Below are 52,537 nucleotides of genomic sequence, written 5' to 3'. Positions count from 1 at the left end.
CGGTCAGCTTCACCTTCTCGGCCACCAGACGCGAAAGACCGCACCGCTCGGCCAGCCGCATCACCGGGACCAGCCCGGCATACGCGATCAGATTAGGGTCATCGAACGCAGCGGAGACCGCCGCCGACGTATGGGAAACTTGCATCTCGGAAGTGCCTTGCTGATCGTGCGTGCCGGAAGCCTGAAGAACTCCCATCATCGCAGGTCACAAGGCACTTCCTCGTTTTCCTAGCCGCTATCCACAAGACGCTGGCCGGTGGATCAAGGCTTAGTCGCGGCGGCGCCGCGCCGTCCGGAGCAGCGCGACCCCGACGAAGACCAGCGGCAGGACGACAAGAGCGCCTATCACGCCCGATTCCGCAGACATGGAGACGCTGCTGCCTTCCGCTCCCACCTCTTTGATGACGGTGAAGAACGGCAGCCCCAGGAACGTCGAGGTCTTCGTGCCAGACTCGGAGCTGTGGACCCCTTGACTCGCGGCGAACACCATCACCCCACACAGAATCAGGGACAGGATGAGACCGACGGACGCGCCCCGGCGGATGTCTTTGACCATGGATGGACTACCTCGTTTCATTGGGGACCGCCGTTGACGGTGTGGGCGGGGAAGGCGGCGAGGAGGGCGTGCCGGCCCGGCTCGTGGACCACCGGCGGGACTCGATGACGCAGGGGAGGGCCAGCGTCGCGCATCCGACGGCGATGAGCATTGGCGATGCGGACAGCATGTCGTCGGCGGCCACCAGCTTCGATGCCACCTGGCCGAAGAGCAGGGAGCCGATTACACCGATGGCGGCCCCGGCGAGTTCCGCGGCTGTGTCACCCCGTCGGGGGATCAGGACGAAACTCGCCAGCAGGAACAGCCCTGTCGCGCTCATAGCGGTTCCCAGCCCGGCGATCGGCAGAGTGCTTTCCTGGAGTTGGAGCGCCAATGCGCAGGCGAACGCCAAATAGAGGAAGATGGAGACCGTGGCTGATGCCGCGACGATGGCCCCCGCCCATCTCGCCGGGCCGTACCCGATGATTAGGGTGGGAGGAAAGTGACGGCGGCTCAGTCCTCGGGCCTGAAGGGCCGGCATCCCCGCCAGGAAGCCCGCCACGGGAAGTAGAGTCTCCGCCAGCCCCGCACGGGTCTCCGAAGAAGCGGCCGTAGACAGGCCGAACAGCACGATCAGCAGCACGACTGCCGCCAGTATCGAGTTCCGCGTGGCCGGTGCCCTGAACAGCCGGAGCAACTCCACCTGATAGAGACCGATCCGGCCGGGCCGGGCACGGTGGCCGAACAGACGGCTCTGGCTTTTCCGGGGGATGTGCAGCACGGATGGCCTTCCGAACAGCCACCAGATGGCCGACACCAGGGCTGCCAAGACCAGGACCGCCAGCAACCAGGCGAACGTTCCACCGGTGATCAGTGGGGCCGCCACCCCGGGAAGCATCAGAGGAAGAGCGATCCACGACCAGTCGGCCGGGATCGTCTCATCAATGAGCAGCCGGATCCATCCGAAGTTCACCGAGAGCAGTACGAGGGCCGCCAGCAGAGTGAGCTGATGTTCCCTGGAGGCCAGCTTCGGCAGACGGGAGAGCACTGTCCGCGCACTGAGTAGCAGCACCTGCCCCGAGAGCAGACCGGCGAGCAGGCTGCCCACGACGACTGTGCAACCGAGGACGACGGACCGGTCTGTCAGATTCGCCACCACGCTCCCGAGCGGCGGAATCGTGGGGACGAGCAGTAGCATTCCAGCGGTCAGAGCGGGCAGGGACTGACCACTCGCGAGAGCTCGGGTGGACAGCGGCAGGAGATAGAGGCAGCGCGAGGAGGCGACGCCCTCGACGCTCGCGGTCATCAGAACGATGACCAGCAGTATCCCCGTACAGAAGCACGCGTACAGTACGCCGTTCGCGAGGAGGACCCCGGCCCGGGGATCGCCAAGTGGTCCGGTGCCGCCGAGATTGCCGGTGGCCCACCAGGACAGCCCGAGCAGACACACGTAGCCGGCCACCCCATACCCGACGGTCCGGCTTCTCCTGCCGCCGAGATTCATGACCCAGGCCCGTGCCACCACAGTCGCTACGGAGACCATCGCCTTCGTCCCGCTTAGCAGCCGGATGTCCGAGGGCCGAAGAGGGGTCACGTGCTGTCTCCATGCTCTTCGAGCAGCCGGAAGAATGCCTCGGCCAGCCCTGCCTCGCCCGGTAGACAGAGACCCGAGGGGGAGCCGGAAGCGATCAACCGACCGCTGCTCAGGAGCAGGAGGAGGTCGGAGGTCCGTTCAGCCCAGTACAGATCGTGGGAGGCGGCGAGTACGGTCGTTCCCCGCGCGCACTCCGCCCGGAGCATCTCCTCCAGCCGCGAGATACCCAGGGGGTCGAGGCCGTTGCGGGGCTCGTCGAGAATGAGCAGACGAGGGGAGTGCAGGAGTGCCGCGACCAGCTGTGTCTTCTTGCACATGCCATGGCTGTAACCCTTGAGCGCCTCGGGCGGCGGTGTGAACTCCAGCTGTTCGGCCAGCTCCGTCGCCCGGTCCAGCATCTCCACCGCTTCAAGCCGGGTCTCGGCATGTACGGAGGCGCACAGCTTCCAGTACTCGAACGCGCTCAGTTCCAGGACGAGTTCATGGTGGTCGTCCGGAACGTATCCCAGCCCTCTGAGCATGCCTCGGTCCCTGCTACGGGGCCAGTGACCCAGCGTCGCACAGGTCCCGTCCTCGGGAGTCAGCAGTCCGAGGAGACAGCGGATCAGGGTGGTCTTCCCCGCGCCGTTCGGACCAATGAGACAGCACATCTTTCCCGAGGGAAGCGTGAAGTCCAGCGGCCCCAGAGTGAAGTTGCCCGCGCGAGCGGTCATCGACTCGACGAGTACGGGGTGTTCAGCCCCGGCGTCGACAAGCGGGGGGACAAGGGATGAGTGATCCGTGGCCATCAGGCCCTGCCTTCCCACTCGGTTGCGTGAGCCGTTCGCCGGCCAGAACTCGACCGGGACCAGAGGATGCGTCCGTCGGCGGACCAAGGAAGCAGGCTCCACGCGTGGGCGGCGCCGACCAGAGCGGTCATGGGCCAGACCACCGCCGACGGGAGCAGGGCCAGACAGATGGCCGTCAGCATACCGAGGAGCAGCAGACCGGCGACGGGCCCACAAAAGGCCACCCTCTTCTCCGCCGCTGGTTCCATAGGGCGGTGCGCCACGGCGATTCGGGAGCCTCGCACAATGACGAAGCAGGGCGGCGCGTCACTACCGGTCCGCATGGCTACCGTATGGCCGTACTCATGAAAAGCTACCGTGAGCAGCGCCGAGACAAGAAGCAGCGGTGGGCCGGCTGCGTAGAGGTAGACGCTTGTGCCGCGCACCTCGGACGCGCCTGACGTGGCTATCAGTGCGACCATGAATGCGGAGATCAATCCGCCCCAAAGCAGCAGCCAACGAGAAGCGAGTAACTGAGCGACCAGGATCTTCGAGAGCCGGGGCTCGACGCGGCGGCTGGGTGGCAAGGGCCAGTCCAGGGTCAGCCATCGGCCGATCCAGCCGGCCATCGCGATCGGGTGTACGCGGGGCTGCCATGCCCGGTGGATGGTGAGCAGACCGTTCCTGTCAAGAGTGATGACCAGTTCCACGAGATCTTCGGCGATGGAGTCTTCGGGCACGGACCACTGAGCCGCCCCGAGTTCGGAAACCTCGCGCAGGGTGCGGTGACCGTCGAGCCAGCCAATCAGCTTGGAGGCGGTGGGGTTGACCTTGACCGCGCTATCGGTCAGTCCGTCGTGCAGACTCCCGTCGGAGCAGCGGACACCTGGCGCCAGGGTGGCCGTGTCCCTGAGGTCGATGTCGAGCTGAGCATGTCTCATGCGTTTCCGGCTCCTGGTGGCGGGGTCGTAGAATTGTGGCAGTGGGGCTGTGGCGCGTGCTCTGCGCCACAACCCCACCCCGGGGGTATCGGCCGTACTAGAGGATTACTTGCAATCGGCCCTGACTTGGAGCTTCCAGTAGTTGGTCTCGCAGGACTTGACGTTGTTCCAGCCGCATACGGCCTTGCACCAGAGGAGGGCACCACCGAAAGCCGCCACTACGGCGATCGGCACGACGAACCAAGCCTCGTTCTCCTCGATCTGCGTGTAGGGGAATTCCCCCACAGTGGGGGGCTCATACGTGAGAGTGGGTGCAGTAGACATGAAGCCCTCCTGATCGCAAGGGTGTTCTCGGCCGGAATGGCCGGGAAGCGCGCCCAGCGGATTCGCTGCGGCGTTCCGATCATCGGATCTCCGTGCCAGGTGATACACCATCACTCGGGCACCATACTTTGATAGTTACCGAATGGTAAGTAGGTTAAATCGGGCATTCTGCGCGTTATTCGTTAAATCTTACCCATGTCACGGTCAAGAAATCCAAACATGGAAACATGTTATGGTATAAGCGGAGTTGTTGTTCTGAGTATGACTTGCATATGGGGGGGCCATGCTGCATGTCACTGTCATCCATCATCGTCAACTGCTCAGAAGGGGGCTTGAGTCCGCTCTTGAGCGGAGTGGTGATATTAAGCTGACGATCTGTGATAGCGCCCGCGTCGGCCTCGCCGCCGTGCGTGAACATCCGCGCACCGTTGTTCTTGCTGCCCAGGAGTTGCCGTCGCTCAACGGTCTGCTTGCCACGCTGGGAGCCGAGGGGTGTCGCCGCATCCCAGTCGCCTTGATCGGTGACCTTTCCGATTCGGTTGGAAGGCCCGCGTTGCTGCCTCCCGGCATCGTTGGTCTCCTTCCGGAGGATGCCACGCCCCGGGCCCTTGCGCACGCTGTCCATGTTCTAGGCAGCGGCGCTGCCGTGGTGCCCGCCACGTTGATTCACGATCCCGCCGGTCACCACACTAACTCGGCGGCCATTGCTGGGGCGTTGACCGTGAGGGAGCGTGAAGTCCTCACTCTGATCGGCGACGGGCTGACGAATCAGCAGATTAGCTCCCGTCTCCAGCTGACTTTATCCACGGTCAAGGCGTACGTTAGCGACGTCTATGTCAAGTGCGGGGTGTCCAATCGAGTCCACGCCGCGCTGCTTTCCCACGGGATTGTTGGGCGCGACCGCCCGGGGCAAGAGAGAGTGCGTGACTGCCCCGGGCGGAAGGAAGTGTCCGGTGACTGGGCTGATTTTTGAGGCGGTTCGAGGTGGGGTGCCTCTGTGGGTTTGCGAGTTCTGCCGTGACCGGTTTCAGGCGATTCGCCGGTGCGGGGTTCATGCGGTGAGAGGTGGTCCTGACGCCGACGCTAAGCGTCGGCGTCAGGACCGGAGAAAGAAAGAGGCTGAGCCCCCGGCGGGTGTTGATCTGGGCCCAGGGCCCGTCACTCTTCTTGTGGGCGGTTGCGCGGGAGCGGGCGCAAGACAGGTGCGACTTCTAGCTAGGGCGCCGGTCGCTGCAGGATGACGGTCTGCTCGTTTCCTCTTCCTGGCCTCGGCCACGACGGCGAGCTGAGGGCCGGCTGGTTGATCGTACGACGTCATTCGAAGGTCTTCAGGGGGTCCTCGCCGCTGGTCCACAGGACGCCGAGTCGTTGGTGGGCCAGGCGCCAGCCGCTCGGGGTGCGGTGGAAGTCCCAGTCGTACGGGCCGCCCATGGCGTACGGGGTGGAGGTTCCGCCGGGTGTGGTGACGGCGACGAACCACATGTAACCGATGCCGGTTGCCCGGTCGCCGTCGACGTCGACGTGCATGTTGAGGATGTGGTGCTGCATGCTCGGGTAGGGCGCCTCCGCCTTCGCCACCGTCGCCCGGATCGCCTCCTTCCCGCGGATCCTGTCCCACGGTCCGAACTCCAGGACCGCGTCCTCGGTCCAGCAGGCGATCCAGGTCTCCCAGTCCTTGCGGTCCAGCGCCCGCCAGCCCCGGATCATGAGGGCGCGCAGTGCTTCGCCGTCCTCCAGGGCCCGTACTCTGCGGGCCAGGCCGACGAGGTCGGCGATTTCTTCCTCCGGGCGGCTCACTGGGCGCTCGCGGTGGGGCGGACGACGATCTCGTTCACGTCGACCTCGGGCGGCTGCGCGAGCGCGTACGCGATGGCGTCCGCGATGGCGGAGGCGGGCAGCGCCACCGCGCGGTACGTCTTCATCGCCTCCCTGGCCTCCGGATCGGAGACGCTCTCGGCGAGTTCGGACTCGGTCACACCCGGCGAGACGAGGGTGACCCGGATGTCTCCGGCGGACTCCTGGCGCAGCCCCTCGGAGATCGCGCGGACGGCGAACTTGGTGGCGCAGTAGACGGCGGCGGTGGGCGAGACCTCGTACGCGCCGACGGAGGCGATGTTCACGACGTGCCCGCCGCCCTGTGCGCGCATCGCGGGCAGCGCGGCGGCGATGCCGTGCAGCACCCCGCGTACGTTCACGTCGATCATGCGGTCCCACTCCTCGGTCCTGAGCGCGGCCAGCGGGGAGAGGGGCATCAGGCCCGCGTTGTTCACGAGGGCGTCGATCCGGCCGTACGCGCGAACCGCCGCGTCGACAAACGCGCGGGTGTCCGCCGCGTCGGTGACGTCCAGCCGCTGGAAGGAGGCGGTACCGCCCTCCTCGGTGATCTCCTCGACCAGTCGCTCCAGCCGGTCGGTACGGCGCGCGCCGAGCAGCACCCGGTGCCCGTCCGCCGCGAGCCGGCGCGCGGTCGCCTCGCCGATGCCGCTGCTCGCGCCGGTGATGGCCACGGATTTGGTGGTGTGCCGCGTCATAGGTGTCCTCCTGGTGGGTAACGAGGTGTCGGTGTCGTTCCCCCGGAGTCTGGGCGGCGGCGGACGGCCGAACCAGGACGGGCTGTGGCGGGTTGTGCGGTGGCGGGCCGCGCTGTGGCGGGCTGTGCTGTGCCGGGGCGTGCTGTGCCAGGGTGCGCCCTGCCTGGGTACGGCGCACCCAGGCAGGGCAGTCGGCGGCCGGTCTAGCCTGGCGGGGTGACCAGCAACGCTCTCGGGGACTTCCTCCGCGCCCACCGCGCGCGGCTGCGGCCCGGCGACGTAGGACTCGCCTCCTACGGCCGGCGCCGGGTCGCAGGGCTCCGGCGGGAGGAGGTCGCCGTCCTGGCCGGCATGAACTCCGACTACTACGCTCGGCTCGAACAAGGCCGCGAGCGCGGCCCCTCGCCCCAGATCCTCGACGCGATCAGCGACGCCCTGCGCCTGGACCGTGCGGCCCGCGACCATCTCTACCGGCTCGCCGACACCCTGCCGGACGGCCACCGGCCACAGCCGCGCGAGACCGTCGGCCCGATGCTGCGGCAACTGCTCGACGGCTACCCGAACACCCCGGCCTTCGTCCTCAACCCGGCGCTCGACCTCCTGGCCGCCAACAGCCTTGCTGACGCGCTCTTCACACCCTTCGCGGCGGCGGACAACCTCGCCCGTATGACCTTCCTCGACCCGGCGGGCCGTACCTTCTACCCTCAGTGGCACCGCGTCGCCGAGGCGGTCGTCGCCGAACTGCGCCGCGCCACCGGCCTCGTACCGGACTATCCGCGCCTGAACGACCTGGTGAGCGCGCTCAGCGCGGCGAGCGACGAATTCGCCGCGCTCTGGTCCGCGCACAGCGTCTGCGGCAAGACCCACGACGCCAAGGAACTCGTCCATCCCGAGGTCGGGCCGCTCTCCCTCACGTACCAGACCTTCGACGTACGCGGAGCCCCCGGCCAGCAGGTCGTGATCTACCACGCGGAGCCGGGCAGCACCGGCTCCCACGCCCTCACCCTGCTCGGCACGCTCCACGCGACGCGGCGCGGGGACCGGCACCGGCACCGGGGCTCGGGGCGGTAGCCCCGTTGCCGTACGGACGCGTGCGCGCGCTGTCCGTACGGCAGGGAGCCCGCCGCCGACTACAGCCACATGAGCTGCGGCGTGACCTGGGTGCCCAGACGGTATGCGCGCAGCGCGCGGTCCGGGGACAGGGTGCGCATACGGCGGTGCCCCTCGACGCTGATCACCTCCGCGTGATCCTCGAACGCCATGCCCCACGCGGCGACCCGGCCGTCCACGCGGTCGCCGTACTCCTGCACGACGGCGAAGAGGCGGGGCGCGGTGTCGGCGACGATGTCGCGGAGGAGGGTGGTGAACTCCTCGCGGTCGCAGAGGGGTTGGAGGTCGGTGGGGACGGGGGTGTGCTGCGGCCAGGTGTTGGTGTTCTCCATGGTTGCCTCCGTGTCGTTGGAGCGGCCCGTGACGTTGAGCCTGTGAACAGGGTGCGCATGGCCGCAAGGTTGAGGCAACCTTGTCTGAAGAAAACAACCTGATCGTGTTGCGCTCATGGTGGTGCGGCGGGAGGATCTCGGCATGGCATGGAAGAAGAATCTGACTCCTCAGTCGGTCTACCGACGGCAACTCGCCATTCGCTTGAAGGAGTTGCGGGAGCGTGCGGGGCTCAGCCTGGCGGATGTAGGAACCCGGGTGGAGATCAATCAGGGTTCGCTGAGCCGAGTGGAGAACGGTGAGCGCGGTACGACGCCCCTCCTGGTCAACGCCCTGCTCAACTGTTACGGAGTTGAGGATCCGGCCATACGCGAGGACATCCTCGATCTCGTACGCGCGGATCGGGCGCAGAGCAAGCCCTGGTGGCGGAAGTACTCAACGGTGCTCAGCCCTACTCGGTACGACGGCTACCTGACGCTTGAGGCCAACGCGGTCTCGCTGCGGAGTTACGAACCGTTGCTGCTGCCGGGGCTTCTGCAGACCCCTGCCTATGCCGAGGCGCTGATTACCGGCATGAGGTTGGATCTGGCTCCGCGGCAGATCACGTCGCTTGTCGAAGTGCGCTTGGAACGCCAGCGGGAGCGTCTTGAAGGCGAGCGTCCCACCAAGCTCTGGGCGATCATCGAGGAGAGCGTCCTCATGCGCCGGATCGGCTCTCCGGAAGCGATGCGCGAGCAGCTCCGGAGGTTGCTCGACACGGAGGCGATGCCACATGTCACGGTGCAGTTGCTTCCGGCGGCGGTGGGGGCGCACCCTGGTCTTTACGGGCCCTTTGTCGTCATGGGGTTCTCCGATCCCTCGTCGGATCTCGTGTGGCTGGAGAACCCGCAGAACTCCGTCTACCTTGAGGCGCGGGAGGACGTGGATGCGTACGCCGACTCCTTCGACCACTTGCGTGCACTGGCGCTGAGCCCGCCCGAAACCCGTGTGCGCATTGAGCAGCTGATCAAGGAGCTACCGAAGTGAAAGACCTCGAACTCGCCGAGGCACAGTGGCAGAAGAGCAGCTACAGCGGTGGAGCGAACAACTGTGTAGAGCTTGCGATATTCGTCGACCGCGTTGCCATCCGGGATTCGAAGTGCCCTGAGCAGGCGCCGCTCATCCTGAGCCGTGCCGATGTACGCACCTTCATCGGTGGAGTTCGGGAGGGGTGATGGGCCTGAGCGCCCTTGCCGGGGCACAGTGGCGCAAGAGCAGTTACAGCGGTGGCGCCAACGACTGCGTCGAGCTTGCGATATTCGTCGACCGCGTTGCTATCCGCGATTCGAAGTGCCCTGAGCGGGCCTCCGTTGTGCTGAGTCGTGCTCGCGTGCGGACGTTCATCACCGGGCTACGGGGTCGCCCGTAACCGGACCAAGCTGGTCAATATCGTGGTCATCGTGGGGTACGCCCGCCGTACGGCCGACGGTGAATACGACGCGGGCAGGGGAAGGAAGATCGGCGTCATCACGGCCTGCTGCAGGGGCACGAACAAGTGCCCGGCCTGGATCAACGAGTGAGCGGTCCCTGCGAGGAGACGGTCGAACAGCAGGCTTACCTCACGCGTTTCCTTCTCGACTACACCGCGGTGCCCCTGACCGGGACCGTCTTCCTGCGCGGCGTCCTCCCGACACCAGAAGCGGTCAGGATCGTCACCGGAACCGTCGGCGCGGTGGCCCCGCGAGAGCTGACCGCCTACGAGATCCCGCTGCTGGACGAGGACGACGAGCCGGTCACCGCCCCGTTGGTACTGGGCTGGACGCGCACGCTCGTATCCGGCACTCGCCCCCACGCCGACGCGTTCGTCATGGACATACCCTTGATCACGGGGGACACCTCAGCCCTCGTACCCGCCGCCCCGACCGATGCGGACCGGGCACTGCGCGTACTGCGCACGCTGGCCCGGCCGTTCGTCGAGACCACGCCGGACCCGTCCCTGTGCGGGTTCCTCTTCACCGGGCAGGACCGTATGCGGCTGTACCTCGCCACCGAACAGGCCAACGGGCTGATCGCGGCCGACGTACAGCTCACCGGCGCGCTGACCGCTGTGCTTGCGGCCCTGCCCTCACTTATCGGTACGGAGGAACGCTGGGTGACAGACCCCTTGGACCCCCACTGCGCCCACGCGGTCGACCTGACCGCATGGTGACGCCCACCCGGGACCAGGGCGACATTCGCTTCAACTTCGTGCTTCCGTGCGCGTGATCAGGCCAAGCGTTCGGCCGCTTACGGTCGGGAGCGGTGAACAGTCAGGACGCTGCCACCTCGACCACCTGCTTGCCCACCACACCCCCGCGCTCGAACGCCCGGTGTGCCGCCGCGATGTCCGTCAGCGGGTAGACGTCGGCGACCACCGGGCGGAGTGCGCCCGAGGTGACGTGGGTGGCCAGGTCGCGCAGGGCGGCGGTGTCGGGGTTGGCGCTGAAGGTGCGGATGCGGCGGGGGCCGTACACCGTCGATGCGGCGATCGCGGCCAGGGCCGGGGCCGAGAGGCCGACCGTGACCATGCGGCCACCCTTGGCCAGCCGGCTCCTGTAGCAGTGCAGTTCCGTGCCGACCGTGTCGACGATGACGTCGAACGGGCCGATCTCGTCCGAGGTGGTGGAGCCGTAGTCGAGGACCCGGTCGGCGCCGAGGGCGGTGAGCGTATCGGCGTGGCGGTCGCGGGCCAGGGTGGTCACGTGGCCGCCCATCGCGTGCGCCAGTTGTACGGCGGCGGTGCCGACTCCGCCCGCCGCGCCCCGGACGAGGACGCGTTCCCCGCTCGCGAGGTGCGCGGTGTCCCGCAGCGCCTGGAGCGCCGTGGCGCCCGCGACGACCAGGGAGGCCGCGTCGGTCGGTGAGACGCCGGCCGGGGCGGGGGCGAGCCGGTCCACCGGGACCACGACGTACTCGGCCGCGCCGGCGGTGGTGTGCCGCTCGCGGGGGTGCACCGTGCCCCAGACCCGGTCCCCGGCCCGGAGACCCTCGACCTCGGCGCCGGTCTCGACGACGACGCCCGCGAAGTCCAGGCCGACCCCGAGCGGGAAGCGGCGGCCCGACACGATCTTCAGCTCCCCGGCGCGGACGATCACGTCGTGCCCGTTCACGCTGGACGCCTCGACCGACACCAGCACCTCCCGCGCTCCGGGAGCGGGGCGCTCGACCTCGTCGATCCGCAGAACGTCCGCCGTGCCGTACGCCGTGATCCGAGCAGCCTTCATGGTGACGTTCCTTAGGGAGGGGGGCCGTTGTCGTGACTCCATGCTGGGGCCCGCGCCCGGGATCTCGGTCGTTCGCCTTTTCCTGGGACTGGCAGACCCACCCTCATCGGCCGCACCCCCGGCATACTGGCGCCGTGACCGAGACCCCCCTCCCCGTGACCGACGATCCCCGGCGCGAACTGGCCGACTTCCTACGGGCCCGCCGGACCCGGCTCCGCCCCCAGGACGTCGGCCTGGAGCCCGGCCCCCGGCGGCGCGTCGCCGGGCTGCGGCGGGAGGAGCTGGCCCTGCTGGCGGGCGTGAGCGCGGACTACTACCAGCGCATGGAGCAGGGGCGCGATGTGCGGCCCTCCGAGCAGGTCCTGGACGCCCTCGCGCGCGCCCTCAACTTCACCGTCGAGGAGTCCCGGCACCTGCACAGCCTCGCCGCCGCCGCGCGCACCCCCGCCCGTCCCGCGCGGCTCCGCCCGCCCGAGACCGTACCGCCCACCACGCTGCGGCTGCTGCGGACCATGCCCACGCCCTCGGTGGTCGTCGGGCGCTTCCTGGACGTGCTCGCCTGGAACCCGCTCGCGGGCGCCCTGCTGGGCGAGTTCACCGAGTTGCCGCAGGAGGAGCGGAACCTGCTGGCGCTGCTGCTGCACCCGGAGGCGGACCGGGCCTGCCCGGACCGGGCCGCCACCGTCGCCGAGCTGACCGCGATGCTGCGGGCGCAGGTGTCCGCCGAGCCGGGGCATCCGCGAGCGGTGGAGCTGGTGGGCGAACTCGCCGTACGCAGTGACGAGTTCGCCGCGATATGGGCCCGTCACGATGTGGCGGAGACGACCCGCGGCCGGATGCGTATCAACCATCCGCTGATCGGGGAGGTGACCCTGGACTGGGACGCCTACCCGATGCCGGGGACTCCTGGTCCGGTGCTCATGGTGTTCACCGCGGAGGAGGGCGGGCCCGACGCCGAGCGGCTCACCCTGCTCGCCGGGCTGCTCAACTCCCCAGGGACGGTGGGGGAGTAGGGGGAGTCAGGGGGAGTAGTCCGAGGGCGGGCACGTTCTACGACCTCCGAAGCCTGTGCCGCAGGCCGCCGTCCCCGTACGGCACGTACAGGCCGATGCCCAGGCCCGTCAGCGCGCATGCCGTGGCCAGGGCCGGCGTGCTGCCCTGCGGGGCGGTGAGCCAGGACCACAGGGGCGCCGCCGTGCCCGTGCGGCCCAGGAAGAGCGCGGCGCCCAGCAGCAGGACCGCCGGGGGCCAGGAGAGTTCCGCGCCGAGGACGGTCGCGCAGGCGAGGGTGGCGCCGGTCAGCGCGGCCAGGTTGCGTACGGCCACCTCCGGGCCCTGCGCCAGGACGTCGGGGGCCCCGGTGGCGGCGGGCGTCATCAGCCACGTACCGGCGCCCGTCACCAGCAGGGTCAGTACGGCGTACCGCGCGCGCATACGGAGCACCCGGCCGTTCGACAGGCGGTCCAGGTGCGGCATGGGTTCGTGCGTACCGGCGCCGATCACGGCGGCCAGCGCCACGGGTACCAGGACGGCCAGCGGCAGGGTGATCGGGGCGTCGATTCCCGTACGGACGGTACGGCCGCCCGCGACGGCCAGGGCGATCAGGAGCAGCCCCGCCGCGACCGCCGTCCGGCCGAGGCTCCGGGCGCGGGCGAAGAGGGGGAGGAAGCGCCATTCGGCGAGGTGTTTCATCGGGGTCATCGGGGTCGTCTGGGGCAGCGGGGGCAGCGGGGTCATTGGGGTCATTGGGGTCATTGGGGGAGGTCGCTCTTCCGCAGTGCGCAGGCGGTGAATGCCTCGTAGTGGTCGCCCAGCCACCCGGGCGGCATGGCTTCGGGTGTCTGTTCGAGCAGGGCCGCCATCTGGTCCGTACGCGCCACCGCCGCCGGGTCCGCCGTCGCACAGCGGTCCATGTCGATGAGCTCCTCGACGAACTCCTGACGGGTGGCGGCCACCCGGCCCGGCGCCAGATCGTCCATCCGGATCGCACGGGAGCCGGCGGAGGGCGCGCCGCCGACGCCTCTCGGGCGCTGCTCCAGGCGGTCGAAGGCGGCCGGGGTACCGGCCAGGGCGCGGGCCACCGGGGTGAAGGCGCGCGTGAGTTCGGGCAGGGCCCGGGCGAAGGCCGGGTGGACGCAGACCGTGAGGGACCGGGTCTCGCAGGCGTACGTGAAGGCCGGCGTGGAGCGGGCGAAGTAGCGGCCCTCCAGGGCCGTGGTCGCCACGGCTCCCGTGACGGTGACCGCCAGCGCCGCGGCGCCCGCGACGTACAGCGCACGGGACGGGCCCGCCAGGGCGAGGGCGATGAGCGCGATCAGCGTGGCCACGCCCAGCAGCCAGAGCGACTGGCGCGCGTACAGGCCAGGCTGCCAGGCGTCGAAGACTCCGGGTTCGTCGATGAGGACGGGAAAGAGCAGGTAGTCCGGCTTGCCGTAGCGGCCGGAGCCCAGCAGGTCGATCGCGTACAGTGCGACGCCCACGAGCGGGGGCAGCAGCCGGTACGGCAGCAGGCGGCCCGCGAGATAGCCGAGGGCCAGATGGCAGAGCAGGCCCGCCGCGCCCGCCGTGACGACCAGGACGCTGAACTCGCCGGTGGGGGAGGACAGGGCCGTGCGGATCACCACCGTCAGCACCACCGCGGCCTGGAGCGCGAGGCTCCACAGGGCCAGCGCGCCCAGCTCGGCCGCGGCGGACAGCGAGGGGGCGCGGGTCGACAGCCTGCGCGCCGGGCCCAGGCCGAGGCGCACTTCGCGCGTTCCGGTGAGGGCCGCGAAGGCGCCGAGCACCGGGCCGGCCAGCGCGACGGAGGCGTTCGCCGCGGTGAGGGTGCTCGGCCAGTACGCGATCCCCGGGGGCAGCGCGTACCAGGCGACGCCGATTCCGACGCCCAGCAGGACGGGCACCAGCCAGACGGCGGGGGAGCGGACGAGTTCGATCCGCAGGGCGACGGTCCAGAAGCCGCCGGTGTGGCCGGCGTGCCTGGTGGTGCCGCCCATATGGCTGGTGCTGTTGGTGCTGCCGGTCGGGGATGCTTCGGGCCGGTCCGTCGTCGTCGGCGGCGTGGAGAGCGGCTGCTCGTTCGTCGACTCAATCACGTGAGCCCACCACGGTGTTGTAGCCCCGCTCCAGCTCGGGCGCGGTGCCCGGGCCGACGATCCGCTCGCTCGCGAGCCGCGCCAGCGAGGCCGTCGTCCCCTCGTGCACGATCCGGCCGCCGTCCAGCACGATGACCCGGTCGCACACGGCCGCGATGTCCTCGGTCAGATGGGTGCTCAGGATCACCGCGCAGGACTCGCCCACCGTACGCAGCAGTTCGCGGAAGCCGGTGCGCTGTCCCGGGTCGAGGCCGACGGTGGGCTCGTCCAGGATCAGCAGCCGGGGCGTGTGTACGAGGGACGCGGCGATGCCGGCGCGGCGGAGCATGCCGCCGGAGAGCGCCTTGAGCTGTCTGCCGGTTTCCTTCTCCAGACCGACCGACGCGATGGCCGCGCGGGCCGCCTCGCGGACCTCCCGTGCGCCGAGTCCTTTGCTCCAGGCCGCGTATTCGACATGGTCGCGGACGCTGAACGAGGGCTGATATCCGAAATTCTGCGGCAGGAATCCAATGGCGGCCCGCAGCTCTGCGCGGTCGGCCCGCCGGGTCGCCGAATGTCCGAGGACGGTCAGCGACCCGGCGGCCGGGCGCAGCAGTGTGCAGAGCGTTTCCAGCAGGGTGGTCTTTCCCGCGCCATTGGGCCCCAATAACCCGGTCGTTCCCTCTCCGATACCGAAGGAGAGACCGTGGAGAATCTTCCGCTTTCCACGGCGCTGGTCCAGCTCGTGGGCCTCGACCACCCGCATGGCCATTCCCTTGCTCTCGTCCTCCGCCGTCCGGTTGTGTGCGTTGTGGGTGTCAGCCACAGGACCGGATGTCGCGCGGTTTGGTGTCGTGGTGGTTGTCGTCGCGGGTGAAGTAAGTCCGGGCGTAGTAGCCGCGCTTCGCTCCGCCGTCACAGGAGCTGACCTGCGCGTCGTACTTCTTCTTCGTTCCCGAGTCGGCGCTCTTGGCCGTCAGCGGGTCGGGGAAGACGGACTTGTTCCACTTGATCTCGACCTGGAGGGTGCGGGTCAGGGACGTGTCGCAGGTCGATGTGCCCCTGCCCTTGAGCAGTCCGTTGCTCTCCGTCAGGGACGGTTTCGGCGTGGAACACCCCGCCGGTTTGGCGACGGCGGCGGGGGCGGCGGAGGCGGTCGCGGCGGTGCTCACCGCCACCGCCGTACCGCCGGCCAGAAGAGTTGTCAGGGTCCAGGCGGCAATCTTGATGCCCTTCATCTCACTCCCGGGATATCGGAGTTCGGGGAATTCTCTATTCGAACTCGTGAGCTTTCGAACGGATTTACCGAACAGGCTCTCGAAGTCCTTTTCCCCTTGCCGGTCATTGTCCCCTGCCCGTATTGCCGCGATGCGCATATCGCCTGATGCGCCGGGTAATTGGCCGAAATTACGGTGTTGGTTGCGGGGTGTTCGCGGTGTTCGCGGCGTTCGCGAGGACGGGGCCCAGGTTCTCGGTGCGGATGCGCTGGTCCACGTAGAGCAGGTTGATCACGAGCTGCGGGAAGGCCGCCGTGACGATCTGGCTGATCACGCCCGCGACGAGGGTGATGGCCATGTATCCGCCCAGGAACGCCAGGAATTGGGCGGGCGACGGGTCGGATCCTGTGGTGGCGAAGTTCAGTTGGCCGGTGATGATGCCGACCAGGTTGACGGCCTGCTGGATGAGGGCCGCGGCGACGCCCGCCAGGAGGTAGCCGAGGAGGGAGACGCCGAAGATCCGCCACCACGCGCCGCGTACCAGCCGCGCGGAGCGGCGCAGGGCCGTGATCGGGCCACTGGACTCGATGACCGCCACCGAGGGGGCCAGGCTGAAGCGTGTCCAGAGCCAGATGCTGAGCGGCATCAGGGCGAGAGCGCCGAGCAGGCCGACCGGGAAGAGCCACATCGGCCCGTGGAAGGGCCAGCCGTCGACGTGGTTCGGGAGAAACAGCAGACCGGTGAAGCCGAGCAGGAACAGGGCCATCGGCGGTACGGCGGTCAGGGCGGTCAGCAGGGCGGCGCCCAGAACCGAGGCGAGCCGCGAACCGGCCTTGCGGGCGGTCTCGCCGAACGTGATCGGACGGCCCAGGACCGCCTGTTGGACGATCGCCGGGCAGGCCGCCTGGATCACGGCGTTGGCGGTCATCACCAGGATCATCGCGAAGATCCAGAGGCAGACGAAGGCGATCACCAGGGGGCGGATCTCCGCCCACGGCGGTTCGGCGGCATCGCGCTCGTCGAAGATCGTGCGCACGTGGTCGCTGACGGACAGGTACGCGATCGCCACGGCCCCGGCCATCAGGAGCGCGGCCATGCCGTACGCCGCCAGCGCCGTGCCGAGCAGCTGTTTCCAGTAACGGCCGACGGTGGCGAACGCGCCGTTGAGTATCTCGCTGACGCGGAGCGGTCCCAGCGGGATCACGCCGGGCTTGGGGGGTCCGGGGGGTGGTGTCCAGCCGCTGCCCCAGCCGCCGTTCGCGCCGCCGGTGCCGTAACCGCCGTGGCCCATGTCGTATGTCACTTGCTGTGCCCCCGTGTGTGTCTGCTTATCAGAACAGCACACCGTATAGGGCGCTGTGTGGTGTCCATGCCGCACCCGGCTTGTGTACGGTCGTACATAACTATGTGTACAGTCGTACGCATGGGATATGGACTGCTGGCCGCGGCGATCGCGGCGGAGGTGGCCGGTACGACGGCCATGAAATACAGCGAGGGATTCACGCGCCTGTGGCCCTCGGTGCTGACCGTGGGCGGCTATCTGGTGGCGTTCGGTCTGCTGGCGCAGACTCTCAAGACGCTCTCCATCGGTTCCGCGTACGCGATCTGGTCCGGTGCCGGGACGGCGGCCATCGCCGTCATCGGGATGCTCTTCATGGGCGAGTCGGCGAGTCCGGCCAAACTGGCGGGCATCGCCCTGGTGATCGCGGGCGTCGCCGTCCTCAACCTCGGAGGAGCCCACTGATGGCACGGATGACAGGAGCCCGCTGATGACCCGTCGTTACGACCCCGAGCGACGCCAGCGCATCATCGACGCGGCGATCCGGGTGGTCGGGCGCGGTGGTATCGCCGGACTGAGCCATCGCACCGTCGCCGCCGAGGCCGATGTGCCGCTCGGTTCGACGACGTACCACTTCGGCTCGCTGGACGAACTGCTGATCGCCGCGCTGCGCCAGGCCAACGAGGGGTTCGCGGCGAAGTTCCTGGAGCACGGCTCGTTCGCCGGTCCCGGCCGCGACATCGCGGACGAGCTGGCCCGGGTCGCGGGCGAGTGGCTGGCCCGGGACCGTACCGGTGTGGAGCTGGAGTACGAGCTGTACCTCGCGGCCCTGCGCCGGCCGGGGCTGCGGCCCGTCGCGGCGGAGTGGGGCGCCGCGGTCGCCGAACTGCTCGCGCCGCACACCGATCCGGCCACCGCGCGGGCCCTGATCGCGCTGGTGGACGGGATCTGCCTGCAAGTGCTGCTGACGGACACGGAGTACGACGCCGCGTACGCCCGCGAGATGTTCGCCCGGCTGCTTCCGACGGTACGTTGACGGCATGAGCGTCCCCGGAACTCCGTCCGTCCCGCCCGCCGGCCCCGAGATCACCCACGGCGAGTGCCGGCAGTGCGGCACGCTCATCGCCGGGCTCGACGGCCGCTACAGCTGCGGGGTGTGCGGCTGGGTCAACCACCACTCGGAGGGGCACCGGCCGCTGCCCCGCGCCGAGGACGACATCGACCACGCGGCGGGTGGCTCCGAGGCGAACCGGCTGAGCTGACCGCGCTCCGGCGGCCTTGCCGCTGCGAGCCGCACGACGCACGCCGGACGACGGATGACGGATGACGGACGACGTGCGGTGGTAAGGGGCGGCGGCGGTTGGCGCCCGATACCTGAGACCGGTTGGCCCGGCGCCGCTCCGACCGTTAGGTTCTGCGGTATGACCGACTCGTCTTCCCCCAGTTCTGCCAGCTCCAGTACCCCCCGGGCCACCGGCGCCGTCGCCGCCGGTCTCGCCACCCTCACCGAGGACGGCACCGTCCTCGACACCTGGTTCCCGTCCCCGGCGCTCTCCGCCGAGCCCGGCCCGGCCGGCACGGAGCGGCTGAGCGCCGAGCGCGCCGCGGAGCTGCTGGGGGCGGGCGCGGCGAAAGCCGTCGGGCCCGACGCGCGGCGCGGGGTCGAGGTCGTCGCCGTCCGTACGGTCATCGCCTCGCTCGACGACAAGCCGCTGGACGCGCACGACGCCTACCTGCGGCTGCACCTGCTCAGCCACCGGCTGGTGAAGCCGCACGGCCAGAGCCTGGACGGGCTCTTCGGGCTGCTCGCCAATGTCGCCTGGACCTCGCTCGGTCCTGTCGCGGTGGACGCGCTGGAGACCGTACGGCTGAACGCGCGCGCCGAGGGGCTGCACCTCCAGGTGACCTCCGTCGACAAGTTCCCGCGCATGACGGACTACGTGGCGCCCAAGGGTGTCCGGATCGCCGACGCGGACCGGGTGCGGCTCGGCGCGCACCTCGCCGAGGGCACGACCGTGATGCACGAGGGGTTCGTCAACTTCAACGCGGGAACGCTCGGCACGTCCATGGTCGAGGGCCGGATCTCCGCGGGCGTCGTCGTCGGTGACGGCTCCGACATCGGCGGCGGCGCCTCCACCATGGGCACGCTCTCCGGCGGCGGTACGCAGCGCATCGTCATCGGTGAGCGCTGCCTCGTCGGCGCCGAGGCGGGCGTCGGGATCGCGCTGGGCGACGAGTGCGTGGTCGAGGCCGGGCTGTACGTCACGGCGGGCACCCGGGTCACGCTGCCCGACGGGCAGATCGTCAAGGCGCGCGAGCTGTCGGGCGCGAGCAACATCCTCTTCCGCCGCAACTCGGTGACGGGCACGGTCGAGGCCCGCCCGAACAACGCGGTCTGGGGCGGTCTGAACGACATGCTCCACAGCCACAACTGACCCCGCACGGCTGATTATTCGGCCGTCACCAGCTCCTCGTACGCCCTCAGCAGCCCGTCGGCCGTCTCCCGGCCGGCGGGCCGCAGTGGTTCGCGGACCGGGCCCGCGGGCAGACCGAGCCCGCCGAGCAGCGCCTTGGCGGTGACCGTGCCCGGCAGTCCGGACGCCATCATCAGCTCGACGAGCGGGAGCGTGCGCGCGTTGAGCCGGACGGACTCGGCGGTCGCGCCCGCGTCGTACGCGTCGAGCGGCGCCCGGACCGCGCGGGGCGCGGCGTTCGCGACCGTACTGACGAATCCGGCGCCGCCGACGGCGTACAGCGGGAGGTTCAGCTCCTCGCTGCCGGAGTAGTACGCGAGCGAGGTGCGGGCGATGACCCGGGCGCTGCCCAGCAGGTCGTACGCGCAGTCCTTCACGGCGACGACGCGCGGGTGCGCGGCGAGCCGCAGCATGGTCGCGGGCTCGATCCGGGTCCCGGCGCGGGCCGGAATATCGTACAGCATCAGCGGAATGCCGGACGCGTCGGCGACGCGCAGGAAGTGGGCTTCGATGTCACCCTGCGGAGGGCGGCTGTAGTAAGGCGTCACCACCAGCAGGCCGTGCGCGCCGGCGTGTTCGGCCTCTCGCGCCAGCGCGAGAGTGTGCCGGGTGTCCGCGCTGCCGACGCCCGCGACCACGGACGCCCGGTCGCCGACCTCCGCGCACACGGCCCGGACGAGCGCGGTCTTCTCGGCGTCGGTGGTGGTCGGTGACTCGCCGGTGGTGCCGTTGAGGACGAGGCCGTCGCAGCCCTCGTCGACGAGCCGGGCGGCGAGCTCGCGCGCGCCCGCCAGGTCGAGTGCGCCGGTGGTGGTGAAGGGGGTGACCATCGCGCAGAGGGCGCGGCCGAAGGGGCGCGGGGGGACGCTCGTAGCGCTGGGCGTAGTGCTCATGGCGCCAGTGTCGGGCGCTCCCGCTGTGAAGGTCTACTTAGTTCTGCTTCAAGTGAGTGTGTAGCGATGCTGAATTGTGAGGGCCGCCGGGCGCCGTCGCTTTCCGGACAGGTTTCCGTGTCGGCTTCGGGTGGTTCGACCCGGTCCGGCGGCGCGTTGCGCGAGGTTGGCGGGCGCACGAGTACGCGGGTGACGGGGGCGCGGTCGTATCGTACGGCTCAGCGCTGACCGCGACGCCCGGGTGCGGACGGACTGTCAGCGGGTGCTGGTCCAATAGAGGACATGGGGGCATGAAGAAGCATGAACAGCGAAAGCCGATTCGCCGGCCGCGGCGGAGCATTCGACCGCGGCGAAGCATTCAGAAGTGAACTCGACGCGTTGCGCGCGGCCTTCCCGCCCGAGCACTGTCTGCCACCGCTGGGCTGGAACGCCGTACGCGAATTCGAGCGCGAGCACGGGATCGTCCTGCCGGAGCCGTATCGCACGCTGGTCGCGGAGATCTGCGACGGCTGCCCGGAGGGGCCTGCCGATGTCGACGGGCTGATACCCCTGGCGGCGCTGCCCGCCGACTGGGGATGCGCCCAGACGCAGCGCGTGCTCGCGGAGCCCTTCCCGCTCACCGAGGCCTGGGTGTGGGAGGACGATCTCCGGCCGTACGAGGAGATAGAGCCGCTCATCGACGAGGTCTCCAACCACGGGAGTGTGGTGCTGGGCACGGACGGCTGCGGGATGTACTGGCATCTGGTCGTCACCGGCGCCGACCGGGGCCGGATCTGGAACATCAGCGATGTGGGCGCGGCGCCGTTCGGGGCGGCCTTCGGGCACCGCGCCGAGGGCGAGGGCTTCGCCGGCTGGGTGGCGCACTGGGCCGCCGCGCGCCGGTCGTGGTTCGACGTGGTGGTCTGAGTCTGAGGCGCGACGCGGTGGTGTGAGGCGCGCCGCGGTGGTTCGAGGCGCGAAGGACGGGGGCGGCGCGGGGTGACGCGCCGCGGTTGACCTCAACCGCGCTTCATCTCTGAGCATGGTGAGTGCCGGCGCACCACGGGGGTGCGCTCTTCAGGAGGTACACCACCATGTCCGTCCAGCTCACCACGGATCCCGATCCCGCCAGGTCCGGCGTCGGGGCCGTCACGGTCAGTACCTGGCGCGTGGGTACGCCCGCGCGCCAGCGGGCCACCGTCGAGGCCATCTCCCGGGCGTGGCGCGCCCGCGCGTGGCCGGACGCCGGGCTGCTCTCGTACAGCGTGGCCGTCGGGGAGGACGGGGACACCCTGCTCCACTACGCGCAGTGGAGCGGCGAGGCGGCGTACGAGCGGTTCGCCGCCGCCTCGCGGGACGAGCGCGTCGCGGAGATCGACGCGGCGGTGCCGGGCATCGAACGCGTGGACGGGACGCGCGTCCTCAACTACGCCGAGTGGGAGAGCGCGCGGGCGCATATCGACGCGCTCGCGGCGCCCGGGGAGGGCGTCGGCTTCGCGACCGCGGAGTGGGCGCGGGTGCGCGCGTACACCGGCGTGCGGGGCAGCACGGTGACGCGGTACACGCCCGCCATCAGTCTGAGCGCCGGGTAGCGTGCGCGGGCGGTTGTTCCGGCAGGTTGCCCGAATCGATGCGCCGGCGCTCTTGTCAAGTGCATGAACCGGATGGCCCGGGGCCGGAACGTCTACGCTGGGGCCTGCCCCGGCCTCGTCCGCGTACGCCACAAGGAGACCCACCAGATGTCCGGAGACCACCCCACCCTGCCGCCGGTGCGACTGCCCTCGGACGCCGAACTGGCGCGGGACGCACTGGCCGCGCCGCTGCTCGCCCGGGCGGTGCGCCTCGCCCGCTGGGCCGGGCCGCAGACCCGGGTCGGCGCCGGCGGTGAGCTGGTCGACGAACAGCTGCCCGCGGCGGCCGAAGTCCTCGGTCTCGGCGGGGAGTCGGACGAACTCTCGGAGGGCGACGGCGAGGCCTACGCCAGTGAGGCGTGGCGGGTCGCCGTCGACACCGGCCTGGTGGCAGTCGAGGACCCGGACGAGGAGGCCCACGGCCGGTCCGACGAGGACGCGACCGGCGGTGTCACGCCCGGCGAGCAGCTCGCGCTGGTCACCTCCGGCGGCCCGCAGGACATCCTCACGCTCTGGCTGGACGCCCTCGACGTCGTGTTCGCCGACGCCACCGCGCCGGTGCTGGACGATCTGGCCGGTGTCATCGGAGAAGACGGCGAGATCGACTTCGAGGCGCTCGACTGGGACCCGGAGGAGGAGGCGGAGTTCCTCGAAGGCGTCCTCGGCAACCTCTATCTGCTGACCGTCACCGACGGCGGCGGCGCCGACGGGCCCGTCCCGCTGCCCGTGCTCGCCGCGTCGATGATCGTCCCCGACGACATGGGCGAGCCCACCGACGACGTCCTGGAGCAGGTGTCGGAGGCCATGATGCGGCTGGACGACCAGTTCAGGCTGCTGGAGCCGATCGGGCTCGTCTCGTACCTGCCCGTCGACGAGGCCCTGATGGTCGAGGACGGCGAGGAGCCCGACGGGATCGGCGCCGGGGGCGGCGACGGCTCGTCGCCCGTCGACGAGGAGGACGTCACCCGGTACGGGATGGTCCGGCTGACGCCCCTCGGGCTCTACGGGATCAGGGCGCGGATGCTGGAGGCCGGTGTGGACGCGCCCCTGGTCGGCGCCCTCGCGGACAAGGACGCGCACGCGCTGCTGGACGGCGTCGCGCGCTTCCCCGAGCTGTCGGCCCGCGCCGAGACCGAGCAGTGGCTGGCCCGCCGCGCGCCCGCCGACGCGGCGCGTGACCTGCTGGCCGCCGCCCGCGGTACGGACCAGGACGCGCCGCTGCGCCGGCTCCACTGCCAGCAGGCGCTGTCGCTGGTCGGCGCCGAGGCGGAGGCGGCCGTACGGGAGGTACTGGACGACGCGGAGCTGGGCGGCCTGGCCCGGGTCTGGCTCGCCGAGCTGGGCCGGGGGGACGTGCCGCCGCCGCCCGAGTCGATGATCTTCTGGCTGGCGATCGACACCATCGCCGCGCAGCTGGACGCGGAGGGCGAGCCGGAGGAGCTCCAGGAGCTGGTGGAGGGGCTGGTCGGGCAGCACAGCGGCTTCTTCGACGCGGCCTGGCGGGTGGACCACCCGGCCACGGGCGATGTCCTGGAGGCCATGGGGCGGCTGCACCGGGACCGTACGGTCTCCAAGGACGCGCGGAAGGCGGCGTTCAAGGCGAGGTCCCGCGCGGGACGCTGAGTCGCGCGCGGGTGGCGCGCGGGAAGCGCCGGGGGCGCGTGCGGGGTGGGGCGCGGGAGGCCGCGGGGGGCGTGTCTCCGGGGTCTCCGGGGCCGTTGGGACAGGCGTGAAAACCGCTTGTGCGCCCCTCCGGGAGGGGGGATCCGGGGTCCGGTCGGTTGTCGGGCATGGCGCGGTGGCCCACATTGGGCGCATACTCAAAGTAATGACAAAGTCAGCCGGATCCCGGCGCCACCTGCCGTCCAGTCCCTTCAACCGCCAGGCCCCGGCCTCACCCCCGCCCGAGCAGTTCGCCGTGGGGGACCGGGTCTCCCACGACCAGTTCGGGTTGGGAAGAGTCATCGGAGTCGAGGGCGAACAAGCTGTTCTCATCGATTTCTCGGGGCGTCAGGGGAGGATCCTGAGCCCCTTCTCCAAACTGACCAAGCTCTGAGGCCACCCACCCCGGAGCCGGGTACGGACCCAAGCCTGGCCCCTGGGCTCCACCGCTGACCTTCAGGATCCGCGGTGGCCCAGGGGCTTCGCCGTGTCCGGGAGCTGTCGGCTGCCGGGAGCTGTCAGAGGCTCTTCGCCGCCGGCTTCACCATCCCGCGTACCGTGCGGGACTTCACGAACTCGCCCAGGGCGGTCATCTCCCACTCCCCGGTGAACTGGCGGATGAGCTTCGCCATCATCACCCCGGTCTGCGGCTCGGCGCCGGTGAGGTCGAAGCGCACCAGCTCCTCGTCGGTGGTCGCGTCGATCAGCCGGCAGTACGCCTTGGCGACCTCGCTGAACTTCTGGCCGGAGAAGGAGTTGACCGTGAAGACCAGCCCGGACGCCTCGGCGGGGATCCGGCCGAGATCGACCACGATCACCTCGTCGTCGCCCGCGCCGTCGCCGGTGAGATTGTCACCGGAGTGCTTGATCGCGCCGTTGAGGATGGAGAGTTTGCCGAAGTAGCAGCTGTCCAGATGGTTACGGTTCGGCCCGTAGGCGATCACCGAGGCGTCGAGGTCGATATCGGCGCCGCCGTACGCCGGCTCCCAGCCGAGGCCCATCTTGACCTGGGTGAGCAGTGGGCGGCCCGCCTTGACCAGGGACACCGTCTGGTTCTTCTGGAGGCTGACCCGGCCCTTGTCCAGGTTGATCTTCCCGGACCCGGGAGCGGGCGCGGCGGCGGGCGCGGCGGCGGGCGCGGGAGGCGCCATCGACGGGGCGGCGGGCACCGGGGGAGCGGTCACGGGCATCGGCGGGGCCACGGGGGCGGCCGGCTCCTCGACCGAGACGCCGAAGTCGGTGGCGATGCCCGCCAGTCCGTTCGCGTAGCCCTGGCCGACCGCGCGGGCCTTCCACGCGCCGTTGCGGAGGTAGACCTCCACGATCACCAGCGCCGTCTCCGCGCCCAGCCGCGGCGGTGTGAACGTCGCCAGGACGGAGCCGGTGGCCGCGTCCCGGACGGTGGCGGTGGGCTCGATGCCCTGGAAGCTCTGGCCGGCTGCGTCCGGGCTCGCGGTGACGACGATCTTCTCGATACCGGCGGGCACGGCGCTGGTGTCGATGACGATCGCGTCGGGCGCCGTGCCGCCTCCCGAGCGGTAGCTCACGCCGGGGCCGGCCGGCTGGTTGTAGAAGATGAAGTCGTCGTCCGAGCGCACCTTGCCGTCACCGGTGAGCAGCAGGCCCGATACGTCGAGCCGTACGGGGGCGGCGACGTCCACCGCCACATGGGCGGTGGCGAGGGGGATGTTCGAGCCTGGGGTCATTGCTGTCATGCCGCCTGTAACGAACGACCCCGCTTTGCCGTTCCCTTACCCGGCACCCGGCACCCGGCACCCGGGCAGGCCGGGTCAGTGCGGCCACCTCGGCGGGTCGGTGACGAAGGCGCCGCCCAGGTGCGCGTGGTCCGGGTTGGCCGGATCCAGCTCGCCCTGCTCGGCGATGAGCTTCTCCGCGTACTGCTCCGAGTCGTCCCTCGGCTCGTACCCCAGCGCCCGCGCGCTCGTCAGGTCCCACCACAGCCGGGTGTTGGCGGAGGAGCCGTACACGATGCTGTGGCCGACGCCGTCCGCGGTGAGCGCGGCGTGGAAGAGGCGAGCGCAGTCCGCGGGGCTCATCCAGAGGGAGAGCATGCGGACCGAGGTGGGTTCGGGGAAGCAGGAGCCGATCCTTACGGAGACGGTCTCCAGGCCGAACTTGTCCCAGTAGAACTGGGACAGGTCTTCGCCGAAACACTTGGAGAGCCCGTAGAACGTGTCGGGCCGGTGCGGCGCCTCGACCGGGATCAGCGGGTCGTCGCCCCGGGGGCGCGGGGTGAAGCCGACGGCGTGGTTGCTGGAGGCGAAGACCACGCGCCGTACGCCCTCCGCGCGCGCGGCCTCGTAGAGGTTGTACGTGCCCTCGATGTTGGCGCGCAGGATCTTGTCGAACGACGCCTCCAGGGAGATGCCGGCGAGGTGGATGACCGCGTCGACCCCGCGCACGGCCTCGCGCAGCGCGTCCCGGTCCGACAGATCGGCGGTGAGGGCGCCGGGCTCGTCCTCGACGGGGACCATGTCGAGGAGCCGCAGCTCGTAGCCGTACGCGGGCAGCAGCCCCCGCATCAGGGTGCCGAGGCCGCCGGCGGCGCCGGTGAGCAGGACGGTACGGGGTGCGGGAGCGGGAGTGGGAGTGGGTACGGGAGTGGGTGCGGACATGGCGAATCTCCTCGACGGCGCGGCTCATGTGCGCAGCTGACATTCACATGCGTGGACAAGGTAAGGAGCGTGGTGCAGTACCGTCAAGGTGTTGGCCTTTGACCGGCTATTGACCGACCCGGAGACGCTGCCCTAGCGTGGCGACGTTCATGAACATGGACGTCAAACATAAATATGCACAAGTGTCGTACGTGCACACAGCCAGGGAGCGCCCGTGAAGACCTCCACGTTCGTCTACCCCTGGGACGTCATCGGCGACCCGGACGCCGCCGCCAGGATCGCGGATCTCGGCGTCCAGCAGGTCACCCTCGCCGCCGCCTACCACTCCACGCGCGCGCTGACGCCGCGTCATCCGCGCCACCGCGTCGTCACCGCGGAGCACGCCGCCGTCCTCTACCCGCCGGACCCGGCGCGCTGGGCGGACCACGACGTCCGGCCGTACGCGGCCGGGGACTGGGCGTCCGGCGACGCCTACGGCGAGGCTGCCGAGGCGCTGACCGCCGCCGGACTCGACGTGCACAGCTGGGTCGTCCTCGCGCACAGCTCCCGCCTCGGCGCCGAGCGCCCCGACACCTCCGTGGTCAACGCCTACGGCGACCGCTACCCCTGGGCGCCCTGTATCGCCCGGCCCGCCGTCGCCGCGTATCTGACCGAACTCGCCGCCGAGGCCGCCGTACGCCCCGGAACGGGGACGCGCGGCGTCGAGCTGGAGTCCTGCGGCTGGTACGGCTTCGATCATCTGCACGCCCACGACAAGACCGCGGGCGTCGCGCTCGGGGACGCGGCGCGGTATCTGCTCGCGCTCTGCTTCTGCGCCGACTGCCGGGCGGGCTACGCGGGCCTGGGCGCCGACCCGGACGAGCTGGCCGCAGCCGTACGCCGCGCGCTGGCGCCCGGCTGGGCCGCCGGCTCCACCGCGTCGGGCCGCGAGGGCATCGAGCGGCTCCTCGGCGCGGAGCTGACGGCCGTCACCCTCGACTGGCGCGGCGGGGTCGCCCGTACGCTCCAGGAGGCGGCGGTCGCGGCGGTACGGGCCGAGGCGGCCACCACGGAAGCCGGGCCGGGCTTCCAGGTGCTGCTGCACGCCGACCCCGCGCCGTACCGCGTCGGAGCCAACACCGGCGTGGACCCCGCGCACATCCTGGGCGTCGCCGACGGGGTCGTGCTGCCCTGCACGGGAGGCGCGGCCGGGGCGATGCTCGGCCCCTTCGCGGACCACAGGACCGGATCGACCGTCCTGGCCGCCAACTTCAACATCGTCAGAGGCATGGGCGGCGACCCGGCCGGACTCGCGGAGGACGCCGCACGCGCGGAGGCGCTCGGCGCGACCGAACTGCGGCTGTACCACGCGGGACTCGCCTCGGACGCGGACCTGGCCGACGTCAGGGCCGCGCTGGCGAAACAGGCCGATTAGACGGCCCCTCCGGCGCCGTCAGCCGTCGAGTTCCTCCCGGGCGCGGCGGGACGGGCGGAAGGCGTACAGGTCGAGGACGCCGGGCGGCTCGGCGAGGCCGGGGCCGCCCGCCCGGATCCACTCCGTGATGTCGGCGGTGGCGTCGGGATCGTTGACCAGACCCAGCCACACGGGCCGGCCACCGGCCGCGCGGCCGGCGGCGGACGGCTGGACGACGATGACATTGGCGTGTTCACAGGCGTCCAGGCAGGGCACGGGGCGGACCCGGGCGTCCTCGGCGAGCGACCGGCGCAACTCGGCGAGCTGGGCGGCGTGATCGACGCCGGGGACCTTCGCGGTGCCGCAGCAGCAGCCCCGGCAGACCGTGACGGTGGGCCGGGGCGCTCCCGGTGAGCGGTGAGGTAGGGAGCGTCGGCTCATCAGAGCAGATTACGCGGTGCCGCCCGCCCTCCGCTCAGCCGGCTGCCGCCCGCTCGTACCGTCGGACCAGGGCATACGCCGTCAGCAGACCGGCCGCGCCCGTGGCCGGCAGCAGTACGGCCGGGTCCACGGCCGCGATGAGTGCCGCGCCGAGGGCGAGGGCGATCGCGTTGGGGGCGTAGACCAGGGTGTTGGCGGTGGCGGACGCGCGGCCGAGAAACGCGTCCGGGATCTCGCGCTGCACCGCCGTCAGCGCGGCGATCAGCACACACGGCAGTCCGAGCCCCACCCCGGCCGCGCTCGCGAGCACCATCGCGTCGTACGGCAGTCCCCGCGCGCCGACGGACAGGGCGAACACGGCGATCCCGCCGGCGGCGAACACCCGCTCGGGCAGCCGGCGCAGCAGCGGCCCGGCCGCCAGGCCCGACAGGACGGAACCGGCGCCCTGGACCGCGTACAACACTCCCACGTACGTGGGAGAACGGCCGAGCCCCCGGTCCACGACCGCGTAGATCGCGGCGCCGTTGAGCCCGGCGAACAGCATGGTGGCGGACGCGGCGAGGAGCAGCGGACGTACCGCGCGCGTCCGCCACAGGAGGCGGACGGATGTGACGAGGCCGGAATCGGGGTGTCCTGGTGCGCGTCTCTGAGCCGGCCGCTCCTCCCGTACCCGCATCAGCGCGAAGAGCCCGGCCGCCAGGACGAAGGTCAGCGCGTCGAGCAGGGCGACCGTGGGGCCGCCGAAGCGGGCGTAGAGACCGGCGCCCGCCAGTGGGGCGAGCAGTTTCATGCCCTCGTTGGCGGTGAGCCGCAGCCCGTTGAAGCCGCCCAGCCGTCGCCGGTCGATCACGGTGGCGACGAGCGCGGTCTCCGCCGCGTCGTGGACGACCCCGCTCACCCCGTACAGGAACAGCACACAGAACAGGATCCAGACACGGTCGGCCGCGTCGACGGCGAGCAGCGCGCAGAGCGGTACGGCCATCACCAGGTTGCAGCCGATCAGCAGCGGCCGGCGGCGCACCCGGTCGGCGACCGCCCCCAGAACGGGCCCCACCAGCACCGGCGCCCACATCGCGAAGACGGTGAGCGCGGCCAGACTGTCCGAGCCGGTCAGCGACTTGACCCAGACTCCGGCAGCCAGCCACATCGCGGACGTACCGAATCCGGACACGACGACGCCGGACAGATACAGCGCCGCGTTCCGGTCCCGCAGGACTCCGTCATCGCTTGTCATCGGGGCAGCGTGGCGCCTGAGGTCCCGGGGCCGGCATCGGGCGATCGCCCTATTTCGGTGCCCTGTTGCCGCGTCCGTTCCCGCGTCCCGCTCCCGGGGCTCTGTTACGTATGGGAAGCATGTGCTCAATGAGACGGTCATCGACGGCTGATGAAGTCACCTGGCACCCCCCGCACGTGCACGGCCCTTCCCGGAGGTTTCCTTGAGCCAGCCTCAGCCGCCCACCCAGGAGCAGTTGGACGCCTACATAAGGACCAGACTCGCGCTCGCGGGCGTCGACCTCGCGATGCTGCCCGAGCAGCCGGACCCCGCGACCGGGGTCCCGACGCGTGATCAGGCGCTGCGCTCGCTGCGGTCGTTCGTCACCGCCGGGCCCGCCGCCATCGCCGGGTGGACGCCGCCGGTGAGCGGTGCGCCCGCCGCCGTATACGCGCAGCAGGCGGCGCCGCCGCTGCTCTATCCGTCGATCACCGAGGCATGGACCGGAAAGGCGGACGGCAAGTGAGCGACTCCGGCAGCAGCAGTAGCAGCAACAACGGGGACAGCCGCAGGGCTCTCAACCGGCGTGTCTTTCTGGCCGGTTCGGCCGCCGCGTCGGCCGCCGCCGTGAGCGGGATCGGGCTGGCGCCGTCCGCCGCCGCCGCGTCGCCGGTCGCGTCCCGTACGCCTCCGGCCACCCCGCCGCACCTCCCCGACATCGACGTACGGGAGGCGGCCCGCCGCGATCCGACCGAGGCGACGCTCGCCGAGGCCGCCGTCCTGATCGCGCGGCGCAAGCTGAAGGCGACCACGCTCGTCGAGGCGTACCTCGACCGGATCGCGACGTACGACTCCACCTATCAGGCGTACTCCGAGGTGACCGGCGCGACGGCGCTCGCCGCCGCGCGCGTCGCCGACCGGATCGGCGGCCCGCGCGGTGTCCTGCGCGGCATTCCGCTCTGTATCAAGGACAACTACTTCACGCGCGGGGTGCCGACGCGCTGCAACTCGTACATCTTCGAGGACTTCGTCCCGGCCTACGACGCCACCGCCGTCGCCCGGCTGACCGCCGCCGGCGGGATCGTGCTCGGCAAGGGTCAGATGGGGCCGCTGGCCACCACGCGTGCGACGACCCCGAACGGTACGGTCACCACCGTCAACGCCTGGACCCCGGACAACCCGGCCACCGATCCCGGCGGTTCGTCCACCGGGCCCGCCACGGCCGTCGCCGGGCGGATGGCCGCGTCGTCGATCGGCACCCAGACGGGCGGCTCGATCGTCCTGCCGGCCAACCGGCAGAACCTGACCGGGCTGAAGCCCACCATGGGCCGGGTCTCCGCGTACGGCGTCATCCCGCTCTCGTACACCCGCGACCACCCGGGACCGCTGGCGCGCGACGCGATGGACGCGGCGCTGATGCTCGCCGTACTCGCCGGGTCCGACCCGCACGACCCGCGTACGCAGGGGCTGCCGAAGCTGCCCGATCTCGTACGGGCGGCCACCCCGGTGATCGCGAAGGGCGGCAAGGTAAAGCTGCGGCGGGCCACCCGGATCGGCGTGCCCGCGGACTTCCTCAACACCGCGACGGACGTACGCAAGGCGTTCCTCGACAAGCTGAGTTCCATTTCCGGCGTCACGCTGGTCAATGTCACCTATCCGGATGACTGGTCGCTGCTGACCGGCTCGTTCAACGACGCCCGGCTGGCCGAGCGGACCGAGCCGTTCCGGCACTGGCTGCGGGAGGACCCGGCCAAGTTCGGTGTCTCGCTGCTCAGCTGGCTCCAGGGGCTGATGCTCTCCGGCGACGAGTGGATCACCGCGCAGCGCGCCAAGAACCACCTGCTGCGGGAGGTGCTCGACGGGGTCATGGCGCGCTGTGACGTCCTGCTCCAGACCGGGCCCGTGCCGTTCGACATCCTGGGCCTGCCCGAGATCGCGTTCCCGGTCGGCTTCACGGCGGGCATCCCGGCCGGCGTCATCCTCGGCGGCCAGCCGTACGAGGAGGACCGGCTGCTGGAGGTCGCGGCGGCGTACCAGGCGGTGACCGACTGGCACACCCGCCGCCCGGCCAACCCGGCCAGGACGGCGGCGGCGAGCGGCCGGAGCGCGGCGGCGGCAGCGGGCCGCCCCAGGATCACGGCGGAGGAGGCGGCGGCGAGCAGCGCGTAAGGCGCGCGGAGCCGCGCGGGGGCGTGGAGCGCGGAGGGGCGTGGAGCATGGAGCGTCCACGGACCGCCTCGGGGTAACGGTCCCGGGGCGGTCGCGCGGCCCGCAGTGCTCGGGGTCGCCCGGCGCGCACGCGCCCCCGGCGAGCACCACCACGCGCCCCCGCCCGCCGCGCTCAGGCCGCCGTTTCCGTCTCCAGCTCCTCCGTCAGCTTCTTCAGCACCGCGCGGGCAGCGGTCACCTGGGCGTCAGAGCCGGCCACCATCGGGAAGCCCGCCGGGAGTTCCGCCAGGACCGCCGTATGGACCGCCGCCCGGCGCGCGTACCGCACCGAGGGCGTCAGCCCGAAGAGCGCCGCGATCAGGCGGTCCGCCGCCTCCGTCGAGTGGACCGCGTCCCAGGCCGCGCGCTCGGGGCCCGCTCCGTGCGGCGGTTCGGCCGGGGGCGTCAGACGGAGGGCGGCGGTGGCCGGGGCGTCCAGTGCCACCCGGCCGTCGGCGCCCGCGGCGATGACGACGCCGTAGTCGCGGGCGGCGGCCGGTACGGTGACCAGGCCGCGCCGGACATCGCCGAGTACCGCCTCCGCGTCCCGGGTCCACGGGTCGCCGTAGCCGCCCGCGCCCGAGGTACGCAGGGTGACCGTGTCGCCCTTGCGCAGCGCCACCATGTCGATCTTCCCGTAGCGGCGCTCGTCGTCCCGGCCCTCGTTGACGACGAGTTCGGCCGGTACGCCGGGGCCGCCGCCCGCCGAACCCCACGGGCGGAACCGCATCCGCTCCAGACCGCGCGCGAGCAGCCGGCAGTCGTCGCCGAGGATCCGGAAGACCAGCTCCAGACCGCTGCCGCCGCGCCAGCGGCCGGGACCGCCCGAGTCGGGGCGCAGCGCGTAGCGGACGATCTCGGCGCCGATCTCCGTCTCGACGGTCTCCACCGGGTTGTTCGCCAGGTTCGAGATCCCGCTGTCGCGCCCGTCCACCCCGTCCGCGCCCTCGCGTGCGCCCGTACCGCCCACCATGGGCTCCAGCACCTGGACGTTCTGGCCGCCGCCCGGCGCGTTCTCCGCGACCACGACCGGCACCACGAGACCGCTGCTCGCCGCCGGCATCACCTCGGGCGCGGCCAGACCCAGCGCGCCGCCCAGAGCGTCGTTGACGCGGGAGGCGGTGGCGTGCCGGATGCCGACGGCGGCCGGCGGCCTGGCGTTGACGACCGAGCCCTCGGGCGCGGTGACCGTCACCGGCCTGATCAGCCCGCCGTTCAGCGGGATCGCCGGGTCGAGCGTGCAGATCAGCGCGAGCACCCGGGTGGTGATCCAGGCATGCGCCCGGCCGTGGCTGGCGATGTTGAACGCCGCGTCCACCTGCGGATCCGTCCCCGTGAAGTCCAGATGCAGCGCGCCCCGGTCCAGCGTGACGGAGACGGAGATCCGGACCGGTACGGGCGAGACCGCGTCGTCGTCCAGATAGTCCGTGAAGCGGTACGTGCCGTCCCGCAGCCCGGCGAGCGCCGCCCGCGCCTTGTCCGCCGTGTAGTCCACGAGGTCGGTGTGGGCGGCGGCGACATCGGCCGCTCCGTGCTGCGCGATCACCCGCGCCAGCCGCTCCCTGCCGGTGCGCAGCGCGGCGAGCATGGCGCGCAGATCGCCGTCGTTGGCCTCCGGGGTACGGCTGTTGGCGGCGAGCAGCGCGGCGATGTCACGGCTGGGCTCACCGGCCCGTACCAGCTTGACCGGCGGGATGCGCAGGCCCTCCTGGTAGATCTCGTGGTTCGTCGGCGCGAGGCTGCTGGGCACCCGCCCGCCGATGTCCGAGCAGTGGATGAACGCCCAGCCGTAGCCGGCGATCTCGCCCTCGTGGAAGTACGGCTCGATCAGCTGGATGTCCGGCAGATGGGTCGCGAGCCCGCCCGAGGTGTACGGATCGTTGGTGATGATCACGTCCCCGGGCTCCAGCGGCCCCGCCTGCTCGACGGCCGTGCGCACATCGAGCCCGACGAACCCGGAGACCCCGATCCCGCGCGGGTACGCGGTGAAGCGGCCGTCGGGCCCGGCGAGCGCGCAGCAGAAGTCGGCGGTCTCCTTGACGTACAGGGAGCGGCTGGTGCGCTGGAGGGTGAGGCACATCTCCTCGGTCAGGGCGCCGAGTTTGTTGCCGATGATCTCCAGGGTGACCGGGTCGAGCTTCATGGGCGGGTGTGTCCTTGCCGTTGTCAGAAGGCGGTTGAGAGGGCGGGGCCGGGGGGATGGGCCGTCAGGCGTATGTGAGCCGCAGGTTGCCCAGCGGGTCCACGCCCGCCGTCCAGCCGGCCGGCACCAGCACCGTCGTGTCGTCCTGCTCGACGACGGCCGGTCCCGTCAGCGTCTGCCCGGGGGACAGCGCCTCCCGCCGGTGCACCTCGGCGCTGACCCGGCGCCCGGCCAGCAGTACGTCGCGCCGGCCGGAAGGTACGGGCGGCGCCGGGTTCCCGGTGACCGGCACGGCCGCCGGTACGATCTCAGGCCCCGCCGAGCTGATGGCGAGCCGGGCGGTGCCGAGGCGGACGGCGGCGCCGGCGTCGCGGAAGCCGTACAGCCGCTCGTGCTCCTGGTGGAACGCCTCGCGCAGCGCGGTGAGTTCGAGGGTTTCGGCGGGCGATGACGGAAGTGGTACGCGCAGCTCGTACGCCTGCCCCGCGTAGCTCATGTCGGCGGCGAGCGTGAGCACGGGCGTGCCGCTCGCGGGCCCCTGCCCGGCGAGCCAGGCGCGCGCCCGCGCCTCCAGACCGGCGAGGATGTCCCGCAGCGCGCCGACCGTCGTCGCGTCCAGTTCACGGCGCAGGCTCCGCGCGAAGTCCCGGCGCAGATCGGCGCCGACCGCGCCGAGCGCGCAGAACGTCGCGGCGGTCGGCGGGACGACGATCTCGCGGATGCCGACCTCCTCGGCGAGCACGGCCGCGTGGGTGGGGCCCGCGCCGCCGAACGGTACGAGGGTGAACTCGGCCGGGTCCAGGCCCCGTCCGGCCAGCGTCTTCTGGAGTTCGACGGCCATCCCGGCGGTGGCGACGCGCAGCGCGCCGTCGGCCGCGCCGTCCGCGCCCGTACCCGTACCGCCGCTCCCGAAACCGAGTCCCTCGGCCACCTCGCCCAGCGCGCGTGCGGCGGCGGGCGCGTCGAGCGTCATCCGGCCGCCGAGGAAGGTCGCCGGGTCGATGACGCCGGTGTGCAGATAGCAGTCGGTGACGGTCGGGCGGGTGCCGCCCCTGCCGTACGCGACGGGGCCCGGCGCGGCGCCCGCGCTCTCCGGGCCGACCTTCAGCACACCGTGCTCGTCCGCCCGTACGACCGAGCCGCCGCCCGCGCCGATGGCGCTGACCGCGACCACGGGCAGGATCAGCGGCAGCCCGCCGATCGTGGTGTGCGTGGCGAACTCCGGCTCGCCGTCGACGGCCACCGCGATATCGCTGCTCGTACCGCCCATGTCGAAGGTGACGAGCCGGGAGATCCCGGCGGCCCGGCCCAGCCGGGTCGCGGCCGTGACACCCGCCGCCGGGCCGGACAGTACGGTCTCGATGGGCCGGTCGGCGGCCGAACGCAGGCTCAGCGAGCCTCCGTTGGAGGCGGCGATATAGACGGGCGCGGTCACCCCGAGCCCGTCGAGCAGCGCTTCGAGCCGGTCGAAGTACTGCCGCATCAGCGGCTGGATGTACACGTTGAGACAGGTGACGAGGGCGCGCTCGAACTCCCGTACCTCCGGCCAGATCGCCGCCGACGAGGTCAGCGGCAGCTCCGGCAGCAGCGCCCCGAGCCGCCGGGTCACCTCCGCCTCGAACTCCGGGTCGGTGTGCCCGTGCAGTACGAGTACGGCGGCGGCCTCGGCGCCCGTCGCCGCCAGCTCCTCGGCCACCCGCGCCAGTTCGGCGTCCGTGGGGGTACGGACCGGACGCCCGTCGGGGCCGAGCCGCGCGGGGATCTCGACGATCCGGTCGCGCGGGACCAGCGGCTCCTCCTTCGCGGCGTGCAGATCGAAGGAGGACGGCATCCGGCTGCGGCCGATCTCCAGGATGTCCCGGTACCCCTCGGTGACGACGAGCGCGATCCGGGCGCCCCGGCGCTGGATGATCGCGTTCAGCCCGATCGTGGTGCCGTGCGTGATCGAGGCGAGGTCCCCGGCGCGCAGCCCCGCGCGGCCGAGCACGGCGGCGATGCCGTCGGCGACCGCGCGCGCCGGATCGCCCGGCGTGCTGGGCTCCTTGTGGTGCAGCAGCCCGCGCGGATCGCCGGGCAGCGCCAGGACGAAGTCCGTGAACGTACCGCCCACGTCGATCCCGATCCGGGCACCGGTGCCTGCGGGGGACGCGGTGGGGGCAGCGGGCATGTCAGAGCACCTCGGAGAAGTTGGTGAACCGGTCGACGGCCACCAGCACGACCACACTGGCCAGCATCAGCAGCGTGGAGACGGCGGCCACGGACGGATCGAGCTGGAACTGCACGGCGGAGAAGATCCGTACCGGCACGGTGGTGGTGTTGGACCCCGACACCAGCGCGGACACCGCGACCTCGCCGAGCGAGGTGACGGCCGCGAAGACCGCGCCCGCGAGAATGCCGGGCCGCAGCAGCGGCAGGGTGACGGTCAGGAACGTACGCGCCCGTCCGGCGCCGAGGGAGGCCGCCGCCCGCTCCAGGGTCGGATCGAGCGCCTGCGCGCTGACCATCACCGTACGGATGACGAAGGGCAGCGCCACCAGCGAGTGCGCCAGCCAGAGCCCGGACAGGGTGTTGACCAGGCCGAGGCCCTGGAAGTAGTAGAGCAGCCCCAGCGCGATGATGATCTCGGGCACCATCAGCGGCGCCAGCGCCAGCCCGGAGAGCACCCCGCGCCCCGGGAAGTCGCCCCTGACCAGCCCGTACGCGGCGAGCGTGCCGATCGTCACGGTGGTCAGCACGACCAGCAGCACCAGCACCCCGCTGAGCCGGAACGACGCCTGCCAGTCGGGGGAGGACAGCACCTCGCCGTACCAGCGCAGGGAGAGGCCCTTCGGCGGGAAGCTCAGCGAACTGGTCGCGTTGAACGAGCTGAGCGCCAGCACCGCGAGCGGTGCCAGCAGGAAGACGAAGACGGCGGCGGCGGGCAGAGCGGCGGCGAACCGCCCGGCGCGCCGCAGGACACGGGCCGAAGTGTCAGCCATGGAGTCTCCGTTCCCAGAAGCGGAACCCGGTGCCGAGCGCGGAGACGCCCAGCAGGGTGAGCAGCAGCAGGACCAGGCTGAGCGCCGCCGCCACCGGATAGTCGAAGACGGCGGTGATCTGCGAGTAGACGCGCAGCCCGGCGAGCGGCTGGTTCGCGCCGCCGACCAGCAGCGGAGTGATGTAGATGCCCATGGCCAGCGGGAAGACCACGGTGGCGCCGACGGCGATGCCGGGCAGGCTGAGCGGCACCGTGACCTTCCAGAAGGTACGGACCGGACCCGCGCCCAGGCTCCGCGAGGCCCGCCGGAGGTTGTCGTCGATCCCGCCGAGCGCCGTGGTCAGCGGCAGGATCGCGAACGGCAGCATGACGTGCACGACCGAGACGACCACCACGAGATAGCTGGTCAGCAGGTGCGCGGGCTGGTCCAGGAAACCGAGCCACACCAGCGTCCGGTTCACCACGCCGTTGGCGGAGAACAGCACGACCCAGCCGTAGCTGCGCACGACCACACTGGTCAGCAGCGGTGAGACGACCGCCACGAACAGCAGCGTGCGCACCACACCCTTGCGGGCCCGGGAGAGCGCGTACGCGGCGGGGAAGCCGAGCAGCACGCTCAGTACGGTGACCAGCAGCGCGGTCAGCAGGCTGTGCCAGAGCGCCTCGGAGAAGAACGACTCGGTGAAGACCCTGCGGTACTGGACGAACGAATAGCCGTCCAGCGGATAGCCGTTGGCGTCGACCGGATGCAGGCTGAGCGCGAACACCCGCACCAGCGGGACCACGAACAGGGCCGCCAGGAAGACCACGACGGGAAGGACGGGCAGCAGCCCGCGCACCCGGCGCGGTTTCCTGACGGCTGCGACGGGAGTGGCCGGCGCGCTCATATGACCTTCTCGGGTCGCTCCAGCACGATGACGTCCGACGCGGCCCAGCCGAAGACCACCGACGCACCGACCTCCGGCGGCTCCTCGGCCGTACGCGCGTTGACCGCGACGCCCTCGGCGACGACGATCTGCGTCTGCCACGCCTCGCCCGTGAACGCCCGGTAGCCGACGATCCCGGCGCCTCGGCGTGCGCTCTCGCCGGGGAAGCCCGTGCTCGCGTCTGCGTCCGCGCCGGCCGGCAGCACCGCGACGCGCTCGGGCCGTACGGCGACGGTGACCGCCTCCCCGTCCCGTACCCCGGCCAGACCGGAGTCCAGCCGGGCCGCGCCCGCGCCCACCGCGAGCTTCCCGTCCGCCGTGCCCGTACCGTCCAGGATGTTGGCCGCGCCGATGAACTCGGCGACGAAGCGGGTCGCCGGGGTCCGGTAGATCTCCGTGGGCGTGCCGAGCTGTTCGAGCCGGCCGCCGTTCAGTACGGCGATCCGGTCGGACAGCGACATCGCCTCCTCCTGGTCGTGCGTGACGAAGACCATCGTGATGCCCAGGCGCTGTTGGAGTTCCCGCAGCTCCACCCGCATCTCCCGGCGCAGCTTCGCGTCGAGGTTCGACAGCGGCTCGTCGAGCAGCAGCACCGCCGGCCGGGTGGCCAGCGCGCGGGCCACCGCCACCCGCTGCTGCTGGCCGCCCGAGAGCTGCTTGGGCCGGCGTGCCGCGTACTGCTCAAGACCGACGAGGCGCAGCGCCTCGGTGACCCGCTCGGTCCGCTCGGCGCGCTCCACCCGGCGCACCTTCAGCCCGTACGCGACGTTGTCCGCGACGGTCATGTGCGGAAAGAGCGCGTAGTTCTGGAAGACCAGACCGAGGCCCCGGCGGTGGGTCGGGACATCGGTCAGGTCCACCCCGTCGATCGTGATCCGGCCCGCGGTGGGGCGGACGAACCCGGCCAGGCTGTTCAGCAGGGTCGTCTTGCCGCAGCCGCTGGGGCCGAGGACGGACAGGAACTCGCCGCGCCGGATGGAGAGCCGGTCGACGTCGAGCACCCGCTGGCCCTCGTACCCGGAGGCGAGGCCGTCGATCTCGATGTGCGGGGTGTGCGTGTTCTGCTTCTGCGGTGAGCTGGTCACATCAGGTCCTCGGGTCTGTCTGCTGCTCTGTCTGCCGATCTACTTGAAGATCTGGTTCCAGCGCTGCTGCCACTCGTTGAGCTTGGGGGTGGCGGTCTTGTAGTCGACCCAGGTGAACTTCTTGTAGACGTCCTCGCCGTACTTCACCTTGGCCTTGAAGGCGGCGTCGTAGTCGATGGTGTCGTTGCCCGCGCCGTAGAACGTGCCCTGGGCGAACGGCTTCTGGTACTTCGCGGCGCTCAGGTAGTTCAGGAACTTGTACGCGGCGGCCGTGTGCTTCGAGCCCTTGGGCACGTAGTACGAGGTCAGCGCGCCGACCGCGCCCGAGGAGGGGTAGGTGAAGCCGATCGGCTGGCCCTCCTTCTCCATGGCGAAGGCGCGGCCGTCCCAGAACGGGACGATCCAGGCGTCGCCGTTCTGGAGGACGGTGGCGACGCTGCCGGCGTCCGCCGGGTAGGCCGAGACGCAGCCCTTCAGCTCGGCGAGCTTCTTGAAGCCCTTGTCGACGTCGGCGGGGTTGGAGAGCTTGCCGCCGTCCTGGGACACGAGCGCGGAGAAGAACTCAAGACCGGCGTTGTAGGTGAGCGGGGGCAGCGCGACATGACCGCAGTACTTCTTGTCGAAGATGTCGGTCCAGTCCTTGGGCGCCTGCTTGATCTTGTCGGTGCGGTAGAGCAGCCCGTTGGAGCCGGTGGTCAGCGGCACGCCGTACGACGCCCCGTCGATCGTCGACCGCTCGGTCAGCACCGGGTCGAGCTGCTTCCAGTGGCTGAGGTCGGCGGTCTTCAGCGGTTCGAGGAGATTGCCGCCGACGGCCTGGTGCAGCGAGCCGGGGGTGAGGGCGAGAACGTCGAACGGCGCGTTCTTGCCGCCCGCCGCGCGCAGCTTGGTGACCCAGTCGGAGTCGGCGCCGTACACCAGGTTCACCTTGATGCCGGTGTCCTTCTCGAACGGCTCGACGAAGGACGACTTGAACAGCTCGCCCCACGCGCCGGCGAAGGCGGTGACGGTGATCGACTCGCCCTTGCCGTCGCCCGAGCCGCTGCCGGAGGAGCCCGAGCCGCCGCCCGTGTCGACGCTGCCACAGCCGGTCAGGGTGAGCGCGGTGACGGTGCCGGCCGAGGCGAGCGCCAGCAGATAGCCGCGCCTGCGGGCGCGGGCGGGGCGGGGCAGGACAGATCTCATGAGGGAGAGCTCCTCAGTGCGGTGAGTGAATGCGGCGAGTGCCGTGCGTGGCGAGTGCCGTGGGTCTTGCCGGCGCCGGGCCGGAGCGGGAAGCACGAGGGACGCGAGCGTGCCGACGCGGCGCGTGGCGCGCACTGATCGCGATGTCATTCCGTACTCCCGTCACAGGTCCAGGACCTGACCGACAGGTCCGCGCTTGCTCCCGGCACATCGGTGTGCGCGTGGAGCCGTGTCATCACCCGGGGCACCCCACCGCAGAAGGAGGGTTGCCGCTCAGCAAGCCGGGGCTTGTCGCTGAGACTCGTGACGTCGAAAAAGTAACATTCATTTAAGCCAAACCAAAGATGACCTGGATCACAACGAGAGTGGTCCAGGTCATCGCACGGCGCCGCTGCGGGGGCCGTTGTGGGTGCCTCTGTGGCGCCGCTGTACGGATCGCTACCGCACCGCCGCCGCCATCATCTTCTGCGCGATCGGCGCGGCCAGACCGTTGCCGCTGACCTCCGAGCGCGCCGCGCCCGAGTCCTCGACGACGACCGCGACCGCCACCTCCTTGCCGCTCGACGCGTCCTTCGCGTACGAGGTGAACCAGGCGTACGGCGTCCCGTCGTTGTCCACGCCGTGCTGGGCCGTGCCGGTCTTGCCGCCCACCTCCGCGCCGCTGACCTTGGCGTTCGTCCCCGTACCGTCCTCCACGACCGTCACCATCGCGCTGCGCAGCTGCTCGGCCGTCGAGGAGGAGACGATGCGGGTGGTGTCGCTGTCCTTGTACGAGCGCACCGTGCCGCCGCTGCCGTCCACCACCTTGGACACCATGTGCGGCGCGGCCATCAGCCCGTCGTTGGCCAGCGAGGCCGAGACCATCGCCATCTGGAGCGGGGTGGCCGTCACATCGAACTGGCCGATTCCCGACAGTCCCGTCTGCGCCTCGTCCATGCCGGAGGGGTACACGCTCGCCGCCGCGCGCACCGGCACGTCCTGCGCGGAGTCGTTGAACCCGAACTTCTCGGCCATGGCCCGGACCTTCGTCTGTCCCAACCGCACCGCCATCTTCGCGAAGACGGTGTTGCAGGAGTACCGCAGGGCGGTGCGGATCGTGGCGTTCTCGCACGGCGCCGAGGCGCTCTCGTTCTCCAGCACGGTCCGCGTGTTCGGCAGGGTGTACGGGTCCGGGCTGTCGGTCTTCTCGTCGACCGAGCCGTACAGCCCGTCCTCCAGCGCCGCCGCCGCGACGACCAGCTTGAACGTCGAGCCGGGCGGCAGCGGCTGCCGCAGCGCGCGGTTGACCATCGGCTTGTCCGCGCCGGTCGTCAGCTTCTTCCAGGCGGCGCCGTCCGACGTCCCGCTGATCTCCGTCGGGTCGTACGACGGGGTGGAGACCACCGCGAGGATCCGGCCGGTCTTGGGGTCGATCGCGACGGCCGCGCCCTTCTTGTCGCCGAGCGCCGCGTAGCCCGCCTTCTGGACCGCCGGGTCGATCGTGGTGAGGACGTCGCCGGGCTTGGTCTGCTTGCCGGTGAGCGCGTCGACCGGGTTCTTGAGCGCGCTGTTCGTCCCGTCGAGCACGTCCGCGAAGATGCCCTCCAGCTGGGTGGAGCCGTACGCCTGCGAGCTGTAGCCGGTGACGGGCGCGTACAGCGCGCCGTCGGTGTACGTCCGCTCGTAGGCGAGATCGCCACTGTCCGTCCGCCGGGAACCCGTGACCGGCGAGCCGGCCACGATGATGTCGCCCTGCGGGTGCGCGTACTGGGCGATGGCGGTCCGCCGGTTGTCCGGGTTGTCCGCGAGCGCCTTCGCCTCGTACGCCTGCACCCAGGTCGCCCGCAGCATCAGCGCGAGGACCATCAGCAGGCAGATGACCGCCGTGTGCCTGATCGTCTTGTTCATCTCACTGCGAGGGACGAGCGGGCGGTGGACGGGGTTCCCCGGGGCCTGGCTTCTCAGAGAGTCTTCATAAAGGTCGTTATAAGGGGCGAAAGGTCAGAGCCGGCGGGTCGCGAGGGTGAGCCGGTCGCGGGCGTCGAAGAGCGCGTCCTTGATCATCTGCTCGTGCCCGGGGGTGAGCCTGGCCACCGGCACCGAGCAGCTGATCGCGTCGCGCGCCGGGGTGCGGTACGGGATCGCGATGCCGAAGCAGCGCAGCCCGAGCGTGTTCTCCTCGCGGTCCACGGCGAAGCCCTGCTCCCGGATCACGGCCAGCTCCTCGATGAGCCGCTCGCGGTCCGTGAGGGTGTGCTCGGTCAGCGCGGGCAGCGTCTCCGGCAGCAGTGCGCGCACCTGTTCGTCGGTGTGCGTCGCGAGCAGCGCCTTGCCGAGCGAGGTGGAGTGCGCGGGCAGCCGGCGGCCGACGCGGGTGAAGGGGCGCAGATAGTGCTGCGACTGGCGGGTCGCGAGATAGACGACATTGGTGCCGTCGAGGCGCGCGAGGTGGATGGTCTCGCTGGTGTCGTCCGAGAGCCGGTCCAGGGTGGGGCGGGCCGCGGCGACCACCTCGTCCCCGTCGATGTACGAGGTACCGACCAGCAGGGCCCGTACGCCGATGCCGTAGCGGGTGCCCGTGCCGTCCGTCTCGACCCAGCCCAGCTCGACCAGCGTCCGCAGCAGCATGTAGAGGCTGGACTTGGGGTAGCCGACCGCCTCCTGGACCGTGGCCAGGGAGTGCATCCCGGGGCGCCCGGCGAAGTACTCCAGCAGCTCCACCGTCCGCACCGCGGACTTGACCTGGGCCCCGCCGCTCTCCGCAGCCGCCATCGTCACGCACTTCCTCTCCACCGCTCGGACCGCTCACGCCTCGGATCGCTCTTGACCGGGCGGAACACGCGGAAATAGAGTCCCTGAAATATTCACTATCAGGAACCTTGTTCAGAATACCGAACAAAATCCGAGGCGCGGCAATCGCGCCGGTGGATGGCAGTGGTCCGGTAGTGGTCTCGCAGTGGTCCGCAGTACGCGCAGTCGGGAAGGAAGCCGCGGTGGCAGCAGCACCAGTCTGGAGTGTCGACCCCCGAACGGGAAAGCCTCGTGAGGAGGTCGCGCAGGAGGCCACGACGGAGGAAGTGGACCTCGCGGTACGGGGCGCCCACACCGCGCTCGCCGCGCTCGCCGACCGCACCACGCGCGCCGCACTGCTGCGCAGGGCGGCCGACCTGCTCGACGAGGCGGGTCCCCACGTCATCGAGGCGGCGGACGCCGAGACCGCGCTCGGGCCCGTCCGGCTCACCGGCGAACTCGCCCGTACGACAGCGCAGTTGAGGGCGTTCGCGGAGGTCGTCGACGAGGGCGCGTTCCTCGACGTGTACATCGACCACCCCGACGGCAGCCGCACCCCGCCCTGGCCCGACCTGCGCCGCTACAAGGTGCCGCTCGGTGTCGTCGCCGTCTACGCCGCGAGCAACTTCCCGCTCGCCTTCTCCGTCCCCGGCGGCGACACCGCGAGCGCGCTCGCGGCCGGCTGCCCGGTCGTCGTCAAGGCGCACCCCGACCACCCGGCCACCTCGGAACTCTGCGCCTCCGTGCTGCGCAGGGCCGCCGCCGAGGTCGGGCTGCCCGAGAACGTGATCACACTCGTGCACGGCTTCGACGCGGGCGTCGCGCTCGTCGGCCACCCGCTGGTGTCCGCGGCCGGCTTCACCGGGTCGGTACGCGGCGGACGCACCCTCTTCGACGCGGCGGGCGCGCGGCCGACCCCCATCCCCTTCCACGGCGAACTGGGCTCCCTCAACCCGGTCGTCATCACCGAGGCCGCCGCCGCCGAGCGCGCCGAGGAGATCGGCGCGGGGCTGGCCGGCTCGATGACGATGGGGGTCGGGCAGTTCTGCACCAAGCCCGGCTTCGTCCTCGCCCCGGCCGGTGAGCCCGGCGACCGGCTGCTGAAGTCCCTGACGGCCGCCGTCAGCGACACCGGCCCCGGGGTGCTGCTCGACCACCGGATGCGGGACGCCTTCGTCGCGGGCGTCGCCGAGCGCGTCGCGCTCCCGGACGTCGAGTCCCCGGTCACCCCCGGCGCGGGCGGCGAACACACCGTCAGCGCGGGCTATGTCACGGTGCCCGCCGCGACGCTGGCCGCCGAGGGCCCGCACGATCTGCTGCTGGAGGAGTGCTTCGGCCCGGTCACGGTCGTCGCGCGCTACTCCTCGGCGGACGAGATCACCGCGGTGCTCTCCCGGCTCCCCGGCAACCTCACCGCCACCCTCCACCTCGCCGAGGAGGAGGGCGCCGGCACCGCGCCCGGCGGCGCCGAACTGCTCGCGGCCCTGACCCCGCTCGCCGGCCGCGTCCTGGTCAACGGCTGGCCGACCGGCGTCGCCGTGGCCCCCGCGCAGCAGCACGGCGGCCCGTACCCGGCGACGACCTCCACGTCCACCTCGGTCGGCGCGACGGCGATCGAACGCTGGCTGCGCCCGGTCTCGTACCAGTCCACCCCCGCCGCCCTGCTCCCCCCGGAGCTGCGCGACGACAACCCCCAGGGCCTCCCGCGCCGCTTCAACGGCCGCCAGGAGAACTGAGCTTACGTACGAACGGCCGGGCCCCGGTCGCCGGTTGCGCTGACGCGCCCGGCAACCGGGGCCCGGCCCGTTGGCGTCCTCATCCGTATGGACACTCACCACAACGAGACCCGCACCGAGATACGCACCGCGCCCCGCACCACGGCCCGGCTCGCGACGCCCGCCGATCTGGACGCCATCGCCGCGCTCCACGCCGAGGCCCGTGCCACGTACTACCGGGGGCATCTCCCGGAGGACGACTTCGACGGTCCGGCGGAACGGGCACGCACCCGCGAGGGATGGGCGGGCGCCCTCACCAGGCAGGAACAGGCACGGGAACAGGGCCAGGGCCAGAGCCAGGGCGGCGCGGCCGTGCTCTGCGCCGAGTACGGGGGCGCGCTCGCCGGCGTCGCCGCGTACGGCCCGATCGATACGGTCATGACGCTCACTCAGCTCCATGTCGCCCCCGCCCACTGGCGCCACGGCATCGGCACCGCCCTGCACACCGCGTGCGTCGCGGCCTGGCGGGAGGCCGGGGTGGGGATCGCCCGGCTGGAGGTCTTCGAGCCGAACCTGCGCGCCCGGTCCTTCTACGCCCGCCACGGCTGGTACCCGGACCCGGACACCCCGCGCCACGACACGCACCTGGTGTTGCGGCTGAAGGTCGGCTGAGCCGCGGCCGACTGTGACAGACCGGTCGTGACACGCCGGTCGTGACAGACCGGTCATGACAGACCGATCGTGGGTGGCGGGCCGAGAGTGACGGACGTTTCGTGGGGGGACAGTTGAAAGTAAATTCCCGCTTAGCTTAGGCTTACCTAAGATTTTGCGATCCGCGCTGGAATCCGCCGATCCGTTCTCGGCCCGCCGTCCAGAAAACGTGAAGGACCCTCCATGCCCACCTGGTTCAATCGCGCGCGTCGTCAGACACTCGCCGTATCGGCCACCGCCGCCGCCCTCGCCCTGGTGCTCGGCGGCTGCTCGTCCGGCTCGGACGACACGGAGTCCACCGATTCCTCGGCGAAGGCGAAAACCGGGTCCGGCGCGTTCCCGGTCACCATCAAGAGCGCGCTCGGCACGGCGAAGATAACCGAGCAGCCGGAGCGCGTCGTCACCCTGGGCCAGGGCTCCACCGAGACCGCCATCGCGCTCGGGCACACCCCGGTGGGCATCGAGAGCTACGAGTGGGGCAGCGACAAGACCGGCTACCTGCCCTGGATCCACGAGGCGGTGGAGAAGAACGGCGAGAAGCTGCCCACCCAGTTCGCGGGCGGCGAGGACATCGACTTCGAGGCCATCACCGAGCTGGAGCCCGATGTGATCCTCGCCCCCTGGTCGGGCATCACACAGGAGCAGTACGACATCCTCGCCGACATCGCGCCGACGGTCGCCTACCCGAAGCTCGCCTGGAGCACGGACTGGGACGAGCAGATCGAGATCATCGCCAAGGCGCTCGGCGCGCCCGACGAGGCGAAGACGCTGACGACGAAGATCGAGAAGCAGCTCTCCGACGCCGCCGCCACCCGGCCGCAGTACAAGGACGTCTCGTTCTCGTACATCTATACGACGGGACCGGGCACGCTCGGGGTGTTCCTGCCGGAGGAGCAGCGCGTCAAGATGGTCAGCTCCCTCGGGCTCACCCCCGACCCGGTCGTGAAGACGTTCAAGGAGACCGAGGGCACCGCCTCCGCCATCATCGGCCTGGAGAACGGCGAGAAGCTCAAGGACAGCGACCTGATCTTCACGTTCTACAGCGACGCCAAGAGCAAGAAGGAGGTCGAGGCGCAGAAGCTGTACGCCGCGATCCCCGCCATCAAGCGCGGTTCCGTCGTCGCCGGTACGGAGAACTCCTTCGTCACCGCGTCCTCGATCATCAACCCGCTGACCGTCCCGTGGGTCATCGACCGCTACCTGCCGATGATCGACAAGGCCGTCGCCACCCTCGACAAGTAGGCCGCCACCCTCGACAGGCAACCGACAAGTGAGGCGTGGCAGAACCGGATGACCACTGGATGACGACCACCACCGCGTCCGCCCGGCCCGGCGGACCCCGCACCACCGCGCGTGTGGGGCCCGCCCGGCTGGCGTACAGCCTGCTCACCGCGGTGGCCCTGCTGGCGCTCGCCGTCCTGGCGAGCGTCATGTTCGGGTCAAGGACCACCTCGTTCGGCGATGTCCTTGACGCCGTCTCCGGCACGGCCGACCCGTATGTCACCACCGTCATCGAGAGCCGCTACCCGAGGACCGCGCTCGGGCTGCTCGCCGGGGTCTGCCTCGCCGTCGCGGGGACGCTGATGCAGGGCGTCACCCGTAACCCCCTCGCGGATCCGGGGCTGCTCGGCATCAACGCGGGCGCGGCGGCGAGCGTCGTGGCCGGCACGGCCTTCTTCGGCGCGTCGGGCCGTACGGACACCATGTGGTGGGCGCTGCCGGGCGCGCTGCTCGCCGGGGTGCTGGTGCACATCATCGGCTCGGCGGGCGCGAGCACAGGACTGGTACGGCTCGTCCTCGCCGGCGCGGTCCTCTCCGCCGTCCTGATGGCGTTCATCCAGGCGGTGACGCTGAGCAGGCCGAAGGTCTTCGACAGCTACCGGTACTGGGTCGTCGGCGCGCTCGGCGGGCGCGAATTCGACGTGTTCACCGCCGTCCTGCCCTTCGCGGCCACCGGGCTCGTCCTCGCGCTGCTGCTCGGACCGGGGCTCAACACGCTCGCCCTCGGCGACGACTCCGCCACCTCGCTGGGCGCCAACCCGGCCCTGCTGCGCGGCGGCGGGCTGGTCGCGGCGACGCTGCTGAGCGCGGCGGCGACGGCGGCCGTCGGGCCGATCGCCTTCGTCGGGCTGGCCGTCCCGCACATCGTGCGGGCCCTGGTCGGTATCGACTTCCGGGTCCAGATCGTGTTCTCCGCGCTCGCGGGCCCGACGCTGCTGCTGGCGGCTGACGTCGTGGGCCGGGTGGTGCTGCGCCCGCAGGAGCTGATGGTCGGCGTGGTGACCGCGTTCATCGGCGCGCCCGCGCTGCTCTTCGCCGTACGCAGGATGAGGGGGAACGGATGACGGCGCGTACGAAGCCGGTCACGGAGCCGGTAGCGCCGGGCGGTTCGGACGCCCCGGGTCGCCCGCGTGGCCCGCGTGGCTACCTCACCCTCGGCCGCGCCGTAGCCCTGCCCGTCCGGCGGGTCTCGGTCGTCGTCGCGCTCTGCACCGTCGTCCTGACCGCCGTCGCCGCCGTCGCCACGCTCTCGCTCGGCCGGCTCGGCATCTCCCTCGCCGACCTCCCCGGCGCCCTCACCGGCGGCGCGACCGGCAAGAACGCCTTCGTACTGGAGCGCCTGCGCGGACCGCGCCTGGTCGTCGGGATCGGCACCGGCGCGGCCTTCGGCCTGTCGGGCGCCCTCTTCCAGTCGGTCACCCGCAACCCCCTGGGCAGCCCGGACGTGATCGGACTGGGCGCCGGGGCCGGCGCGGGAGCGGCGATCGTCGCCCTGCTGTTCCCCGGCACGATCCCGGTCTCACTGGGCGCCCTCGCCGGCGCCGCGCTCGCCATGGCGCTGGTGTACGTGTCGACGGGCAGCGGCTTCCGCAACCCCGGACGGCTGGTCGTCGCCGGAATCGGCGTGGCCGCCATCGCCACGGCGGTCATCCAGTACGTCGTCTACGCCGTCGAACGCGACAAGGCGGCCGTTCTCACCGCCTACGTCAACGGCAGCCTGGCAGCCCGCTCCTGGGACCACGCCACCACCATCTGGCTCGTCCTGCTGGTCACCGCCCCGCTCACCGCCCTCATCGCCCGCAGGCTCTCCATCGGGGAGATGGGCGACGAGATCGCCGCCGGGCTCGGCGCCGAACCCAGGACCACGAAGAGCCTCGCCGTGCTCCTCTCCATCGTGCTCTCGGCGGGCGCCGTCAGCGTCGCGGGCCCCATCGCCTTCATCGCCCTGACCGCCCCCCAGATCGCCAAACGCCTCACCCGCTCGTCCGGCCCCCACCTCACCCTCTCCGCCCTGGTCGGCGCCCTCCTCCTGGTCGTCGCCGACCTCTGCGCCCAGCAACTGCCCCTCTTCGAGAACCTGCCCGTCGGCATCTACACGATGGCCATCGGGGGCGCGTATCTCGGATATCTGCTGATGAGGGAGTGGCGCAAGGGAGTCCTGTGACGGCAGGAGGCGCTCCCCGCCCGGTTTGAGCAGCCCGGCGGCGCGGAAATCATGCGTCGCCGGAAGGCTGGGACGATGCTCTACGGGAGGCTCACCATGCACTACGAGATGCGCGCCGAATACGCGGACGGGACCACGCCCCGGGACCCCGACGCGCGGTTCGAGGTGTGGCACATGGTGCGCACCGGCGAGGAGACGGCGCTCTGCGGGCGTGACCTGAGCGCGGACGCCGTCACACAGTCGGCCGACGCGTGGGGCACGGAGGCGGGAACGCCGCTCTGCCACGCGTGCGGAGCGCTCTACATCCACCAGGTGCGGTAAGCGCGTCCCCCGGGAGAGCCCCGGGAATGCCCCGGGAGGCCGGCGCGTTGCCGTACGTGCGGAGGGTGCCTCCGTACCGTCGGACCCTGGAGAGAAGCAGACCCATGCGCGTCGAGATCTGGAGCGACATCGCCTGTCCCTGGTGCTACATCGGCAAGGCCCGGTTCGAGAAGGGACTCGCCGGCTTCGCGCACCGGGACGGTGTCGAGGTGGTGCACCGGTCCTTCGAGCTGGACCCCGGCCGGGCCAAGGGTGACACCGTACAGGTGACGGACATGCTGGCCGCCAAGTACGGGCGCGGCCCCGACGAGGTACGGGCCATGGAGGAGCACGTCGCCACCCAGGCGCGCTCCGAGGGGCTCGGCTACCGGAGCCGGGGGCGGGACCACGGCTCCACCTTCGACATCCACCGGCTGCTCCACCTCGCCAAGGCCCGGGGCCGCCAGAACGAGCTGCTCGACCTCGCCTACCGCGCGAACTTCGCGGAGGAGCGGTCCGTCTACGACGAGGAGACGCTGGTACGGCTCGCCGTCGAGGCCGGGCTCGCGGAGACGGAGGTACGGGAGGTCCTCGCGGACCCCGACGCCTACGCCGGCGCCGTACGGGACGACGAGCGCGAAGCCTCCGAACTGGGCGCGAACGGTGTGCCGTTCTTCGTGCTCGACCGGCGCCTGGGGATCTCGGGCGGCCAGCCGGCCGAGGTCTTCACTCAGGCGCTGGAGCAGGCGTGGGGGAGCCGTACGGTCACGATGGTCGGCGGCGGCGAGGTGTGCGACGCCGACGGCGCGTGCGCGGTGCCCGACACGGCGTCCGACACGGCGTCCGACACGGCGTCCGGCACGGCATCCGCGCAGGCCACCGCCCATTCGTGAGCATCGCTTACGGGCGGCCTTCAGCGAGGCGTGATTGACCGCGCGGACCGGGGGTTTCAGGGTGGAGGCATGGAACCCCTGGGAGGCGCCGAGTTCGCGCCCGATACGACGTATCTGAACACCTCCAGCTGCGGCCTGCTGCCCCGCCGGGCCGTCCACGCCGTCCAGCACCTGGCCGAGACGAACGCGACCGGGCGGCGGGGGGAGGGGGCGGGCAGCTTCGAGTCCCTGGCCGCCGTGCGCGCCTCCTTCGGCCGGCTGGCCGGGGTGTCCGCCGAACGGGTCGCGCTGGGCGCTTCGGTCGCCGTGCATGTCGGGCTGATCGCCGCCTCGCTGGAGCCGGGCGCCGAAGTGCTGCTGCCGGAGGGGGAGTTCAGCTCGGTCGTCACGCCCTTCGCGGTCCGCGGCGGTCTCCGGCTCCGGCACGTACCGCTGGAGAAGCTGGCCGACGAGGTACGGCCGGACACCGCGCTGGTGGCCTTCTCCGCCGTGCAGTCGGCGGACGGCCGGCTCGCGGACCTCACGGCCGTACGCGCGGCGGCCGAGGCGCACGGCGCCCGTACGCTGCTGGACGCCAGCCAGTCCGCCGGCTGGCTCCCGCTGGACGCCGGGGCGTACGACTACACAGTCACCGGCGCGTTCAAGTACCTGCTCTGCCCGCGCGGTACGTCGTTCCTGACGGTGACGGAGGAGGCCCAGGAGTCGCTGCGCCCGATCCACGCGGGCTGGCTCACCGGCGAGGACCTCTGGGGCAGCAACTACGGTGTCGTCTCGCCGCTGGCCCGCACCGCGCGCCGCTACGACGAGGCGCCGTCCTTCCTCTCGTACCACGGCGCCGAGCAGTCGCTCGCGCTGGTGGAGGAGATCGGCATCGACCCGCTCCACACCCACGCCACCACCCTCGCCGCCCGCTTCCGCACCGGGCTGACCGCGCTGGGCCACACCCCGGTCCCGGTCTCGGGACCGTCCGCCATCGTCTCCGTACCGGCCCTGGAACACCGCGCGGCCGACCTCCGGCGCGCCGAGGTGTATGTCTCCCTGCGCGCGGGCAACGTCCGGGCGTCCTTCCACCTGTACAACACCACCGCCGACGTGGACCGGGCACTGGACGTGCTGGCGGGCTGAGCCGGCGACGGAGGGCCGCGTCGCTCAGGACCCGCCCGGGCAGTCCGCCGTATCCGTGCAGAGGTTCTTCTCGACCTTGGCGAGCAGCCGCGCCAGCTCCGCGCGTTCGGTGTCGTCCAGTCCGGCCAGTGTGTGGTCCTCCAGCTCCGTCCAGGCGGTCATCACCTCCACGCGCAGCGCGCAGCTGGTGTCCGCGGCCTCGACCAGCACCGCGCGCCCGTCGGCGGGGTCGGGGTGGCGGCGTACGTATCCCGCGCTGTCGAGCCGCTGGAGCATCTTGGTCACGGTCGACGGGTCGAGGTCCATCGACCTGATCAGCTCGGACTGGCGGACCGGAGGGCTCTCCCACAGATGCATCATCAGGAACTCCTGGCCCGGGTAGAGGCCGGTGCTCCGCAGCAGCTTGGCCGCCGCGATGCGGTGCAGCCGGGCGACCCGGGACAGGGCGTGGCTGACGGGGCCGCCGCGTGCGGCGATGGGCAGCTCGTCCGTACAGGCGGGGTCCGGTTCCATGGGGAAGAGTTTAGCTTGGTCGGCCAAAGAATGCGCTACAGTGACCCCTGGTTATTTAATTGGCCGACCAGATATCCAGGAGTTCCCCCATGACGACCGCCTTCGATCCGATCGATCTCGCCGGTACGCCGCTCAGCAACCGGATAGCCCTCGCCCCGATGACCCGCAGCCGCGCCTTCGGCCCCGGGAACTCGCCCACCGACTCGACGGTGGAGTACTACGCGCAGCGGGCCTCCGGCGGGCTGCTGATCACCGAGGGCATCCAGCCGTCGGTGATCGGCCAGGGCTACCCGGACACGCCCGGGCTGCACAGCCAGGAGCAGGTCGCGGCGTGGCGCAAGGTCACCGACGCGGTGCACGCCAAGGGCGGGAAGATCGTCGCGCAGATCATGCACGGCGGCCGGATCGGCCACCCTGACCTGCTGCCGGACGGTCTCGTCCCGGTCGCCCCCTCGGCCGTCGCCGCGCCGGGCCAGGTCTATCTGCACAGCGGTCCCAAGGACTACGTCACGCCGCACGAGCTGACCTCGGACGAGATCACCGCGACCGTCGCGGACTTCGTCTCGGCGTCCCGCAACGCCATCGAGGCGGGCTTCGACGGCGTCGAACTGCACGGCGCCAACGGCTATCTGATCCACCAGTTCCTCGCGCCCAACGCCAACCTGCGCACCGACGAGTGGGGCGGCTCCGTCGAGAACCGGATCCGCTTCGCGGTGGAGGTCGCCCGCGCGGTCGCCGCCGAGATCGGTGCCGCCAGGACCGGCATCCGGCTCTCGCCGGCGAACGGCATCCTCGGTCTCGAAGAGACCGACTTCGAGGCCACGTACACGGCGCTGGTGCGCGAGCTGGCCTCGCTCGACCTCGCCTTCGTGCATCTGATCGAGATCAACCGCGAGTTCACCGAGACCGTGCGCAAGCTGTTCCCGGGGACGCTCATCCTCAACGCCAAGACCGAGGGCCCGACGAGCGCCGCCGAGCTGAAGCTGATCGAGGACGGCACGGCCGACGTGATCTCGTTCGGCGTGCTCTTCCTCTCCAACCCGGACCTGCCGGCCCGGCTCAAGGCGGACGGCCCGTACAACGACGTCGACCCGTCGACCTTCTTCGGCGGCGACGACAAGGGCTACACGGACTACCCGTTCCTGGAGGCCTGAGCCCGTACGGTCGTGGGCCGGCGGGGGGGGGCCCGGGGGGGCGCGGGGCCGCGCAGTTACACAACACGGGAAATAAGGAAAAGCGGGGGGTGGGGGGATTGGGGTTGGGGTAGGGGTTAGAT

The 52,537-nt window shown here is 71.2% G+C and carries 56 protein-coding genes, 1 pseudogene and 1 riboswitch; of the genes and pseudogenes, 28 read left to right on the top strand and 29 right to left on the bottom strand.

Annotation, left to right across the window (positions count from 1 at the left end; all coding sequences use genetic code 11):
• From AB0389_RS32630 to AB0389_RS32605, 6 genes and pseudogenes are all read right to left on the bottom strand, one after another.
• Positions 1 to 145: pseudogene (locus AB0389_RS32630) on the bottom strand (IS1380 family transposase); the annotation flags it as partial.
• Positions 146 to 268: 123 nt separating this feature from the next.
• The gene (locus tag AB0389_RS32625) at positions 269 to 556 is read right to left on the bottom strand and encodes an LlsX family protein (RefSeq protein WP_366399152.1); all 288 of its coding nucleotides are present in this window, start codon (positions 554 to 556) and stop codon (positions 269 to 271) included.
• A gap of 7 nt (positions 557 to 563) precedes the next feature.
• Positions 564 to 1,997 (bottom strand): hypothetical protein, encoded by a 1,434-nt coding sequence (locus tag AB0389_RS32620; protein ID WP_366399151.1) that lies wholly within the window; start codon positions 1,995 to 1,997, stop codon positions 564 to 566.
• Between the two features lie 128 nt (positions 1,998 to 2,125).
• Positions 2,126 to 2,842 (bottom strand): ABC transporter ATP-binding protein, encoded by a 717-nt coding sequence (locus AB0389_RS32615; protein ID WP_366399150.1) that lies wholly within the window; start codon positions 2,840 to 2,842, stop codon positions 2,126 to 2,128.
• Positions 2,843 to 2,916: 74 nt separating this feature from the next.
• Positions 2,917 to 3,837, bottom strand: a complete 921-nt coding sequence (locus tag AB0389_RS32610) for a PqqD family peptide modification chaperone (RefSeq protein WP_366399149.1) — start codon at positions 3,835 to 3,837, stop codon at positions 2,917 to 2,919.
• Between the two features lie 105 nt (positions 3,838 to 3,942).
• On the bottom strand, positions 3,943 to 4,122 hold the full coding sequence (locus AB0389_RS32605; RefSeq protein ID WP_366399148.1) for a hypothetical protein: 180 nt from the start codon (positions 4,120 to 4,122) through the stop codon (positions 3,943 to 3,945).
• Positions 4,123 to 4,444: 322 nt separating this feature from the next.
• On the opposite strand from AB0389_RS32605, the gene AB0389_RS32600 reads away from it, so the two are divergent.
• Positions 4,445 to 5,134, top strand: coding sequence for a response regulator transcription factor (locus AB0389_RS32600; RefSeq protein WP_366399147.1), 690 nt, complete (start codon positions 4,445 to 4,447; stop codon positions 5,132 to 5,134).
• A gap of 341 nt (positions 5,135 to 5,475) precedes the next feature.
• Here the strand turns inward: AB0389_RS32600 and AB0389_RS32595 are convergent, their stop codons facing one another.
• Positions 5,476 to 5,958, bottom strand: coding sequence for a nuclear transport factor 2 family protein (locus tag AB0389_RS32595; protein WP_366399146.1), 483 nt, complete (start codon positions 5,956 to 5,958; stop codon positions 5,476 to 5,478).
• A complete protein-coding gene (locus AB0389_RS32590) occupies positions 5,955 to 6,692 on the bottom strand; it encodes an SDR family oxidoreductase (protein ID WP_366399145.1) in 738 nt (245 codons plus the stop codon). The genes AB0389_RS32595 and AB0389_RS32590 overlap by 4 nt, the downstream gene beginning before the upstream one ends.
• A 216-nt stretch (positions 6,693 to 6,908) precedes the next feature.
• Between AB0389_RS32590 and AB0389_RS32585 the strand changes: the two genes are divergently transcribed.
• A complete protein-coding gene (locus AB0389_RS32585; protein WP_366399144.1) occupies positions 6,909 to 7,763 on the top strand; it encodes a helix-turn-helix transcriptional regulator in 855 nt (284 codons plus the stop codon).
• Between the two features lie 59 nt (positions 7,764 to 7,822).
• Here the strand turns inward: AB0389_RS32585 and AB0389_RS32580 are convergent, their stop codons facing one another.
• Entirely contained in the window at positions 7,823 to 8,134 is a 312-nt protein-coding gene (locus AB0389_RS32580; protein ID WP_366399143.1) for a hypothetical protein, read from the bottom strand.
• 142 nt (positions 8,135 to 8,276) lie between these two features.
• Here AB0389_RS32580 and AB0389_RS32575 point away from each other — a divergent pair, with 142 nt between their 5' ends.
• The 5 genes from AB0389_RS32575 to AB0389_RS32555 are packed head-to-tail and all read left to right on the top strand — an operon-like array spanning position 8,277 to position 10,320.
• A complete protein-coding gene (locus AB0389_RS32575) occupies positions 8,277 to 9,158 on the top strand; it encodes a helix-turn-helix transcriptional regulator (RefSeq protein WP_366399142.1) in 882 nt (293 codons plus the stop codon).
• Complete coding sequence (locus AB0389_RS32570) at positions 9,155 to 9,346, top strand: DUF397 domain-containing protein (RefSeq protein ID WP_366399141.1); 192 nt, start codon at positions 9,155 to 9,157, stop codon at positions 9,344 to 9,346. The genes AB0389_RS32575 and AB0389_RS32570 overlap by 4 nt, the downstream gene beginning before the upstream one ends.
• Entirely contained in the window at positions 9,346 to 9,540 is a 195-nt protein-coding gene (locus tag AB0389_RS32565) for a DUF397 domain-containing protein (RefSeq protein ID WP_366399140.1), read from the top strand. The genes AB0389_RS32570 and AB0389_RS32565 overlap by 1 nt, the downstream gene beginning before the upstream one ends.
• Positions 9,494 to 9,691 carry a hypothetical protein gene (locus AB0389_RS32560; protein ID WP_366399155.1) on the top strand — a complete coding sequence of 66 codons (198 nt, stop codon included), beginning with the start codon at positions 9,494 to 9,496 and terminating at the stop codon, positions 9,689 to 9,691. The genes AB0389_RS32565 and AB0389_RS32560 overlap by 47 nt, the downstream gene beginning before the upstream one ends.
• On the top strand, positions 9,688 to 10,320 hold the full coding sequence (locus AB0389_RS32555; protein WP_366399139.1) for a hypothetical protein: 633 nt from the start codon (positions 9,688 to 9,690) through the stop codon (positions 10,318 to 10,320). Before AB0389_RS32560 ends, AB0389_RS32555 begins: the two co-directional genes overlap by 4 nt.
• Before the next feature lie 100 nt (positions 10,321 to 10,420).
• Here AB0389_RS32555 and AB0389_RS32550 read toward each other — a convergent pair whose 3' ends face one another.
• Positions 10,421 to 11,374: an NAD(P)-dependent alcohol dehydrogenase gene (locus tag AB0389_RS32550; RefSeq protein ID WP_366399138.1), complete on the bottom strand. Its 954-nt coding sequence runs from the start codon at positions 11,372 to 11,374 to the stop codon at positions 10,421 to 10,423.
• A 134-nt stretch (positions 11,375 to 11,508) separates the two neighbouring features.
• On the opposite strand from AB0389_RS32550, the gene AB0389_RS32545 reads away from it, so the two are divergent.
• Positions 11,509 to 12,387 carry a helix-turn-helix transcriptional regulator gene (locus AB0389_RS32545; RefSeq protein ID WP_366399137.1) on the top strand — a complete coding sequence of 293 codons (879 nt, stop codon included), beginning with the start codon at positions 11,509 to 11,511 and terminating at the stop codon, positions 12,385 to 12,387.
• A gap of 37 nt (positions 12,388 to 12,424) precedes the next feature.
• Here AB0389_RS32545 and AB0389_RS32540 read toward each other — a convergent pair whose 3' ends face one another.
• From AB0389_RS32540 to AB0389_RS32520, 5 genes are all read right to left on the bottom strand, one after another.
• The gene (locus AB0389_RS32540; protein WP_366399136.1) at positions 12,425 to 13,120 is read right to left on the bottom strand and encodes a hypothetical protein; all 696 of its coding nucleotides are present in this window, start codon (positions 13,118 to 13,120) and stop codon (positions 12,425 to 12,427) included.
• 5 nt (positions 13,121 to 13,125) lie between these two features.
• Positions 13,126 to 14,469 (bottom strand): hypothetical protein, encoded by a 1,344-nt coding sequence (locus AB0389_RS32535; protein WP_366399135.1) that lies wholly within the window; start codon positions 14,467 to 14,469, stop codon positions 13,126 to 13,128.
• The gene (locus tag AB0389_RS32530; protein ID WP_366399134.1) at positions 14,462 to 15,274 is read right to left on the bottom strand and encodes an ATP-binding cassette domain-containing protein; all 813 of its coding nucleotides are present in this window, start codon (positions 15,272 to 15,274) and stop codon (positions 14,462 to 14,464) included. Before AB0389_RS32530 ends, AB0389_RS32535 begins: the two co-directional genes overlap by 8 nt.
• On the bottom strand, positions 15,267 to 15,686 hold the full coding sequence (locus AB0389_RS32525) for a hypothetical protein (protein ID WP_366399133.1): 420 nt from the start codon (positions 15,684 to 15,686) through the stop codon (positions 15,267 to 15,269). The genes AB0389_RS32530 and AB0389_RS32525 overlap by 8 nt, the downstream gene beginning before the upstream one ends.
• Positions 15,687 to 15,855: 169 nt before the next feature.
• Positions 15,856 to 16,968 carry a hypothetical protein gene (locus tag AB0389_RS32520; RefSeq protein WP_366399132.1) on the bottom strand — a complete coding sequence of 371 codons (1,113 nt, stop codon included), beginning with the start codon at positions 16,966 to 16,968 and terminating at the stop codon, positions 15,856 to 15,858.
• Between the two features lie 120 nt (positions 16,969 to 17,088).
• On the opposite strand from AB0389_RS32520, the gene AB0389_RS32515 reads away from it, so the two are divergent.
• The 4 genes from AB0389_RS32515 to dapD all read left to right on the top strand — a co-directional run bounded on the left by AB0389_RS32515 (position 17,089) and on the right by dapD (position 19,379).
• On the top strand, positions 17,089 to 17,409 hold the full coding sequence (locus tag AB0389_RS32515) for a multidrug efflux SMR transporter (RefSeq protein ID WP_366399131.1): 321 nt from the start codon (positions 17,089 to 17,091) through the stop codon (positions 17,407 to 17,409).
• Between the two features lie 25 nt (positions 17,410 to 17,434).
• Positions 17,435 to 17,980, top strand: coding sequence for a TetR family transcriptional regulator (locus AB0389_RS32510; protein WP_366399130.1), 546 nt, complete (start codon positions 17,435 to 17,437; stop codon positions 17,978 to 17,980).
• 4 nt (positions 17,981 to 17,984) lie between these two features.
• Entirely contained in the window at positions 17,985 to 18,206 is a 222-nt protein-coding gene (locus tag AB0389_RS32505) for a hypothetical protein (RefSeq protein WP_366399129.1), read from the top strand.
• Positions 18,207 to 18,365: 159 nt separating this feature from the next.
• On the top strand, positions 18,366 to 19,379 hold the full coding sequence (gene dapD, locus AB0389_RS32500) for a 2,3,4,5-tetrahydropyridine-2,6-dicarboxylate N-succinyltransferase (RefSeq protein WP_366399128.1): 1,014 nt from the start codon (positions 18,366 to 18,368) through the stop codon (positions 19,377 to 19,379).
• 14 nt (positions 19,380 to 19,393) lie between these two features.
• On the opposite strand, the gene dapA is transcribed toward dapD, so the two are convergent.
• A complete protein-coding gene (gene dapA / locus AB0389_RS32495) occupies positions 19,394 to 20,311 on the bottom strand; it encodes a 4-hydroxy-tetrahydrodipicolinate synthase (RefSeq protein WP_366399127.1) in 918 nt (305 codons plus the stop codon).
• A 300-nt stretch (positions 20,312 to 20,611) separates the two neighbouring features.
• Between dapA and AB0389_RS32490 the strand changes: the two genes are divergently transcribed.
• From AB0389_RS32490 to AB0389_RS32475, 4 genes are all read left to right on the top strand, one after another.
• The gene (locus tag AB0389_RS32490) at positions 20,612 to 21,217 is read left to right on the top strand and encodes an SMI1/KNR4 family protein (RefSeq protein ID WP_366399126.1); all 606 of its coding nucleotides are present in this window, start codon (positions 20,612 to 20,614) and stop codon (positions 21,215 to 21,217) included.
• A 167-nt stretch (positions 21,218 to 21,384) separates the two neighbouring features.
• Positions 21,385 to 21,882, top strand: coding sequence for a hypothetical protein (locus AB0389_RS32485; protein ID WP_366399125.1), 498 nt, complete (start codon positions 21,385 to 21,387; stop codon positions 21,880 to 21,882).
• 147 nt (positions 21,883 to 22,029) lie between these two features.
• Positions 22,030 to 23,544, top strand: coding sequence for a hypothetical protein (locus AB0389_RS32480; protein WP_366399124.1), 1,515 nt, complete (start codon positions 22,030 to 22,032; stop codon positions 23,542 to 23,544).
• A gap of 205 nt (positions 23,545 to 23,749) precedes the next feature.
• A complete protein-coding gene (locus AB0389_RS32475) occupies positions 23,750 to 23,977 on the top strand; it encodes a hypothetical protein (protein ID WP_114658594.1) in 228 nt (75 codons plus the stop codon).
• Between the two features lie 124 nt (positions 23,978 to 24,101).
• On the opposite strand, the gene AB0389_RS32470 is transcribed toward AB0389_RS32475, so the two are convergent.
• Both AB0389_RS32470 and AB0389_RS32465 read right to left on the bottom strand, forming a co-directional pair.
• Positions 24,102 to 25,298, bottom strand: coding sequence for a TerD family protein (locus tag AB0389_RS32470; RefSeq protein ID WP_366399123.1), 1,197 nt, complete (start codon positions 25,296 to 25,298; stop codon positions 24,102 to 24,104).
• A 75-nt stretch (positions 25,299 to 25,373) separates the two neighbouring features.
• On the bottom strand, positions 25,374 to 26,219 hold the full coding sequence (locus AB0389_RS32465; RefSeq protein WP_366399122.1) for an NAD(P)-dependent oxidoreductase: 846 nt from the start codon (positions 26,217 to 26,219) through the stop codon (positions 25,374 to 25,376).
• A 214-nt stretch (positions 26,220 to 26,433) separates the two neighbouring features.
• On the opposite strand from AB0389_RS32465, the gene AB0389_RS32460 reads away from it, so the two are divergent.
• Positions 26,434 to 27,633, top strand: coding sequence for a hypothetical protein (locus AB0389_RS32460; RefSeq protein WP_366399121.1), 1,200 nt, complete (start codon positions 26,434 to 26,436; stop codon positions 27,631 to 27,633).
• 18 nt (positions 27,634 to 27,651) lie between these two features.
• Here AB0389_RS32460 and AB0389_RS32455 read toward each other — a convergent pair whose 3' ends face one another.
• Together AB0389_RS32455 and AB0389_RS32450 are read right to left on the bottom strand one after the other, a co-directional pair.
• Complete coding sequence (locus tag AB0389_RS32455; protein ID WP_366399120.1) at positions 27,652 to 28,053, bottom strand: (2Fe-2S) ferredoxin domain-containing protein; 402 nt, start codon at positions 28,051 to 28,053, stop codon at positions 27,652 to 27,654.
• Between the two features lie 34 nt (positions 28,054 to 28,087).
• Positions 28,088 to 29,287, bottom strand: coding sequence for an MFS transporter (locus AB0389_RS32450; RefSeq protein ID WP_366399119.1), 1,200 nt, complete (start codon positions 29,285 to 29,287; stop codon positions 28,088 to 28,090).
• 202 nt (positions 29,288 to 29,489) lie between these two features.
• Between AB0389_RS32450 and AB0389_RS32445 the strand changes: the two genes are divergently transcribed.
• Positions 29,490 to 29,792, top strand: a complete 303-nt coding sequence (locus AB0389_RS32445; protein WP_366399118.1) for a hypothetical protein — start codon at positions 29,490 to 29,492, stop codon at positions 29,790 to 29,792.
• On the top strand, positions 29,789 to 31,435 hold the full coding sequence (locus AB0389_RS32440; RefSeq protein ID WP_366399117.1) for an amidase: 1,647 nt from the start codon (positions 29,789 to 29,791) through the stop codon (positions 31,433 to 31,435). The genes AB0389_RS32445 and AB0389_RS32440 overlap by 4 nt, the downstream gene beginning before the upstream one ends.
• 172 nt (positions 31,436 to 31,607) lie before the next feature.
• Here AB0389_RS32440 and AB0389_RS32435 read toward each other — a convergent pair whose 3' ends face one another.
• From AB0389_RS32435 to AB0389_RS32400, 8 genes are all read right to left on the bottom strand, one after another.
• On the bottom strand, positions 31,608 to 33,617 hold the full coding sequence (locus AB0389_RS32435; protein WP_366399116.1) for a hydantoinase B/oxoprolinase family protein: 2,010 nt from the start codon (positions 33,615 to 33,617) through the stop codon (positions 31,608 to 31,610).
• Positions 33,618 to 33,681: 64 nt separating this feature from the next.
• The gene (locus tag AB0389_RS32430) at positions 33,682 to 35,784 is read right to left on the bottom strand and encodes a hydantoinase/oxoprolinase family protein (protein ID WP_366399115.1); all 2,103 of its coding nucleotides are present in this window, start codon (positions 35,782 to 35,784) and stop codon (positions 33,682 to 33,684) included.
• Between the two features lies 1 nt (position 35,785).
• Positions 35,786 to 36,595: an ABC transporter permease gene (locus tag AB0389_RS32425; protein WP_366399114.1), complete on the bottom strand. Its 810-nt coding sequence runs from the start codon at positions 36,593 to 36,595 to the stop codon at positions 35,786 to 35,788.
• Positions 36,588 to 37,481 carry an ABC transporter permease gene (locus AB0389_RS32420; protein WP_366399113.1) on the bottom strand — a complete coding sequence of 298 codons (894 nt, stop codon included), beginning with the start codon at positions 37,479 to 37,481 and terminating at the stop codon, positions 36,588 to 36,590. Before AB0389_RS32420 ends, AB0389_RS32425 begins: the two co-directional genes overlap by 8 nt.
• Positions 37,478 to 38,605: an ABC transporter ATP-binding protein gene (locus AB0389_RS32415; RefSeq protein WP_366399112.1), complete on the bottom strand. Its 1,128-nt coding sequence runs from the start codon at positions 38,603 to 38,605 to the stop codon at positions 37,478 to 37,480. The genes AB0389_RS32420 and AB0389_RS32415 overlap by 4 nt, the downstream gene beginning before the upstream one ends.
• Before the next feature lie 39 nt (positions 38,606 to 38,644).
• The gene (locus tag AB0389_RS32410) at positions 38,645 to 39,790 is read right to left on the bottom strand and encodes an ABC transporter substrate-binding protein (protein WP_366399111.1); all 1,146 of its coding nucleotides are present in this window, start codon (positions 39,788 to 39,790) and stop codon (positions 38,645 to 38,647) included.
• A 187-nt stretch (positions 39,791 to 39,977) separates the two neighbouring features.
• A riboswitch (SAM riboswitch) is annotated at positions 39,978 to 40,099 on the bottom strand.
• A 129-nt stretch (positions 40,100 to 40,228) separates the two neighbouring features.
• On the bottom strand, positions 40,229 to 41,677 hold the full coding sequence (locus tag AB0389_RS32405; RefSeq protein WP_366399110.1) for a penicillin-binding transpeptidase domain-containing protein: 1,449 nt from the start codon (positions 41,675 to 41,677) through the stop codon (positions 40,229 to 40,231).
• A 93-nt stretch (positions 41,678 to 41,770) separates the two neighbouring features.
• On the bottom strand, positions 41,771 to 42,541 hold the full coding sequence (locus AB0389_RS32400) for an IclR family transcriptional regulator (protein WP_366399154.1): 771 nt from the start codon (positions 42,539 to 42,541) through the stop codon (positions 41,771 to 41,773).
• Between the two features lie 221 nt (positions 42,542 to 42,762).
• Here AB0389_RS32400 and AB0389_RS32395 point away from each other — a divergent pair, with 221 nt between their 5' ends.
• The 8 genes from AB0389_RS32395 to AB0389_RS32360 all read left to right on the top strand — a co-directional run bounded on the left by AB0389_RS32395 (position 42,763) and on the right by AB0389_RS32360 (position 50,748).
• Positions 42,763 to 44,295, top strand: a complete 1,533-nt coding sequence (locus AB0389_RS32395) for an aldehyde dehydrogenase (NADP(+)) (RefSeq protein ID WP_366399109.1) — start codon at positions 42,763 to 42,765, stop codon at positions 44,293 to 44,295.
• 87 nt (positions 44,296 to 44,382) lie between these two features.
• Positions 44,383 to 44,946, top strand: a complete 564-nt coding sequence (locus tag AB0389_RS32390) for a GNAT family N-acetyltransferase (protein WP_366399108.1) — start codon at positions 44,383 to 44,385, stop codon at positions 44,944 to 44,946.
• A gap of 222 nt (positions 44,947 to 45,168) precedes the next feature.
• Positions 45,169 to 46,227, top strand: a complete 1,059-nt coding sequence (locus AB0389_RS32385) for an iron-siderophore ABC transporter substrate-binding protein (RefSeq protein WP_366399107.1) — start codon at positions 45,169 to 45,171, stop codon at positions 46,225 to 46,227.
• A 59-nt stretch (positions 46,228 to 46,286) separates the two neighbouring features.
• Positions 46,287 to 47,330, top strand: a complete 1,044-nt coding sequence (locus tag AB0389_RS32380; protein WP_366399153.1) for an iron chelate uptake ABC transporter family permease subunit — start codon at positions 46,287 to 46,289, stop codon at positions 47,328 to 47,330.
• Complete coding sequence (locus AB0389_RS32375) at positions 47,327 to 48,430, top strand: iron chelate uptake ABC transporter family permease subunit (protein ID WP_366399106.1); 1,104 nt, start codon at positions 47,327 to 47,329, stop codon at positions 48,428 to 48,430. Before AB0389_RS32380 ends, AB0389_RS32375 begins: the two co-directional genes overlap by 4 nt.
• Positions 48,431 to 48,505: 75 nt before the next feature.
• A complete protein-coding gene (locus AB0389_RS32370; protein ID WP_366399105.1) occupies positions 48,506 to 48,751 on the top strand; it encodes a hypothetical protein in 246 nt (81 codons plus the stop codon).
• Between the two features lie 104 nt (positions 48,752 to 48,855).
• On the top strand, positions 48,856 to 49,623 hold the full coding sequence (locus AB0389_RS32365; RefSeq protein ID WP_366399104.1) for a DsbA family oxidoreductase: 768 nt from the start codon (positions 48,856 to 48,858) through the stop codon (positions 49,621 to 49,623).
• A 69-nt stretch (positions 49,624 to 49,692) separates the two neighbouring features.
• Positions 49,693 to 50,748 carry an aminotransferase class V-fold PLP-dependent enzyme gene (locus AB0389_RS32360; protein ID WP_366399103.1) on the top strand — a complete coding sequence of 352 codons (1,056 nt, stop codon included), beginning with the start codon at positions 49,693 to 49,695 and terminating at the stop codon, positions 50,746 to 50,748.
• 24 nt (positions 50,749 to 50,772) lie between these two features.
• Here AB0389_RS32360 and AB0389_RS32355 read toward each other — a convergent pair whose 3' ends face one another.
• Positions 50,773 to 51,261 (bottom strand): MarR family winged helix-turn-helix transcriptional regulator, encoded by a 489-nt coding sequence (locus tag AB0389_RS32355; RefSeq protein WP_366399102.1) that lies wholly within the window; start codon positions 51,259 to 51,261, stop codon positions 50,773 to 50,775.
• 89 nt (positions 51,262 to 51,350) lie between these two features.
• Between AB0389_RS32355 and AB0389_RS32350 the strand changes: the two genes are divergently transcribed.
• Entirely contained in the window at positions 51,351 to 52,415 is a 1,065-nt protein-coding gene (locus AB0389_RS32350; RefSeq protein WP_366399100.1) for an alkene reductase, read from the top strand.
• Positions 52,416 to 52,537: the final 122 nt, after the last annotated feature.

Origin of the sequence: Streptomyces sp. NPDC093109, assembly GCF_040701725.1 — a bacterium.
GTDB lineage: Bacteria > Actinomycetota > Actinomycetes > Streptomycetales > Streptomycetaceae > Streptomyces.
Note: the sequence above shows the minus strand (reverse complement) of the source record. Positions and strands in the feature narration are given on the sequence as shown.

Bases quoted from the DNA above. Each gene is read 5' to 3' on its own strand.
- AB0389_RS32625 (WP_366399152.1), bottom strand. From the start codon at position 556: ATGGTCAAAGACATCCGCCGGGGCGCGTCCGTCGGTCTCATCCTGTCC.
- AB0389_RS32615 (WP_366399150.1), bottom strand. From the start codon at position 2,842: ATGACCGCTCGCGCGGGCAACTTCACTCTGGGGCCGCTGGACTTCACG.
- AB0389_RS32610 (WP_366399149.1), bottom strand. From the start codon at position 3,837: ATGAGACATGCTCAGCTCGACATCGACCTCAGGGACACGGCCACCCTG.
- AB0389_RS32600 (WP_366399147.1), top strand. From the start codon at position 4,445: ATGCTGCATGTCACTGTCATCCATCATCGTCAACTGCTCAGAAGGGGG.
- AB0389_RS32590 (WP_366399145.1), bottom strand. From the start codon at position 6,692: ATGACGCGGCACACCACCAAATCCGTGGCCATCACCGGCGCGAGCAGC.
- AB0389_RS32580 (WP_366399143.1), bottom strand. From the start codon at position 8,134: ATGGAGAACACCAACACCTGGCCGCAGCACACCCCCGTCCCCACCGAC.
- AB0389_RS32575 (WP_366399142.1), top strand. From the start codon at position 8,277: ATGGCATGGAAGAAGAATCTGACTCCTCAGTCGGTCTACCGACGGCAA.
- AB0389_RS32565 (WP_366399140.1), top strand. From the start codon at position 9,346: ATGGGCCTGAGCGCCCTTGCCGGGGCACAGTGGCGCAAGAGCAGTTAC.
- AB0389_RS32550 (WP_366399138.1), bottom strand. From the start codon at position 11,374: ATGAAGGCTGCTCGGATCACGGCGTACGGCACGGCGGACGTTCTGCGG.
- AB0389_RS32540 (WP_366399136.1), bottom strand. From the start codon at position 13,120: ATGACCCCAATGACCCCGCTGCCCCCGCTGCCCCAGACGACCCCGATG.
- AB0389_RS32525 (WP_366399133.1), bottom strand. From the start codon at position 15,686: ATGAAGGGCATCAAGATTGCCGCCTGGACCCTGACAACTCTTCTGGCC.
- AB0389_RS32515 (WP_366399131.1), top strand. From the start codon at position 17,089: ATGGGATATGGACTGCTGGCCGCGGCGATCGCGGCGGAGGTGGCCGGT.
- AB0389_RS32510 (WP_366399130.1), top strand. From the start codon at position 17,435: ATGACCCGTCGTTACGACCCCGAGCGACGCCAGCGCATCATCGACGCG.
- AB0389_RS32505 (WP_366399129.1), top strand. From the start codon at position 17,985: ATGAGCGTCCCCGGAACTCCGTCCGTCCCGCCCGCCGGCCCCGAGATC.
- dapD (WP_366399128.1), top strand. From the start codon at position 18,366: ATGACCGACTCGTCTTCCCCCAGTTCTGCCAGCTCCAGTACCCCCCGG.
- dapA (WP_366399127.1), bottom strand. From the start codon at position 20,311: ATGAGCACTACGCCCAGCGCTACGAGCGTCCCCCCGCGCCCCTTCGGC.
- AB0389_RS32490 (WP_366399126.1), top strand. From the start codon at position 20,612: ATGAACAGCGAAAGCCGATTCGCCGGCCGCGGCGGAGCATTCGACCGC.
- AB0389_RS32485 (WP_366399125.1), top strand. From the start codon at position 21,385: ATGTCCGTCCAGCTCACCACGGATCCCGATCCCGCCAGGTCCGGCGTC.
- AB0389_RS32480 (WP_366399124.1), top strand. From the start codon at position 22,030: ATGTCCGGAGACCACCCCACCCTGCCGCCGGTGCGACTGCCCTCGGAC.
- AB0389_RS32475 (WP_114658594.1), top strand. From the start codon at position 23,750: ATGACAAAGTCAGCCGGATCCCGGCGCCACCTGCCGTCCAGTCCCTTC.
- AB0389_RS32470 (WP_366399123.1), bottom strand. From the start codon at position 25,298: ATGACAGCAATGACCCCAGGCTCGAACATCCCCCTCGCCACCGCCCAT.
- AB0389_RS32465 (WP_366399122.1), bottom strand. From the start codon at position 26,219: ATGTCCGCACCCACTCCCGTACCCACTCCCACTCCCGCTCCCGCACCC.
- AB0389_RS32455 (WP_366399120.1), bottom strand. From the start codon at position 28,053: ATGAGCCGACGCTCCCTACCTCACCGCTCACCGGGAGCGCCCCGGCCC.
- AB0389_RS32450 (WP_366399119.1), bottom strand. From the start codon at position 29,287: ATGACAAGCGATGACGGAGTCCTGCGGGACCGGAACGCGGCGCTGTAT.
- AB0389_RS32435 (WP_366399116.1), bottom strand. From the start codon at position 33,617: ATGAAGCTCGACCCGGTCACCCTGGAGATCATCGGCAACAAACTCGGC.
- AB0389_RS32430 (WP_366399115.1), bottom strand. From the start codon at position 35,784: ATGCCCGCTGCCCCCACCGCGTCCCCCGCAGGCACCGGTGCCCGGATC.
- AB0389_RS32425 (WP_366399114.1), bottom strand. From the start codon at position 36,595: ATGGCTGACACTTCGGCCCGTGTCCTGCGGCGCGCCGGGCGGTTCGCC.
- AB0389_RS32420 (WP_366399113.1), bottom strand. From the start codon at position 37,481: ATGAGCGCGCCGGCCACTCCCGTCGCAGCCGTCAGGAAACCGCGCCGG.
- AB0389_RS32410 (WP_366399111.1), bottom strand. From the start codon at position 39,790: ATGAGATCTGTCCTGCCCCGCCCCGCCCGCGCCCGCAGGCGCGGCTAT.
- AB0389_RS32405 (WP_366399110.1), bottom strand. From the start codon at position 41,677: ATGAACAAGACGATCAGGCACACGGCGGTCATCTGCCTGCTGATGGTC.
- AB0389_RS32400 (WP_366399154.1), bottom strand. From the start codon at position 42,541: ATGGCGGCTGCGGAGAGCGGCGGGGCCCAGGTCAAGTCCGCGGTGCGG.
- AB0389_RS32390 (WP_366399108.1), top strand. From the start codon at position 44,383: ATGGACACTCACCACAACGAGACCCGCACCGAGATACGCACCGCGCCC.
- AB0389_RS32385 (WP_366399107.1), top strand. From the start codon at position 45,169: ATGCCCACCTGGTTCAATCGCGCGCGTCGTCAGACACTCGCCGTATCG.
- AB0389_RS32380 (WP_366399153.1), top strand. From the start codon at position 46,287: ATGACGACCACCACCGCGTCCGCCCGGCCCGGCGGACCCCGCACCACC.
- AB0389_RS32375 (WP_366399106.1), top strand. From the start codon at position 47,327: ATGACGGCGCGTACGAAGCCGGTCACGGAGCCGGTAGCGCCGGGCGGT.
- AB0389_RS32370 (WP_366399105.1), top strand. From the start codon at position 48,506: ATGCTCTACGGGAGGCTCACCATGCACTACGAGATGCGCGCCGAATAC.
- AB0389_RS32365 (WP_366399104.1), top strand. From the start codon at position 48,856: ATGCGCGTCGAGATCTGGAGCGACATCGCCTGTCCCTGGTGCTACATC.
- AB0389_RS32360 (WP_366399103.1), top strand. From the start codon at position 49,693: ATGGAACCCCTGGGAGGCGCCGAGTTCGCGCCCGATACGACGTATCTG.
- AB0389_RS32355 (WP_366399102.1), bottom strand. From the start codon at position 51,261: ATGGAACCGGACCCCGCCTGTACGGACGAGCTGCCCATCGCCGCACGC.
- AB0389_RS32350 (WP_366399100.1), top strand. From the start codon at position 51,351: ATGACGACCGCCTTCGATCCGATCGATCTCGCCGGTACGCCGCTCAGC.